We start from the raw sequence: 42,873 nt of genomic DNA, 5'->3' as shown, positions 1-42,873 counted from the left end.
AACCCAGTGCTCATCACAGTTTTTGATGAGCCAGGGCTGAGGAGAATTTTTCACAGGATGGGGAGTGAGACCTTGTTTTCCCCTTCTTCACAGCGGGTGGAAAGCTCGCGCGGTAAATGGGTGGATAGTTTTCGCCTGTTTTCCACAGCGTGTTGGGATGGTTTTCGGGCGTCTTCCGCAGCCGCTTTGTCGGTTGGTTTTGTCTTGCGGCCATAAAAAAGCCCCCTGAAGGGGGCAGAAGTGCGTTGATGCAAGACGGTGTGTCAGAAGCCCATCACGCTGGCGACGGTGCCCAGATCGGGACTGAGGTCGGTGTGGAAGGCGGCGTCGTTGTTGCTGATGGCGCAGTCGGGATCCTTGAGGCCGTTGCCGGTCAGAACGCAGACCACCGTGGCGCCGGCTGGCACTTCATCTTTGCGCTTGAGCAGGCCTGCCACAGAGGCAGCGCTGGCGGGTTCACAGAAGATTCCCTCCTGGCCGCCAAGCAGCTTGTAGGCCGAGATGATCTCCGCGTCGGTCACATCCAGGAACGCGCCATTGCTGGCTTCGCGAGCTGCCAGGGCCTTGGCTCGGTTGACCGGGTTGCCAATGCGAATGGCGGTGGCGATGGTTTCGGGGTCCGTCACCGTGGTGTTGTTCACCAGAGGGGCGGATCCGCTGGCCTGGAATCCCATCATTCGGGGCAGGCTGCGGCTCCTGCCGGCCTGTTGATATTCCTGGAAACCCATCCAATAGGCGGTGATGTTTCCGGCGTTGCCCATGGGAATGCACAGCCAGTCGGGTGCATCACCGAGGGCATCCACGATTTCGAAGGCCGCCGTTTTCTGGCCCTGCAGCCGGTAGGGATTCACCGAGTTCACGAGGGTGACGGGATACTTCTCTGCCGCTTCGCGAACGATGTCGAGGGCGCGGTCGAAGTTGCCGCGGATCGCCAGGACCTCAGCGCCGTACACCAACGCCTGAGCCAGTTTTCCCTGGGCGACATAGCCGTCCGGGATCAAGACGAAGGCACGCATCCCACCCCGCCGGGCATAGGCCGCAGCCGCAGCGCTGGTGTTGCCCGTGCTGGCACAAATCACCGCTTCACAACCGGCTTCCTTGGCTTTGCTGATGGCCATGGTCATGCCTCGGTCCTTGAAGGATCCCGTGGGGTTCAGGCCGTCGTATTTCACGAACACCTTCACGCCCTTGCCGATCTGTTCCGCAACTGATGGAACGGGGATCAGAGGGGTGGCGCCCTCACGCAGGCTGATCACCGGGGTCGCATCGCTGACCGGAAGCCAGCTGCGATAGGCCTCGATCAGTCCAGGCCAGTCCTGCATCACAGGGGTGGCAGTGAAACGCCGACGGAGGTTCTGAAACAGGGACACCGGCTGGGATGGGGGGATTGCCGGAATCTAGGCGGCGTCCGTTCAGGGCTTGGTCAGGGTTGCGCTTCCTTCAATCCGTCCAAGGGGGAGTCGGAGAAAAACTGCACCAGACCGGCGATGGATTCCGCTTTTTCGATCACTCCAAACAGAGCCGGAAGATTCACCGCCATGACGGCATTGGGGTAGCCCTTCAAAAAGCTCACTGCCGTGAGGCCATCTTCGCTTTGCAATCCACTGATCACTCCGGCGCGGATCGCCGGAACACTCACCTCTGGTTCCGGTGTGTAGATCGGATGAATGATGCGTGCGACACGACGCAGGATGGCTTCACCGATCCGTGTGTTGATCAGACGGCTTGTGAGCACCAGGGGAAGCTCAAGGCTCTGGTTGAGCATCTGCGCCACCTCGTTGGGGTCCTGCGCGGAGAGCTCCAGCAGGTCCTCCAGCAGACCAGTGGCATCCCCGGTTTCGGCGAGGTGTTCGATTTCTTTCACTGGAATGGAGCGGCGGAAGGCACCACTCACCAGGGCGACCTCCGTGGCGGCATGCAGGGGTTGCATGACGCAGCTCAAACTCAGCCCAAGCCCTGCCGCCATGGCCAGCAGAGAGGAACGGGTGAAGGGCTTGGGGAGCATCACGCTGAAGGTGTTGGCCGGAAGTTAGGCCGGAACTCCAGCAGCGACCCGTACCAGGCGGACAACTCCCCGTTCGGCCAGCCCCTGAGCCACCTTGAAGCCCATTCGCCGGGTGTCTGGTTCATTGAGCACCCTTGGCATTCGACGCAGCAGAAGCTCAGGGGTGAATCCCGGCAACGATTGCAACACCTGGATCAACTCCCGCACCGGCTCCAGTTGCATCAGTGGATCGGAGAGCCCGGGAGGTGTCTGGGCAAGGGCGGAGGGTTGCAGTCGTTTGGGGAGCCGTCGACCCAGGCGTTGCATCGTCGACCAACCCAGAGCATCCAGACGATCAACCGTGGCGGTCACCAGTTGATCCCGAAGCAGTCCTGCCTTGGGTGAGAACAGGAAGTCGAGCAGTTGATCGAGCAAGGCCTCCAGATCCAGCTGGGCCTGGCTTGCAGCGCTGGACACCAGATTTTCCAGACGGGTCCAACGGAACGCGTCCCCGTCGAACAGCATCTCTTTAAGGCTCTGACGCAACTGGGGATCGGGATCCTCCATCAGCCGCCTGGCGAAGTAGGGGTAGGCAGCACCGAGGATCTTGAAGTTCGGATCAACACTGAGGGCGATGCCTTCCAGGGTGACCAGTGATCGAATGATCAGGGCGTAATAAGGCGGCACCCGGAAGGGGAATTTGTACATCACACCCGACATGTCGTCGGTGACCGCTTTGAAATCCATGCGGTTGACGCCGGCTTCCAAGGCCTGGCTGAAGACCTTTTCAAAGGCGGGAACAATCGGTTCCAGGTTCACGTCTTCCGCCAGGAACCCCAGGGTGACGAAGTCTTTAGAGAGCTTCCCGAAGTTCCGGTTCACCAGATGAACCACGGCCTGAATCAAGCCGGTGCGTGACTCGCGGCTCACTTCGCTCATCATCCCGAAGTCGAGATAACAGAGGCGACCGTCCTCCAGAGCCAGGAGATTGCCGGGGTGGGGGTCGGCATGGAAGAAGCCATGCTCCAGCAACTGTTGAAGGCTGCAGTTCACGCCCACTTCCACCATGTCGTCCGGGTCCACACCGAGCTCGCGAACCGCATCAAGGTTGGTGAGCTTGACGCCGTCGATCCACTCCATCGTCAGCACCCGGCGGCTGGTGGCGTTGCGATAGATCGTCGGAACGGCGATGCGAGGGTTGTGTTGATGCAGCTCAGCGAAGGTCTCAGCGTTCGAGGCCTCGTTGAGGTAATCCATCTCTTCGAACACCCGTCGCCCCAGTTCATCGATCAGGGCGACGAGGTCGCTGCGGATCAATCCGATGTTGCTGTTCAACCAGGCGGCGATGTTGCGCACGATGTACAGATCCAGGGTGATCTGTTCGCGCAGCCCCGGGCGCTGCACCTTCACCGCGACCCTGGCGCCACCCTTGAGGGTCCCCTTGTGCACCTGACCCAACGAAGCGGCTGAAATCGGTTCCCGGTCCAGCTGCTCGAAAATGTCATCCACTGGTGCGCCGAGGTCTTCCTCGATGCAGGCCATGGCCAGGCCGCTGTCGAAGCCGGGCAGTTGGTCCTGGAGCTGGGCCAGTTCCTCCAGCAGCAACGGGGGGACGATGTCCGGTCGGGTGGAGAGCGCCTGGCCGGCCTTGATGAAGGCGGGACCAAGATCCACGAGAAGTTCAGCGCATTCGCGCGCTCGAGCCCGGGCCCGTTCCTCATCCTTCAGCAACTGGAAGATCCAGTCGAAGGCGACGCCCAGCAGCAACAGGCCGATGGGTACGAGGGTTTGCCAGAGCCGGCGGATCAGCCGCTGGGGATGACCGGCATAGATACGTGTGATGGCGGTGGGGTCGTACTCGAGCAACCCTGCGGCTTCGATGAAATCCCCGAGCTCCTGCGCCATCAATTCATCGGGATGTCCGACACCCCTTCTAAACGAACCGAGCTGCCGCTACGGTCGGCATCATCACAGGGCTGGACGTGCTCACCGGTCTGCTGCTGCAGAACATCGCTCTGATTGAGAGTCTTGAACTGGAGTTCAGCTCGGGTTTCACGGTGCTCACCGGTGAGACCGGCGCCGGTAAATCGATCCTTCTTGATGCCCTCGATGCGGTGCTGGGTGGAGCGCAGGGTTCCAGCGGCGTTCGTCTGCTGCGGACGGGTTCCGATCGCGCCAGGATCGAGGCTGCGTTTCAACTCAACTCAGCCCTGGAGCAGTGGCTGATCGCGGCGGAGTTTGACCCCGAAGAGGAGCTTCTGATCAGCCGCGAGTGGAAACGGCAGGAGGGTGATCGTTATTCCAGTCGCTGTCGGCTGAATGGCAGCACGGTGAACCGTCAGCAGTTGCTTGAGCTGAGGCCGCTGTTGATTGATCTCACGGTTCAGGGACAGACCCAGTTGTTGTCGCGGGCGGGGCAGCAACGGCTCTGGCTTGACCGTCTCGGTGGATCGGCATTGGCTGAGCTCAAAGTTCAGGTGGCTGATGCCTGGACCGAATGGCGCCAGGCCGCAGATGCCCTGACGGCACTTGAGCAGGAGCAGCAGCGCTCCGAACAGGAGCAGGCTGAACAGGAAGAGCAGTTGGAGCAGCTGCAAGCTGCCGATCTCGACGACCCCGACGAGCAGCAGCGGCTGGAACAGGATCAAGACCGCCTCGTCCATGGCGTGAGGCTGCTGGAGGGTTTGGCCTTGCTGTTTGGGCGTCTCCGCGACGGTGTGGATCAGGCGCCTTCCCTGCAGGAACATTTCGCGGCGTGCATCCAGGAGCTGCAGGCCATGGCGCAGCTGGATGGTTCGCTTGAGCCCCTGCGTGATCAGGCGCTGGATCTCGAAGCAGGTGTGGACGGTTTGTTGCGCTCCCTCGATCAATACGGTCTGGCGCTGGAGAGCGATCCAGACCAGCTGGAGCGGATTCAGGAGCGTCTGTCGGTTTTAAAACGCCTGCAGCGCCGTTATGGCCTTGATCTGGCCGGTTTGATTCAGCGGCGCGACGAGTTGCTTCATCGTTTGGGATCGGAAGGCTTCGCGGCGGATCTCGCCCGCCTGCAACAGGCCGAGACTTTCTGTCGCCAGACGCGTGATCAGGCCAATGCGGCCCTGCGTCGCGAGCGGTTTAAGGCGGCGGAGGCCTTAGAAGCCTCGTTGCTGAAGCTGTTGCCACCCATGGGCCTGGCCAACGTGCGCTTCAAGGTGGATCTCACCCCCTGTGATCCGGCTGAGCATGGGGCGGACGCTGTTCAATTCCTGTTCTCCGCCAATCCCGGCCAACCGATGGCACCGCTAACGGAGGTGGCCTCCGGCGGTGAGATGTCCCGTTTTCTGCTCGCACTCAAGACCACCCTTGCCGCTGTGGATGGGTCCAGCACGCTTCTTTTTGATGAGATTGATGCCGGGGTCAGTGGACGCGTCAGTGGAGCGATGGCCGATCTGCTTCAGACCCTGGCCCGTCAGCGTCAGGTGTTCTGCGTCACCCACCAACCGCTTGTGGCAGCGGTTGCCGATCACCATTTCCGGGTGAGCAAGCATGTGGAAGACGGTGTAACCCACACGCGAGTGTCCCGACTGCGGGACACTCAGGAACGCCGCCAGGAGCTGGCAGACCTCGCTGGTGGCGAACAGGCTGATGCCTATGCAGCAAGCCTGCTGGACCAGCGAACAGCTTGAAGGCTTCGGTTCTTCCTAAGCTCCTGAGCTTTCCAACGGGTCCTGATGGCGCGAGCTGCTGCCAAGATCGCTGACTCAGCTGGCCCGCTGGCGACTCAGGACGATGTGATTCGAGTGAGGGGTGCGCGGCAGCACAACCTCAAGAACGTCGACGTCACCATTCCCCGCAACAAGCTGGTGGTGTTCACCGGGGTGAGTGGCAGCGGCAAGAGTTCACTCGCCTTCGACACGATCTTTGCGGAGGGACAGCGCCGCTACGTCGAAAGTTTGTCGGCCTATGCCCGCCAGTTTCTCGGGCAGGTGGACAAGCCCGATGTCGATGCCATCGAGGGGCTGTCTCCGGCGATTTCGATTGATCAGAAATCCACCAGTCACAACCCCCGTTCCACGGTGGGCACCGTCACGGAGATTCAGGACTACCTCCGTCTGCTGTTCGGCCGTGCCGGCGAGCCCCACTGCCCCAAGTGTGGCCGTTCGATCAAGCCGCAGAGCATCGACGAAATGGTCGATCAGATCCTGCTGTTGCCGGAGGGAACCCGCTATCAGTTGTTGGCGCCGGTGGTGCGCGGCAAGAAGGGCACCCACACCAAGTTGATCAGTGGTTTGGCGGCGGAAGGTTTCGCCCGGGTGCGCATCAACGGTGAGGTGCGCGAGCTGGCCGACAACATCGAGCTCGACAAGAACCACAGCCACAACATTGAGGTGGTGGTCGATCGTCTTGTGGCCCGTGAGGGGATCCAGGAACGGCTGACCGATTCGTTGCGAACGGCCCTCAAACGCGGCGATGGTCTGGCATTGGTGGAGGTGGTGCCCAAGAAGGGGGAGGAGCTTCCCGAAGGCGTTGAGCGGGAGCGTCTCTACTCCGAGAACTTCGCCTGCCCCGTGCACGGCGCTGTGATGGAGGAGCTGTCACCGCGACTGTTTTCGTTCAACAGCCCTTACGGCGCCTGTGAGGCATGCCATGGCATTGGCCATCTGCGCAAGTTCACCGTGGATCGGGTCATTCCGGACCCAACGCAGCCGGTGTATTCCGCGGTGGCGCCTTGGGCAGAGAAGGACAACAGCTACTACTTCTCCCTGCTGTATTCGGTGGGTGAGGCCTTCGGTTTTGAGATCAAGACCCCATGGAATGAACTCACGGATGAACAGCGGGATGTGCTGCTCAACGGAAGCCGCGAACCGATTCTGATCCAGGCCGACAGCCGTTATCGCAAGGGGCAAGGGGGATACACCCGGCCCTTCGAAGGCATTCTTCCGATCCTCGAGCGGCAGCTCCGCGATGCCAGTGGTGAAGCCCAGCGCCAGAAGTTGGAGAAGTATCTCGAGCTGGTTCCCTGTGAAGCCTGTGGCGGACAGCGGCTCCGCCCTGAAGCCCTGGCGGTGAAAGTGGGGCCGTACCGGATTCCAGAACTTACGGCCGTCAGCGTCGGTCAGACCCTGGAACGGATCGAAAAACTGATGGGTGTGGGCGCCTACGAGGGTTCAGAGCCCTTGCTGAATGCCCGTCAGATCCAGATCGGTGATCTGGTGCTCAGGGAAATCCGCCTTCGTTTGAAATTCCTGCTTGATGTTGGTCTCGACTACCTGAGCCTTGATCGACCGGCGATGACGCTCTCCGGCGGTGAAGCCCAGCGCATCCGTCTCGCAACCCAGATCGGTGCTGGTCTCACTGGGGTGCTGTATGTGCTCGATGAGCCAAGCATCGGCCTGCATCAGCGGGATAACGACCGTCTTCTGAACACCCTGGTGCGGCTCAGGGATCTTGGAAACACCCTGGTGGTGGTGGAACACGATGAAGACACCATCCGTGCTGCCGATCACGTGGTGGACATCGGCCCTGGTGCCGGCGTCCATGGGGGTCACATCGTTGCGGAGGGAAGTTTCGATGACCTGGTGGCGAGCAGCGAATCCCTCACCGGCGCCTACCTGAGCGGCCGTCGCTCGATTCCAACGCCGGCTGAACGCCGCCAGAGCGGTTCGCGCTCACTCAAGTTGATTGATTGCAACCGCAACAACCTCAAGAACGTTTCGGTTGAGTTTCCCTTGGGTCGGTTGGTGTCGGTCACCGGGGTGAGCGGCAGCGGCAAGAGCACCCTGGTGAATGAGCTCCTGCACCCGGCTCTTGAGAACGGCCTGGGTTTGAAGGTGCCCTTCCCGCAGGGTCTGGGTGAACTGCGGGGGTTGAAGTCGATCGACAAGGTGATCGTGATCGACCAGAGCCCGATTGGACGCACGCCCCGCTCCAATCCAGCCACCTACACCGGTGCTTTTGATCCGATCCGTCAGGTGTTCGCCGCCACGGTGGAGGCCAAGGCCCGCGGTTACCAGGTGGGTCAGTTCAGTTTTAACGTGAAGGGTGGCCGCTGTGAGGCCTGCCGTGGTCAGGGCGTGAACGTGATTGAGATGAACTTCCTGCCGGATGTGTACGTCCAGTGCGATGTCTGCAAGGGCGCCCGGTTCAACCGCGAAACCCTGCAGGTGAAATACAAGGGCTACACCATCGCGGATGTGCTGCAAATGACGGTGGAGCAGGCCGCTGAGGTGTTTGATGCCATCCCTCAGGCGGCTGATCGCTTGCGCACTTTGGTGGATGTGGGCCTGGGCTACGTGAAGCTCGGCCAGCCGGCGCCAACCCTCTCGGGGGGTGAGGCCCAGCGGGTGAAGCTGGCCACGGAGCTGTCACGGCGGGCCACCGGCAAGACCCTTTATCTGATTGATGAGCCCACCACCGGCCTCAGCTTCTACGACGTGCACAAGCTGATGGATGTGATGCAGCGGTTGGTGGACAAGGGCAATTCGATCATCTGCATCGAGCACAATCTTGACGTGATCCGCTGCAGCGACTGGATTATTGATCTCGGCCCTGAGGGCGGTGACAAGGGTGGCGAGATCCTGGTCACCGGCACTCCAGAAGAGGTCGCCAAGCACCCCACCAGTCACACCGGCCGCTACCTGGCTCGGGTTTTGGAGCAGCATCCCCCGGAACTCCCCGTTTCCCTGGCGGCCTGATGGCCCGACTTCGCACCCACCTGGCGGCTCTGGCGTTTGGCATGTCAATGGCCCTCAGTGGAGGGCCTGCTTTTGCTTTGGAGCGGTTCGTGTTGCGTCTGCCGTTTCTTGAGACGGAGATCACGATCAACTTCGCTGATGGGGAGTCGGCTGAACAACTGATTCAGGCCAGTCCGGATCTGCAGGATCTGGAACTGGCCAGTGGTGGCAAGTTGTTGCCGCTGCTGCGTCAGGTGTTCCTTATGCCGCTGCCTCTGGAGACCAAGGCATTGCTGGCGGGATCGACCGGTCAGCCGCTGCTGGAGCAGGCCCTCCATGCGGCGACGCAGGTTGTGTCTCTTGAAGGGGTTGAGCTGGACGACAGCGGGCGGATGCTGACCGAAGCCCTGATTCGTGCTGAACGCCGGGGGCAACCCAACATTCTTGGCTTTTTCAGGGAGTTGCCTGGAGAGCAGGCATCGATCGATTTATCCCGCCTCGCTGAGGTGGCCAACCGGCTTAAAACCAATCTTGAGGAGGGGGTTGCCCTGGCCCGTTCCCTTGAGGCTGCATCCGCGACGGCCGCTCTGCGGGAGCCACTGCGCTCCGGTTGGTCCCGTGAGGTGGTTCAGGTTTCCGTGCCCCATCGGCCCAAACCCTTGCGAGTTCTGACGCTTCAGCCTGCAGCGCCAGCCAACGGACGTTTGGTCGTGATCTCCCACGGGCTCTGGGACGATCCGGAATCCTTTGAAGGTTGGGGTGAGGTGCTGGCTGCCCATGGCTACACCGTGCTGCTGCCAGACCACCCCGGCAGTGATTTCAATCAGCAGAAGGCGATGCTCGCCGGTGATGCGCCGCCGCCTGGGCCTGAAGAGTTGCGGCTTCGGCCCCTTGATGTGTCCGCTGTGTTGGATGCCATCAGTGCAGGGCGTCTTCTGTCTGGGGCCAGGTTGAACACCGATGCCGTTGCGGTGGTGGGCCACTCTTGGGGAGCCACCACCACGCTTCAGCTGGCTGGTGGTGTTCCTGTTGATTCCAGGCTCAAAGCCCGTTGCAACGACCTCAAGGATCCGGAGCGCAACATCAGCTGGGTGCTCCAGTGCAGTTGGCTTTCGGGGGTGAACCAGGCCGCTGTTGCCGACCCAAGGGTCAAGGCTGTTGTGGCCGTCAGCCCGCCCTTGCGTCTTTTATTCGACGGCAGTCGCCTGGAGAGCCTTCCAGCCAAGTTGTTGCTGATCAGCGGTACCCGCGATTGGGTGGTGCCTTCGGGCCCGGAAGCGATTGCTCCGATGCGTGAGAGCAAGGCCGTGCGCTTGGGTCACCGCTTGGTTTTGGTGCAGGGGGCAGACCACTTCAGCCTTCGCAGTTTTCGCGGTGAGCCGTCCCCGGCACAGGTTGGGCCGGTCATCCTTGGCTGGATCAACGAGCAGCTTGAGGTGGATGGCGCCGTCAGCTTCTCTGGGGGTGGTTGGGGTGATGAGCAAAGCAGCCTTGTCGATGTCAGCGACCGCCTCTGACGTTGCTGGCTTGTTACATCAAGCCGAGGGCATGCGTGTTGTCCCTTGGGTCCAGATCCATTGCACGACAACACGACTCCGCTTTTTGATTCGGTTTGATTGGTTGGTCTTCTAAGGGTTTTTTTATTTTTCACTCCTTCTTCCGCCTCTAAAGAAAAAACAACGGCACCGAATCTGCGTCCCGTTGTTGTTTGTGAGTGGAGCGAATGGGGATCCGGTTGTTGCATCTGCACCTTCACGGTCTGTTTCGTTCCCATGAGCTCGAACTGGGGCGGGATGCTGATACCGGTGGTCAGACGTTGTATGTGCTGGAGCTCGTGCGCAGCCTGGCGCAGCGGGCTGAGGTGGAGCAGGTGGATGTGGTCACCCGGCTGATTCAGGACCGACGGGTTGATCTCGATTACAGCCAACGGGTTGAAGACATTGCTCCAAGAGCCCGCATCCTGCGCTTTCCCTTTGGTCCGAAGCGTTATCTCCGCAAGGAGCTGCTTTGGCCCCATCTCGAGGAGCTGGCTGATCAGCTGGTGGAACATCTGAGCCAGCCCGGTCAGAGGGTCGATTGGATTCATGCCCATTACGCCGATGCCGGTCTGGTGGGTGCTTTGGTCAGTCAGCGGTTGGGGATTCCGCTTGTTTTTACGGGTCATTCCCTCGGCCGGGAGAAACAGCGTCGTCTCCTGGCCGGTGGCTTGGATCGCTCTCAACTTGAGCAGACCTATGCCATCAGCCGACGCATTGACGCCGAAGAGCGTGCTCTGGCCCAGGCGGATCTGGTGATCACCAGCACCCGTCAGGAGGCGGATCAGCAGTACTGCCGCTACGGCCACTTTCGGGCGGATCAGGCGGTGGTGGTGCCCCCTGGCGTTGATGCTTCCCGGTTCCATCCCCACGGTTCATCGCATGAAGGCTCCGCATTGCAAAGCCTGTTGCAGCCTTTCCTCAGGGAGCCGGATCGTCCGCCCCTGCTGGCGATTTCCCGTGCGGTGCGGCGCAAGAACATTCCCGCTCTGGTGGAAGCCTTTGGTCAGTCGCCGGTGCTGCGGCAGCGTCACAACCTGGTGCTTGTGCTGGGCTGTCGGGATGACCCGCGTGAGCTCGAGAAGCAGCAGCGCGATGTGCTCCAGCAGGTGTTCGATCTGGTGGATCGTTTCGATCTCTATGGCCAGGTGGCCTATCCCAAACAACACAGCCGTGCCCAGATTCCTGCCCTTTATCGCTGGGCGGCGCGTCGTGGGGGGCTGTTTGTGAATCCGGCGTTGACCGAACCCTTCGGACTCACCCTTCTGGAGGCCGCGGCCTGTGGTTTGCCGATGGTGGCCACCGACGATGGCGGTCCACGGGACATCCAACACCGTTGCGACAACGGTCTTCTGGCGGACGTCACCGATCCCGGGGCACTTCAGGAGGCCCTGGAATTGGCCGGCAGTGATCGCTCCCGTTGGCGCCGTTGGAGTGACAACGGGGTTGAGGCCATCAGTCGGCACTTCAGCTGGGATGCCCATGTGTGTCAGTACCTCGCTCTGATGCAGCAGAAAGTTCGCGTGTCACCTGTGCGTGGAATGTCGGTGGTGCGGCGGCCCAGCCCCGTCTCCAGGCTGTTGGCGCTGGATCTCGACAGCTGCTTGGAGCTTCCGGAGGAACGCTCCCTGGCGCATCTGCGCGATCGGCTTCAGGCCGCACCCTTCGCTTCGTCAACAGGCTTGGTGATCCTCACGGGGCGGTCGCTGGATCAGGCGCGCCAGCGCTACCAGGAGTTGCACCTTCCCGACCCCAAGGCCTGGATCTGCCGGGCCGGAACCGAGATTCACCACAGCTCGGATCGCGAGGAAGATCCCGTGTGGGCGAAGCGCATCAGCCAAGCCTGGAATCGTGAGGCTGTGCTCGCAGCGATGGGTCAACTCCAGGAACACCTTCAGCTTCAGGACCCGGATCATCAGAGTCCCTTCAAGGTCAGCTACCTGTTGCGTGCTTCCAACCGCGGCCTGATTGGTTTGGCCCGTCAGTGCCTGCGCCGCCATGGTCTGCAGGCGGAACCTCAGCTCCGTTGCCATTGGTTTTTGGATGTTCTTCCCCAACGCGCGTCCCGTAGTGAGGCCATCCGTTTTCTGGCCCAGTCCTGGCAGCTCCCCCTGCAGCAGGTTCTGGTGGTGGCCAGTCAGCAGGGGGATGGAGAGTTGCTGGATGGTTTGCCCGCCACCGTGGTTCCTGCGGATCACGATCCCTGCCTGTTGGGCCAACGGACCCAGCAGCGGGTGTACGTCTCGAAACGCCCCAGTGTTGGAGCCGTGCTGGATGGCTTAACCCACTACCGGTTTTCAGGCAGCCGTTGATCCTGGAATCACGGTCACACAGGCGGCTGCCCTGTCGGCTTTTGCTTGTGCTTCCTTCCGATCTCCTCCCCTTGCCAGGGCCACACCCATGCGTCGACCGGGCCGGGCTGTGGGCTTGCCGAACAGCAGCACTTGGGTGTCAGCTTCCGTGAGCGCTTGTTCGACCCCCTCAAAAGCCACGGAGTCCATGTTCGTTTGGGCCAGGATCACGCGGCTGGCGGCCGCATCAGCTGCCGTGATGGTGGGGATCGGCAGACCGAGAACAGCGCGTAGGTGCAGTTCGAACTCGCTCAGGTTCTGGCTGATCAGGGTCACCAGGCCAGTGTCGTGCGGCCGGGGCGACAGTTCAGAAAAAATCACCTCATCGCCACAGAGGAAAAATTCCACCCCGAAGAGACCGGCACCGCCCAGGTTGTCGGTGACGGTTTTGGCCATGGCCTGGGCCTGACGCAGTTGTTGGTCGGTGAGTTGAGCGGGCTGCCAGCTGCATTGATAGTCCCCTCCCTCCTGCTCGTGGCCGATCGGTGCACAGAACAGGGTTTCGCTATTGCGCTGACGGATGGTGAGCAGGGTGATCTCCAGATCGAAATGGAGAAATTCCTCCACGATCACCTGGGTTGAGGTGCCCCGGGCGCCGGCCATGGCGGCCTCCCAGGCCTTGGGCAGATCGTCTGCACAGGTCACCACGCTCTGGCCTTTGCCGGAGGAACTCATCACCGGTTTCACCACGACGGGCCAGCCCAGGGGTTCCGCCACTGCTGTGAGTTCCTCAGCACTGGAGGCATAGGCGAACCGGGCGGTGCGGAGACCGAGTTCGCCGGCTGCCAGGTCGCGGATGCGGTCTCGGTTCATCGTGACGGCCGTCGCGCGGGCTGTGGGAATCACGGTGATCCCCTCTTGTTCGAGTTCCGCCAGGGCATGCACGGCGAGCGCTTCGATCTCCGGGATCACCACGTCGGGTTGGTGGCGCCTGACCACCTCCAGCAAGGCATCGGCATCGGTCATCGGCAGCACTTCGGCCACGTCAGCCACCTGCATGGCCGGGGCAGCGGCATAGCGATCGCAGGCGATCACCCGGCAGCCAAGCCGTTGGGCAGCAATGGCCACCTCCTTGCCCAGCTCCCCGCTGCCCAGCAGCATCACGGTGCGTGGAAACGACGGCATGGTGATCCTTGAATGGCCTGCCTGCATCATCAATCAACGCAAGTCCTGAGACTTTCCGCAGCCTGGGGTGCAGCGCCTGATCTCCCGCTAGGTCAAGGATGCGTTCTTGATTGAGTCCAGTGCTTCGGGCGACGTTGTTGGCGGTTCTTGCTGGAGCCTGTCTCCAGCTTGAGCCTGTTCAGGCCAGGCCTGCGGATCCGATTCCACCGGTTGCCCCCTGGCTCAGTGATGCGGAGGCACTGGCCTTGCTGCCCGCTGCTGTTCGTTCCCGTGCCAAGAAGCAGCTGGTGCTGCATCGTTCCAGCCGTCAGCTGCTTCTGCTGGAGCACGGGCAGCTTCGTTTGCGTGTGCCTGCTGCTGTTGGCACCCAAGGCTGGGAGACACCTCTCGGCGAGCATCGGGTGCTGTTCAAAGCGGTGGACCCCGTCTGGCGGCATCCCGGCACCGGTGCTCTTGTACCCCCCGGAGGCCGCAACCCCCTGGGATCACGTTGGATTGCCTTCTATCAGGACTGCTCCAATCCCGGTGGTTGGGATGGCGAAAAGGTGGTGCAGGTCCGCGGCTGCTCCCACGTCGGCCTGCACGGCACGCCCCACCGTTGGACTGTCGGACGGGCCGTGTCCCATGGATGCGTTCGCTTGTATGACGAACACATCCGCAGGGTCTTTGACCTTGTGGACGTGGGAACGCCGGTGGTGGTCCTGCCTTGATGGTTGTGTCGTGACAGACCGAGGCACAAAAAAGGTGGCATGAAAAAAGCCCTGGGTTAACCCAGGGCTTGGTGGACGTGTTTTGTCGTTCTGCCGTTAGATCACCAGAGTCCCTGGACGGGAGCAGCAGGAGCGGGCTCTTCAGCCTTGGCGGTGTAGGCCTGGATGCAGGCCGGGGTGTTCATGTACCAGCTGAGCAGCGAGGTGTCCTTGTGGAAATCACCTTGCACCTCGGCATTGCAGACCTTCATGGCACCTTGCAGGCGCTGGTCGGTCGGCAGCTTGGCCATCATTCCGTAGCTGGAGAGCTTGCCATCTTCAGCATCGAGAATGATGGAGCTGCGAACGGCCTGCAGATCGTTCTGCTGGCTGTAGTACGGGTGATAGTTGCCGTTGATGCTCTCCTTGAGGAAGGCCTCGCCTTCTTCTGAGTAGAGGAAGCGAGTGACGTCAGCAACGTCGACGTCGTATTGCTTCTCCAGACCCACCTCGAGTTCTTCGCGGGTCCAACCGGAGAGATCGCTCAGATCCTGAGGAACGGGATTGGAGACGGCCTTTTTGCCACCGATGGGCAACAGCACGTTGGAGCGAACGAAACCGTTGGTGACGGTGCGGGCGGTTTGTTTGGGGGCGGCGAAGCTGGGGAGGCCAGCAGCGGCGACCATCAGGCCGGCACCGGTGAACAGAAGTGCTCTGCGCATGAGCTGCAGTTGATTTGCCTTCGAACCGTCGCCAGACCGTTGGCGCAGTGGCCCAGAACCACAGGGTTTTTTTCCTTTTAAGAGAGCGTTAACGAAAAACGGGAATGCTGTCTTTTCTCTGCCGGAAGGGTTCTTGTCTTAAGATTCTCTTCCAATTCTCGTTTTGATTGCTTGCTGGGTCTGTTTGCCGCGTTGCTTGTGCCGATGTCGGGTGTGGTGACCCAGGGCGTCGAACAGGACCATCCAGCCTTGGACATCTCCTGTCGTGTGGGTCGCCCGGTGCGTGCCGCCCATGACGGGGTCGGTCGGAGTCGCTGGACAGCCACCCACGGATGGACGTTTCATCTGGCCGGGGCAGGGATCAAGACGCGTTACAGCCATCTCAACGCTGGTGCCCCAGCAGGCTCCTATGACCGCGGCCAGATCATTGGTCTTTGCGGCAACACGGGCCGTTGGTCGACCGGGCCTCACCTGCACTTCGAAGCAGAACCCCTGCATCTCCTGGACGTGCTTGAGAGCCCCAGTGCAGAGCAGCTGAAATCGATGGAGCAAACCCCTCAATGGCGTCAGCGCTCGGTGGAAGCGAGCCGCTGAGGGCTCAATTCGAATCGGTGCTGCTCTGACGGCGCACTTCGCCGATCAGCCACACGCCCATGAATCCAAGCGACGACACACCGAAATAGATCAGCACCCACCGCAGAACCCGATCAGGATCTGCAGCGGCGCTGGCGAGCAGCTCAGCGGTTTTGGCAAGCAGGTTGTCCATTAGTTCTGAAGATCGGGGATCAGCGTGAGTTGGCGGACCGGCGATTCTTCGCTGACGAAACCCCAGGCTTCAAACACGGTGGGATCGGGATGCGTGATGCGCTGCTCCGTCCCCTCGCGTTCCAGTTGGAACCCCTCGCTTGACATGCGCCGCATCAAACTCGCTGACTCCTCAAAACGGGCAGCCATCGCCTCGAGGCTTGAGCAGTCAGCGGTGAGACCGGATTCACGCCAGGTGAAGTAGGTCATCCTGCTTTGCCGCCTCAAAGCATGACTTTAAGGGATGCAAGCGGTGCAAAGCATTCGTCCTGGATATCAAAAATCCTGTGAGTACCGACTGTGTCGTTCAGGCCTCCCTTGATTCAGGGAACTGCGTTGTGATCACTCCAAATTCTTAAAAATGTCGCTCTTTTTTTGCATCGGTGTCAACTTTTCTCAGACGTATTGACTTTGTGCGGGGGGAACCAAGTGCAACTTCATTGACAATCTGAATCACTGCATCCTTCAGCCCACTTCAAAGTCATAGTCCTCAGGATTGGATAAAGATCAGCGCTCAGGGACGCAGCACCAGTCCGAGAATCACCAGCCCTGCTGTGACGAGCCAGAACGCGGGCACCACGCTTCGTTCATCGGTGCCTCCCAGCTCAAAATGGTGATGCAGTGGCGCCATGCGGAACACCCGTCGCCCCTGTCCATCAGGGCCTTTCGTGGCCTTGAACACCCAAACCTGGATGATCACGGAGAGGGATTCCGCGACGAAGACGCCTCCCATCACCAGCAGGGGCCAGAGGCTGTTGGACAACAGAGCCACACCGCTGAGGGCGGCCCCCATCGCCAGGGATCCCGTGTCGCCCATGAAGGCCCGAGCCGGGTTTCGGTTGTGCACCAGAAACCCAAGCCATGCCCCGGCCATGGTCATGCAGAAGCCAGCCAAGGCGGGATCTCCGTTGTCTCCCCGGAGCATTAGTTGAAGTGCCAGACCGGTAAATACCAGTGCTCCGCAGCCGCTGGCCAAACCATCCAGGCCATCGGTGAGGTTGGTGGCGTTGCTTTCCGCCAGAACGACAAACAGCCCCAGCGGCCAGATCAGAAGTCCCAACGGCAGTTCAAGGCCAAAGGGCAAAGCAATGCTGCTGCTGATCCAGCCCTGCCAGGCAGCGATGGCCAGAAAGGCTGCAGCCGCCATGGCTTGCAGCAGTAATTTCCCTCGTGCCGTCAGGCCTGTGTTGGTGTGTTTGGTGAGGCTGCTCCAGTCATCGATGCCGCCGATCAGCATGAACGCCAGGGTCAGGGCTGCCAGGCTGAGCAGTTGCTGTGACGCCACGGCGTCCCGTGTGATCAGACTCCCGAGAATGACCCCGACGGGAACCACCAGAAGGCCCCCCATCGTTGGAGTTCCCGCCTTGCTCTGATGAGCTTTGGGGCCCTCCTCACGGATGAACTGCCCCATCTTCAAGCGACGCAGAAGGGGGATGCCCACGGCTGCAGTCGCTGTTGCGCAGACCGCTGTAATCAAGAGCGGCAGGCTCAGCTGCGAATTGGGGATCCATTTGTCGGCTGCAAAGCTGGTCATCAAGACCACCAGCATCAGCAAGCTGGCACTCAATGAGCCGTTCTCCCACCAAGGACGGTGGTTCGAATCCCTGGATTGCAAAGCGGCACTGGACTGGTCGCTGGGACCCTAGGTGAGTCGCTCAGTGGCGACCAGTCAGTGCTTGGGGGACATCAGTCCTCCCACTGCTCCTCGTTTTGCTCGTCATCCTTGTTGTAATCCTCTTTCTCACCCATGAGCGCGGAGAGTTCCTCCTCTTCGACGGTGCTCACTTCAGGTGAACCGGATTCTTCGTCGGCAACGAGACGGCCGCTGGTTTCCAGCCAAGACAGAAGGTCAGGCTCCTCACGCAGGGGCAGCACGGGTGCCGGGTCGCGGCGCCCGTAGCGGGTGAGGGACGGGTTGACGCTGTCCAGGGCGTTTAAATCAACCAGAGCGCTCATGCAGGGAGGGACGCGGGCCAATCAACCAAGATAGACCATGTGCTGTTTTCGGGCCGGCCCTGAATAAATCTGCGCTGCTTGTTCTTTTGTGGGGCCTGGCCCTGACGATCAGTGCTGGCCTGCATTGGTGGGGCTTGCAGCGGCCTGAACCGTTGCAGACTTCCTGGACCCTGGCGCTGTTGCTGGTCTTTGCCCCGGCTGTGGGGTTGGCTGCATGGTTGCTTGTGGCTTCGCCAAAGGTGGCGGCCGGCGAGACGAGAGAATCAGACGATTGTGATCAGGAGACCCATTGATGGGCCGCGCCAAGAAGGTGGTACTCGCCTATTCCGGGGGAGTGGATACCAGCGTTTGCATTCCGTACCTCAAGCAGGAATGGGGTGTGGAGGATGTGATCACCTTTGCCGCTGATCTCGGCCAGGGCGATGAGCTGGAGCCGATCCGTCAGAAAGCGCTGGATGCCGGTGCCAGTCAGTCGCTGGTGGGTGACCTGATCGAGCCCTTCATCAAGGATTTCGCCTTCCCGGCGATTCGTGCCAACGCCCTTTACGAAGGCCGTTACCCCCTCTCCACGGCTTTGGCGAGGCCTCTGATTGCCAAGCGCCTTGTGGAGGTGGCCCGGGAGGTTGGTGCCGATGCTGTCGCCCATGGATGCACAGGCAAGGGCAACGATCAGGTGCGTTTTGATGTGGCCATCGCTGCATTGGCACCGGATCTCAAGGTGCTCACTCCTGCCCGTGAGTGGGGCATGAGCCGCGAGGAGACCATTGCTTACGGCGAACGCTTTGGTCTGCCCGCACCGGTGAGCAAGAAGTCGCCTTACTCGATCGATCTCAATCTGCTGGGCCGAAGCATTGAGGCCGGACCCCTTGAAGACCCGATGGTGGCTCCGCCGGAGGAGGTGTTTGCGATGACGCGATCGGTGGAGGCTGCTCCGGATGCCTCCGAAGAGATCGAGATTGCCTTTGAAGCAGGCAATCCTGTGGCGATCAACGGTCAGCAGCTGGACCCGGTGGCCTTGATCCGTGAAGCCAACCGTCTGGCGGGCACCCATGGCATCGGCCGTCTCGACATGATCGAGAACCGCGTGGTGGGCATCAAATCCCGGGAGATCTACGAAACGCCCGGCCTTTTGTTGTTGATCCAGGCCCACCAGGAACTGGAAAGCCTGACCCTGGCCGCCGATGTGCTGCGCAGCAAGCGGCAATTGGAAATGCAGTGGGCCGATCTCGTCTACCAGGGCCTTTGGTTTGGCCCTCTCAAGGATGCTCTGGATGGCTTCATGGACCGCACCCAGACCACCGTCAATGGTGTCGTTCGTCTCCGGCTGCACAAGGGAACGGCCACGGTCACCGGCCGCGGCTCAGCAGACAGCAGCCTGTACGTCCCCGAAATGGCGTCCTACGGCAGTGAGGATCAGTTTGATCACCGCGCTGCGGAGGGCTTTATCTACGTCTGGGGTCTGCCAACCCGACTCTGGTCAGCATCCCAACGCCGTTCAAGCTGAGCGCTGCCGCTTCTGCAGGAAGTTGAGAAGCCTCAGGCCCGGAAAACGCACAACGTTGTCCGGTTCTGGGCTTCCAGGCAGGGCTGGCTGAGGTCGTTCGATCTGGTCTTGATCAACCTGTTCAGCCAGCAGTTGATAACGCTCCATCAACGGCTCAAGCCGCTGTTGGAAACGGCGTTCAAAGACATCCGGCAGTTCGGCCAAAAGTTCGTTGTAGGCCTCTATCTCGCCCTCGAGCTCTGAAATTCTCTGTTTCAGCAACCGAATCACTTCAGCGTCGCCATGACGCTCGTTCCAAATAGGTTCGGTTGGTTGAGAGTGGTCGTGTTTCGAATCCATGGGCGGACGGTATCGCCCACCCACGAATCCAACAATGCTGATCAGTCAGCTGATGCAGCGGCTTCGGCTTGTTGCTGTTGAGCAGCTTCGCTGCCCGGCATCACCCGAGGTGCGGGAAGGGGACCTTCCTGCTTCACGGTCAGGTAGCGGATCACATCCTCACTGAGGCGCATTGCCTTCTCGAGAACAGCAACGTGCTGGCCATCACCGTTGTGGCTCAGTTGCACGTAGATGCCTTCCTTGTGCTTCGCAATCGGATAGGCCAGACGGCGCTTGCCACGCATCTGGTTGTCCAGCACGTCGGCACCAGCTTCCACGAGCATGTCGCGGTACTTGGTGAGATGGCTTTCAACTTCCTCCTCCGGAATGTCCGGACGAAGGATGTACATGGTTTCGTAATACGGATCGTGCGTCATGGGCAGCACCGAAGGGGCATCAGGCTCACCGAAGTGAGCGACGGATCCAACACCTTATCCCCTGGCCTGCCCCCGAAGATTCAATAGAGCTGCATGCGTACGGCCTGGCTGATGCCGGGGAGGTCCGGTTCGCGCCCGCGCCAGCACTCCACCAGGGCGAACAGAAGGATCGCCAGCACCGCCACCACGACCGTGCTGGACAGGGTGCTCAGCAGCAGGCTGCCTCCGGCAATGGGTTGGAGAAGGATCCCAAACGCGAAGCTCAGCACAACGATGACGATGTCGGTCAGCAGGGCCTGCAGGGTGTTGAAGCGCAGGAAGTAGGGAACGGCCGGATTCCGCACCACCGCCAGAAACAGCACGAAGAACAGCAGCAGGCCACCGAAGGGAACCCCCCGATCCAATTGGATCAGTGGTACCGCGGGAATGGTCAACAACCTGAGCAGAGGGATCTGGTTGAACACGCCGTCAGCCCCGAGGCCAAAGGGAATGGCGTCACTCCAAGGGAGCAGGTACACCAGCGGTGCAAGAAGCCGCTGCCAGAGGGGAATCTGCACGGTGGAGCTAGGGATTGTTGGGACCTTAGGTCGCAAGAGCAGTGGCGGCGGCGCTGCGCATCGCCGCGACAGGAACGTCGTCGCGTCCACTCCAGAGCCGCAGCGAGGCAGCGCCCTGCTGCACCAGCATCTCGAGACCATCGATGCAGCGGTGACCCCGTTGTTGCCCAGCGGCGAGCCAGCTGGTGGGCCTTGGTGTGTAGATCAGGTCGTACAACACCGCTTCTCCGTTCAGGTTTGTCCAGAGCTCGGCCCCCAGTGGCATCGCCTCGGGGTCACCGTGCTGGGCCATGCCCACCGGGGTGGTGTTCACCACGAGAGCCGCTTGAGCCACGTTCTCGTTGAGCTGAACAGCGGTGTCGAGACAGGCCGTCAGAGGGGCGTGGCTCTGCTGCAGATCAGTGATGAAGGCTTGCAGTGCCTCGCTGCGCCGTCCCACAACGGTGATGCTGCTGAGGTTCAGGGTCTGCAGACCGGCGACCACGGCTCGAGCTGATCCGCCGCAGCCGATCACCACGGCATGGCGTCCGGCCCAGGCGTCGTTGGCACCGAGGGGCGCCAGAAAGCCCTCCACATCGGTGTTGGTGCCGAACCAGCCACCACCCGCTCCCGGAATCAGGGTGTTGACGGCACCGAGCCGTTTCGCCAGTGGGCTCAGCTCTTCGCAGAGCTCGGCGATGGCTTGTTTGTGGGGGATGGTGACGTTGAGGCCCTGGCAGTCAACTGCCCTGAGACCCTTCAGCACTTCATCAAGGTTTTCGCTTGTGCAGGGCATGGCCAGGTAGCGCCAGTTGAGCCCCATGCTTTCGAGGGCGGCGTTCTGCATCACCGGCGAAAGCGAGTGGCGCACTGGATTGCCAAGCAGGCCCACAAGGCTGGTGTCGCCGTTGATCATTGCCAGGGCCGGATCGCTCCACCAGCCTGCCTGTTCGGGAACCACACCTCGCCTGTCACCGGGTCTGCTGTGGAGGATGAGCCCATTCAAATCACCATTTCTGGAGGTGGGCACCGATGGGCAAGGTTGTCGGCATTGACCTTGGCACCACGAACAGTTGTGTTTCCGTGATGGAGGGCGGCAAGCCCACCGTGATCGCGAACGCCGAGGGCTTCCGCACCACGCCCTCCGTGGTTGCTTACACCAAGAACCAGGATCAGCTGGTGGGTCAGATCGCCAAACGTCAGGCGGTGATGAACCCGGATAACACCTTCTATTCCGTCAAGCGTTTCATCGGCCGTCGGGTTGATGAGGTGAACGAGGAATCGAAAGAGGTGAGCTACGGCGTCGAAAAGGCCGGCTCCAACGTGAAGGTGAAGTGCCCGGTTCTCGACAAGCAATTTGCGCCTGAAGAGGTGTCCGCCCAGGTGCTGCGCAAGCTGGCCGAGGACGCCGGTAAGTACCTCGGTGAAACTGTCAGCCAAGCGGTGATTACCGTTCCCGCCTACTTCAACGACTCCCAGCGCCAGGCCACCAAGGACGCCGGCAAGATCGCTGGCCTTGAGGTGCTGCGCATCATCAACGAGCCCACCGCTGCGGCTCTGGCCTACGGCCTCGACAAGAAAAGCAACGAGCGCATCCTGGTCTTCGACCTGGGCGGTGGCACCTTCGACGTGTCCGTTCTGGAAGTTGGCGACGGCGTGTTTGAGGTGTTGTCCACCGCTGGTGACACGCACCTCGGTGGTGACGACTTCGACAAGGTGATCGTTGATCACCTGGCCGAGACCTTCAAATCCAACGAAGGCATCGATCTGCGTCAGGACAAGCAGGCCCTGCAGCGCCTCACCGAAGCCGCTGAAAAAGCCAAGGTGGAGCTGTCCAACGCCACCCAGAGCGAGATCAACCTGCCGTTCATCACGGCCACGCCTGAGGGTCCCAAGCACCTGGATCTCACCCTCACCCGCGCCAAGTTCGAGGAACTGGCCTCCAAGCTGATCGACCGCTGCGCCATGCCTGTGGAGCAGGCGCTCAAGGACGCCAAGCTCTCCTCCGGCGAGCTGGACGAGATCGTGATGGTGGGTGGTTCCACCCGCATTCCGGCCGTGCTCGAGCTGGTGAAGCGCATCACCGGCAAAGACCCCAACCAGACGGTGAACCCCGATGAGGTGGTGGCTGTCGGTGCTGCCATTCAGGGCGGTGTGCTGGCCGGCGAGGTGAAGGACATCCTTCTGCTCGACGTCACGCCCCTCTCCCTGGGTGTGGAAACCCTCGGCGGTGTGATGACCAAGATGATCACCCGCAACACCACGGTTCCCACCAAGAAGACCGAGACCTACTCCACGGCTGTGGATGGTCAGACCAACGTGGAAATCCACGTGCTCCAGGGTGAGCGCGAGATGGCATCCGACAACAAGTCGCTTGGAACCTTCCGTCTCGATGGCATTCCCCCGGCTCCCCGGGGCGTGCCTCAGATCGAAGTGACCTTCGATATCGACGCCAACGGCATCCTCAGCGTCACCGCCAAGGACAAGGGCAGCGGCAAGGAGCAGTCCATCTCGATCACCGGTGCGTCGACCCTCTCGGATTCCGAGGTCGACAAGATGGTCAAGGACGCCGAGGCCAACGCCAGCGCTGACAAGGAGAAGCGTGAAAAGATCGACCTCAAGAACCAGGCCGAAACCCTCGTCTACCAGGCTGAAAAGCAGATGGGAGAACTGGGCGACAAGGTTGATGCTGACGCCAAGGCGAAGCTGGAGGAGAAGCGCCTCAAGCTCAAGGAAGCCACCGAGAAGGACGACTACGACGCGATGAAGACCCTGCTGGAGGAACTGCAGCAGGAGCTCTACACCGTGGGTGCATCCGTCTATCAGCAGGAAGGGGCTGCCGCTGGTGCTGGTGCGCCTGGTGCTGACGCCGGTGCCGGAGCCAACGGCGGTGGTGGCGATGCCAGTGACGACGTCATCGACGCGGAGTTCACCGAGACCAAGTGAACGGGTGATTCCCCAACGCACTAGGGCCCTGAGGGGCCCTTTTTTTATGCCTGCTCAAGTGATCTCTGCTCGACTTCAGCGGCGACCCACTCGGCGGTGCCCGGCGTGAGCAGAACGCCGTTGCGATAATGCCCACTGGCCAGGATCAACCCGGGTTCCAGCTCTTCCAGCAGAGGGGCCGGGCGATCCACGGGCCGGGCTCGCAGGCCACTCCAATGGCCAACCACCTTTGCTGAGCGCAGCCACTCCGGTGCTCGCTCATTCAGGTTGCGCATCAGCGTCAGAGGATCCTCGGAAGCGCGATCGCCCGGTTCCACGGTGGCCCCGAGTAGCAATCGTCCGGGTGCGGTTGGAATCAGGTTGAAGCCCTGATCCACCAGCACCGAGGGCCAGTTGTTCCACGTTGTCGGACCCGTTGTCAGTTCCAGTGACAGGGCCTGGCCCAACACCGGTGTCATCGGTCGGGCCTGGCCCAGCGGTTCCAGCAAGACGTCCGAGTGCAGGGCTGTGCAGAGCACCACAAGGTTGTGAACGGAGCTGTCTCCATCGGCGCGATGCACACGCCAGTGGTTGTCGTTGCGCTCCAGATGGTCCACCGCCATGGCATTCAGCTCCACGCTTTGCTCTGCCAGCGCCTGTCGCAGGGCCCGTTGCAGCAGCAGGGGATTCACACGACCGTCGTGGCGCGAGTGCAGGCCACCGTGCCTGGCCGTCGGCCAGACCGCTGCCAGGTCGGCGTTGGTGACCATCTGCAGGCCCAGGTCAACGCGCTGGGCGGCCAGCGCTTCCATCCGCTTAGCCGCTTGTTCGTCCTCGGCGATTTGCAGCAGGCCCGGATGGAGCCTGAGGTCAGGCTGGTGAGCCTGCAGCGTTTCGATCCATTGCGGCCAGAGCTCCATGCTCCGGCGGCGCAGCCTCCAGCCCCGCCCGCTGCTGCGGCGAAACACGTGGCCCATCAGCACCCCGAGGGATGCCGATGTTCCACTCAAATCGTTTGCTGATCCCTCGCGATCAACGGACTGGTTCAGGCGAGGGTCGTAAACAGAAACATCGTGCCCTTGCTGGGCCAGATGCCAAGCGGTGCCGAGGCCGATGGCCCCGGCACCAATCACTCCAATGGAGCGGCTCAGTTGAAGGCCTCAGCGGGGATCAGATCGCTGTAGGCATCAAATCCGGCAGCCACGGCGCTGTAGGACTTCTGCAGACGGCTGAAGTCCTGCAGGCGTGCTGCTTCATCCAGATCAGCCAGAGCTTCTTTCAGGGAGCGGGCCACCTTGGTGGCTTCCTTGCGCTCGCTCTTGTCGAGGCGCTGATTGATGTAAAGCATTTCCCGGCTCACTTCCTGCATGGGGCCATGCAGAAGGTTGCGGGTGAACACCCAATCCTTTTCGCTCACCAGCCGTGCCAGATCAGGCAGACGGGACTTTGCGTCTTCAAAGGCTGCGGCCTGGCGGCGGATCACGCCCAGGTCGTCAGGACTGATGCCGGCAGCATTGGCAGCAGCCGGGGCCATAAGACCCAAGCTCAAAGCGACGCAGAGGCAGAACGCGGCAAGGCGGCTCAGAGCCTTCAGCATGGTGATCGAAAATTTCCCTGCGACTTTAACCAGCCCCTCCTGCGCGGGAGAATTTTGTTTTTCAAAGCGTTGTTGTGAGTGACGCCACGGTCATCCTTCAGATGATCTGCCCCGATCGGCCGGGTCTGGTCAGTGAATTGGCGGGTTGGGTGGCGGCCAACGGCGGCAGCATTCGCCATGCCGATCACCACACGGATGCGGGAGCTGGGGTGTTTCTCAGCCGGATTGAGTGGCAGCTCCAGGGATTCGGCATTCCCCGCGATGTGCTTCCTGAAGCGGCTCAGGCTCTGGGACAGCGGCTTGGTGGCGAAGCGCAGCTCCACTTCTCAGACGAGTATCCCCGTGTGGCGATTTTTGCCAGCAAGCAGAGCCACTGCTTGCAGGACTTGCTCTGGCGGGTTCAAAGCGGGGAGCTGCCGATGCAGGTTCCCCTGGTCATCGCCAACCATCCGGATCTGGAACCCCTGTGTGCATCCTTTGGGATTCCGTTTGTTTGTGTTCCCGTCAGTCGGGACACCAAAGCGGAAGCGGAGCAGCGGATCCTGGAGCTGCTTGAAAAGAACAAGGTTGAACTTGCGGTGCTGGCCAAATACATGCAGGTGCTGAGCAGTGATTTCCTTGAGCGTTTCCCCCAGGTGATCAACATCCACCATTCGTTTCTGCCAGCGTTCAAGGGTGCTCAGCCGTACCACCGGGCCTGGGACCGTGGGGTCAAGCTCATCGGCGCCACAGCCCACTACGTCACCGAAGATCTGGATGACGGCCCGATCATTCAGCAAACCACCGTTTCCGTCAGCCATCGGGACGAAGTGGAGGATCTGATCCGCAAGGGCCGTGACACGGAACGCCTTGCCTTGTCGCGGGCCCTGCGTCTTCACCTGCGTCGTCAGGTGATGGTCTATCGCGGGCGTACGGCTGTTTTTGCATGACCTCTGATCGTGGCGGTCAGGCTTTCCGGCTTGGCCTGTTTCTGCTCCCCTCCAGTGCTCTGCTCTCGGGCATCTGTCTCTTTGTGGCTTGTGTCAGCGGCAGTCGGGGCAGGGATCGGCCTGTTTGGCAGGCCCGCTGGACCCAGCCGTTTCTGGTTGCTGCTCTGTTGATGCTGGTGGGGGCGCTGGCGGCGGAAACAGGGGCGCTGGCCTGGGCTGGGCTGGGCAATTGGTTGCCTTTGTTTTGGGCCTTCTGGGCTTTTCAGCCCCATCTGGCCAGCGAACAGCAGCGCCGTCAGGCCGCTTGGATGCTGGTGGCCGGCACCTTGCCGGTGCTGCTCACCGGCCTTGGGCAGATGTTTCTGGGTTGGCAGGGACCCTGGCAACTTGGAGGTGGCGCCATCATCTGGTTCGTCGCGCCCGGAGGTGAGCCGCAGGGGCGACTCTCGGCCCTGTTTGATTACGCCAACATCGCCGGTGCCTGGCTCGGGGTGGTCTGGCCGTTGATGTTGGCGGCTGTGCTGCGGCCCGATGGTTGGTGGCGGCGCGGTGCTGCTCTGGTGCTCACGCTTTCAACAGTTGTTGCGGTTGTGCTCACCCAGTCGCGCAATGCCATGGGAGCGTTGGCCTTGTCGGTTCCCTTTGTGATGGGGCCGATGCAGTGGGTCTGGTTGTTCCCCCTGCTGCTGCTCCTGGCCTCGCCGTTGGTGTTGGTGGTGCTGCCCGGTGTCCCGTCCGGATGGCGCCAATTGGCGATGGCCTTAATACCCGAACCGATTCTTGATCGACTCCTGGAACGGGGAGGGCCCACCGCCTGGAAACACACCCGTCTGGGGCAGTGGGGGTATGCCTTGGAGTTGGTTGCCGCCCGTCCTTGGCTGGGCTGGGGGGCTGCTGCTTTCAGTGTGCTGTACCCGATCTATGCGGCCAAGCGTTGGCATGGCCATTCCCACAATCTCCCCTTGGAGTTGGCGATCAGCCATGGCCTTCCGGTGATGCTGTTGATCGTCGGAACGGTGTTGCTGTTGCTGGTGGTGGCTCTGCGGCGTGGAATCCTGCAGAAAGCACCGATGGAACGGGCCTGGTGGACCGCCACGCTGGTGCTGGTGGCGATGCATGCCACCGACCTGCCGTTGTTCGACAGTCGGCTCAACATCCTGGGCTGGACCCTGTTGGCCGGTTTGGCTGCCTTCAATCGGGAGCTGGAACAGCCTCCATCGCCAAGGCCTGATCGTGATGCTCCCGCAGCGTCGCCGGAGCCAGGGGCCCCCTGAGGTGGGTCCAGGGGAGGGTTGTTGAGGCCTCCCATGGTTCCTGGATCACCGTGCTCCAGGGCGGCGGTGGCGGTAGGGCTGGGCCTGGCATCGGCTCGAGTTCCCCATTGAGGGCAGCCCGGTAGGTCTTCTTCCAGCCGCCCATGCTTTCGCGGCCCTCGCCAACGGCTGCGATCACCGGCGCCAGGCGACGATCGCTCCGGGAGAGCAGGGCCTGAATCACGCTCCAGCCATAGCTCTCCGGGCGGAATTCGATCCCCTTCGGTTTCAACCGTTTGGCGAGACGTTTGAGGCGCTTCTCGGCTTCCGGTCGGACGCCCTGCCACTGGAAGGGGGTCTGGGCTTTGGGCACAAAGGTGCTCACCCCAAGGGTGAAGCGCAGTCCCGGGGTTCCTTTCTTGAGCGCCAGCAGCAGATCCGCCGTTGCTTCGACGTCGTCATCCGATTCCGTCGGCAGGCCCACCATCCCGTAGAGCTTGAGACCCGTGAGGCCGCCCTGTTTGGCATGGCGAGCCGCTTCATGGATGGCCTCCGTGGTGAGTTTCTTGTTCACCACCTCGCGCATCCGCTCATTGCCGCTTTCGATGGCGATGGTGAGGGAGCGGCTGCCCCGTTTGGCCAGGATCCGACCCAACTCAGGGGTCACGGTGGCTGCCCTCACCGAGCTGACGCTGACGCGGGTGCCATCGAAACGGTCTTGATCCAGCCAGTGCAGGAGATCGGCGAACTGGGGATGCTGGGTGACGGAGGCCCCCAGTAGCCCAAGGCGTTTGGTGGCTTGAAGGCCTTTCTCCACGGCCGGGATCAGGCCGTCATCCAACGACGGTGTCCGGAACGGCAGCGTCAGGTAGCTGGCCAGACAGAACCTGCACAGTTCAGGACAACTGCGCACCACCTCCACCATGTGGATGTCAGGCCAGGCAGCCTCGGGGGTGACCACCGTTGAGTGACTCAGGGTGTTGCCCCGCCAGGTCTGTTTTTCCACCTGGGCTGGAACCGCTGGATCGATCGGTTCCACGCCCATCAGCTCTCCGTCAGGGTCGTACTGCGGGGCATAGAGCGACGGCACGTACACCCCCGGCACCTGAGCCAGCTGTCGCAGCCGCTCCGCTCGCGGTGCCCTTCGGCAGTTCTGCAGCGCATCGATGAAGGCGGGCAGCAGCAGTTCACCGTCCCCGAGCAGCACGGCGTCAAAAAACGGAGCCAGCGGCTCGGGGTTGGCCGTGAGCACCGGACCGCCGCCGAACACGATCGGGTCCTCATCTCCTCGCTCCAGGGCCCAGACCGGAATCCGCTGGTTCTGCAGCAGCTCCGGCAGCACCGGTCCATCCAGTTCCCAGCTCAGGGAGAGCCCGAACAGATCGATCTGGCGTGGCATCGCATCACCCTGATCCGTGAACAGCCGGCGCACGTCCACATCCGATCGCTGCGCAAGCGTCGCCCAGACGATCTGATAGCCGAGGCTGGTGATCCCCACGGAATAGGTGCTGGGAAAGGCCAGCACGGCCTTCAGGGCATCGGGGTCCGGCCTGGCCGGATCGAACAGCAGCGTTTCCTGGTTCAGCTGGGGCCTCCTGTTGGGCCTGATGGCGGGGTTGGTGGCGTGAACGGACGTCTGTAGCGGTTGAGCTTCATGGCCATCCGATCTTCAGCGTCGAGTTCCATGCCCATCTGACGTTCGTAGATCGAGTGGGGGTGGAACAGTCGGGCGATCACGAAGCTGGTGAGACAGGCCACCAGGATCGGTTTGAGGATCAGCAGATCCTTGGTGAGGGCAAAGGCCAGGAACATCGCCGAGATCGGCGTGCGGGAACAGCCTGCAACGAAGGCGCCCATGCCTGCGAACACATAGGTGGTGGGCACATGGCCGGTGAGGGCCTCAACGCCAAATCCACCGGCCAAGCCAATGGCCCCTCCCAGCGTCAGCATCGGCATGAACAGTCCCCCTGGCGCTCCTGAGCCCGCCGCAAGTCCGGTGCTGAAAAAGAGCACCACAAAGCTGGCGAGGGCCAGGCTGATGTCGGCCTTGCCGGCTCCAATCAGGTGCTTCAGTTCGCTGGGGTTATGGAAGGCATCCGGCAGGGCTGCATAGACGCAGCCCAGCACGAGCCCGCTCACCGTCATGCGCAGGATCAGTCGGTCCCCGAACCAACGGTTGCCCTGCCGCTGCATGGTGAGCACGTAGCGGGTGTAAAGCTCCGCCAGCACACCGATCACCACACCGAGAGCCACCAGATACAGCAGATCCACCGGCAGGAAGCGCACCAGGGGGGTGTACTCCCGTTCCAGTTGAAACCCGATGGTGCTGTTGAGCCCGCCGCCCCCGGGGTTGAGGCCGAGAAAACCGAGCACATCCGCCAGGGTGTCGGCCGAGAAGGTGGTGATGATCACCAGCAGCAGCACCACGGGCCTGGCGGAGTGGAGCAGCTCCTCGATCGCGTAGATGAATCCACCGATGGGAGCACTGAACACGGCGGCAATACCCGCACCACCACCGGCGGCCACAATCACCCGGCGAAAGGCCACCGGCGCCCGTAGCCAGCGGGACATCTGCCAGGCCACGGAGCCGCCCATCTGAACGGCGGGGCCTTCCGGGCCCAGGGGGAAACCCGAGCCGATGGCAATGATGCCGGCCACCAGTTTCACCAGGCCCACCCGAAGCCCCATCGGAACTGACCGGTGGCGCAGGAAGCCCATGATGTGGGTGATCCCGGCTCCGCCAGCGGCCGGAGACAGGTTGGTGATCAACCAGGCCGAGACCATGCCGCCGAGGGCGCCGAGGGCGGGGAGTACCACCCAGGCTGGAAATTCATCGAGCAGGTCGAGCCGCCAATCCCGCAGCAGGTTGATGCCGCTGGTGAACAGCAGGCCGGTGATGGCAGCCCCGAGGCCCGTGAGCGCCAGAGCCACAACCACCACCAGCCAGCGGCGTTCCAACAACCTCCTGATGCTCCGGCTGGAGCCCAGGAGGTGGCGTCGTTGTTTGGGTTCGCTCAGGGAGGGCACAGATGAGGTGATCCGGAATCAGGCCTGAGCCAGAACGGTTGCTTCGTCGTCAGCACTGACCACGCGCCCCTGGTCTTCAAAGCCGCTGATCTGATCGAAGTTCAGGTAGCGGTAGAGCTCATCGGAGAGGGGATCGATCTTCTCGGCCGCAATGCTGCGGTATTCCTCCGGGGTGGGAATGCGTCCCAGCTGGGCGCAGACGGCGGCCAGTTCGGCGCTGCCCAGGTACACCTGAGCACCTTTGCCCAGGCGGTTGTTGAAGTTGCGGGTGCTGGTGGAGAACACGGTGGTGTTGTCCTCCACGCGGGCTTGGTTGCCCATGCAGAGGGAGCAACCCGGCATCTCCATGCGGGACCCGGCGGCCTCGAAGGTGGCGTAGTAGCCCTCCTCCTTCAGGGTCTCTTCGTCCATCCGCGTTGGGGGACAGACCCACAGGCGCGCCGTGTTCTGGCCGGCGCCTTCCAGCACCTTTGCCGCGGCGCGGTAGTGGCCGATGTTGGTCATGCAGGAGCCGATGAACACCTCCTGCACTGGGTCACCAGCCACCTCGCTGAGCAGCTTCACGTTGTCGGGATCGTTGGGGCAGGCCACCACCGGTTCGGTGAGCTCGTCGAGGTTGATCTCCAGCACTTCCGCGTACTCCGCATCTGCGTCAGCACTCATCAGCTGGGGATTCGCCAGCCAGGCCTCCATCTCCTTGATCCGGCGGGCCAGGGTGCGGGCGTCGCTGTAGCCGCGGGCAATCATGTTTTTCAGCAGCGCCACGTTGCTGCGCAGGTATTCGCTCACCGTGTCTTCGGAGAGCTTGATCGTGCAGCCGGCGCAGGAGCGTTCGGCGCTGGCATCGGTGAGTTCGAAGGCCTGTTCCAGCTTCAGGTCGGGCAGACCTTCGATCTCCATGATCCGGCCGTTGAACAGGTTCTTCTTGTTGGCCTTTTCAACGGTGAGCAGTCCCCGCTGGATGGCCACCCAGGGGATGGCGTTCACCACGTCCCGGAGCGTGACGCCCGGTTGCAGGGACCCGCTGAAGCGCACCAGCACCGATTCAGGCATGTCCAGTGGCATGGCGCCGATGGCGGCTGCAAAGGCCACCACCCCAGAGCCGCCTGGGAAGGAAATGCCGAGGGGGAAGCGGGTGTGGCTGTCGCCGCCGGTGCCGACGGTGTCGGGCAGAAGCATCCGGTTCAGCCAGCTGTGGATGATGCCGTCACCGGGCCGAAGGGCCACGCCACCGCGCTGGGCGAAGAAGTCGGGCAGTTCGTTCTGGGTCTGCAGATCCACCGGCTTCGGATAGGCGGCGGTGTGGCAGAAGCTCTGCATCACCAGGTCGGAGGAGAAGCCCAGGCAGGCCAGTTCCTTCATCTCATCCCGTGTCATCGGGCCGGTGGTGTCCTGAGAGCCGACGGTGGTCATCAGCGGTTCGCAGCTGGTGCCGGGTCGGACGCCTGCAAGACCACAGGCCTTGCCCACCATCTTCTGCGCCAAGGTGAAGCCCTTGCCGGTGTCTGCCGGGGCTGAGGGGCGGATGAACAGATCCGAAGGGGTGAGGCCAAGCTTGGCGCGCACCTTGTCGGTGAGGGCGCGACCGATCATCAGGGGGATGCGACCGCCGGCCCGCACCTCGTCGCTGATCGTGGTGGGCTTCAGCTCGAACCGACTCACCACCTTGCCGTCCCGTTCGATCGTGCCGGCGTGGGGGCGAATGGTGATCACATCACCGGTGTTCAGGTCGGTGACATCGCATTCGATCGGCAGGGCACCGGAGTCTTCAGCGGTGTTGAAAAAGATCGGGGCGATCTTGCCGCCGAGGATCACACCGCCTGCCCGTTTGTTGGGCACATGGGGAATGTCATTGCCGGTGTGCCAGAGCACCGAATTGATGGCGCTCTTGCGGGAGCTGCCGGTTCCCACCACATCACCGACATAGGCCACGGGATGGCCTTTCTCTTTCAGGCTCGCGATGGTCTTCAGGCCCTCCGGATGGCGGGTCTCGAGCATCGCCAGGGCATGGACGGGGATGTCCGGCCGGGTGGTGGCGTGGGTGGCCGGTGACAGATCGTCCGTGTTGGTTTCGCCTTCAACCTTGAACACCGTCACGGTGATGCTCTCGGCCAGTTCGGGCTTGGCGGTGAACCACTCGGCTGCGGCCCAGCTGTCCACAACTTGCTTGGCGAAGCGGTTGTCCGCCGCCAGATCCATCACTTCGTTGAAGGCGTCGTAGACGAGCAGCGTTCGGCTGAGTCCCTCAGCAGCACAGCCAGCCAGCGCAGCGTCGGAGTGCTTCAGCAGCTCGATCAGGGCGGCGACGTTGTATCCCCCCACCATCGTTCCCAGCAGCCGGGTGGCCTCCAGTGGTGACACCAGGGGGCTCTTGGCGTCTCCCTGAGCCACGGCACTGAGCCAGGTGGCCTTCACGTAAGCCGCTTCATCCACACCCGGGGGGATCCGCTCGCTGAGCAGGTGCAGCAGGAACTCCTCCTCGCCGGCGGGAGGGTTTTGCAGCAATTCGGTTAGTCCCTGGGTCTGCTCGGCGTTGAGCGGAAGAGCGGGAACGCCCTGGGCTTCCCGGGCGGCGGCCAGCTCGCGGTACGCGCTCAGCATGGAGATCTCTGTTCAGCGATGACCACCATTCTTCCGGACCGTGTCTGTTGCCAGTGAGCGGGGTGCGTAGCCTTGGTCGGAGTCTCGCGTCCAGTCATGGCCACCACCTCCGATTTGCATGTGGTGGAGACACGTCCCCTGGTGGCCCCTGCCGTGTTGCATCAGGAGCTGCCCATGGACGCGGCGGCGCTCGAGACCGTGGCGTCAGCCCGCCGGCGCATTCAAGAGATCCTCAGTGGCCGTGATCAGCGTCTGCTGGTGGTGGTGGGCCCCTGTTCTGTTCATGACGTTAAGGCTGCCCGGGAGTATGCCCAGCGCTTGGCTCCGATCCGCGAGCGCCTGAAGGATCAGCTCGAAGTGGTGATGCGGGTGTATTTCGAGAAGCCGCGCACCACGGTTGGTTGGAAGGGACTGATCAATGACCCCCATCTCGACGACTCCTACGACATCAACACCGGCCTGCGGCGGGCTCGGGGACTGCTGTTGGATCTCGCCCGGGAGGGGATGCCTGCTGCAACGGAACTGCTCGATCCCGTTGTTCCGCAGTACATCGCTGATTTGATCAGCTGGACCGCGATCGGTGCCAGGACGACGGAAAGTCAGACCCACCGTGAAATGGCCTCAGGGTTGTCGATGCCGATCGGCTACAAGAACAGCACCAACGGCAGCGCCACCATCGCGATCAATGCCATGCAGGCGGCAGCCAAGCCGCATCACTTCCTCGGCATCAATCGCGATGGTCATGCCTCGATCGTCAGCACCACGGGCAATCCCTATGGCCACCTCGTGCTGCGCGGCGGCAGCCAGGGCAGCAATTACCACTTGGAAGCTGTGCAGGAGTCCGCAGCCGAGTTGAGCAAAGCTGGTCTGCAGGATCGCCTGATGGTGGATTGCAGCCATGCCAACAGCAACAAAGACTTCCGCCGACAGGCGGAGGTGCTGGCCAGCGTTGCCGAGCAATTACGGGGGGGCTCCAATCACGTGATGGGCGTGATGATCGAGAGCCATCTGGTGGAAGGCAATCAGAAGCTCAACGCCGACCTGACGCAGCTCACCTATGGCCAGAGCATCACGGATGCCTGCATCAGCCTCGAGACCACCGAAACCCTGTTGGAGGATCTGGCCGCGGCCGTGGCCAGTCGCAAACAGACGGTTACCGCCTGAGCATCAACGCCTTGGTTCAAACCACCAGTTGACTCCACAGCACCCCCACGCTGAGGGGAACGCTGAGGTTGTCGAGACCGCTCCAGCTGAGCTGCTCCAAACCGGTTGCCATCGCCACCATGCCAAGGGCTGCTGGCAGGGACAGGTCAGCCCCCGACCATCGCGCCAGGCCGATCAGCACCAGGCCTGAGACAACGGCCATGGTCATCGTGCCGACGCTTGATTTGGTTTGACCAAACAGAACCCACTTCGGGGATGCGACGTTGCGGCCGATCAACCCTGCAAGGCCATCCCCTAAGGCCATCACCAGAACCCCGGCGGACACCGCATCGGCTCGGGTTGGCCAGAACAGCAGAAGTAGCGTTGTGATTGCGATGCCGTAGGCGATGGTGCCGTAGCTGTTGCGATCAACATCCTCAACGGCGGGGATGAAGCGCCATTGGTGGTTGATCGTCGTCACAACCGTGATCACCGCCGCAACAGGCAGGGCAACAACGAAGGGAATTTCAAAGAACCAGGCCAAAGGAACCACGGCTCCGGTTCCGATGTGCACAATTTTTCGGCTCAGTTCCCGTTGATTCGGCCGAAGCCGGCGGCACAACACGGCGCCTGCTACCACCATCGCCATCCAGAGCAGGATGGCGATGGGTCCGGTGAAGGAAAGCAAGTGGCTTAGGCGGCTTGTTGGTGGTTGGTCATGGCCCGCAGCTTGAGAATCGCCTTGGCCTCCAGCTGTCGGACGCGCTCACGCGACACATTGATCTGACGACCGATCTCCGCAAGGGTCAGAGGTTCTTCACCACCAAGGCCGAACCGCAACTTCAGAATCTTCTGTTCGCGTTCGTTCAACTGCGAGAGCCAGCCCCCCAGATGTTCCTTCTGGATGCTGCGATCCATCCCCTCCATCGGTTCTTCACCGTTGGGATCCGGGATCAGTTCACCCAGGGTGCTGCGATCTTCCTCGCCACGGGCATGGGCATCCAGGGATGCACAAGGTGCGCTCTGGGAGATCAGATCCTCCAGTTCCCGGGGCTCGATGCCCATGGCACTCGCCAACTCCAGCCGATTCGGTTGACGACCGAAGCGGTGGGACAGCTCCCGGGAGATGCGACGCATCTTGGAGAGCTTTTCGCTGATGTGGATAGGCAGGCGAATGGTGCGGGCACTGTTGTCGATGGCCCGCGTCATGCCTTGGCGAATCCACCAGTAGGCATAGGTGGAAAATTTGTAGCCCATGGCGGGGTCGAACTTGTCGACCGCTCGCTCCAGGCCGATGGCACCTTCCTGAACCAGATCGAGCAGCTCCAGGCCCTGGTTCTGATATTTCTTCGCCACGCTCACCACGAGGCGGAGGTTGGCGGCCATCATCCTGTCGCGGGCCCGTTTGCCCATGCGGATCTTGTGGCGATGCCGGGAGGTCAGCTCCTCTTCTGGTAGCTCCTGAATTTGCTTCATCGCCTGCACATGGTGTGCAAGTTCGATTTCTTCAGCTGCCGTCAGCAAGGGGATGCGTCCGATGCTGCTCAGATAAAAACCAATGGAGTCGGTGGCAAGCCGCCCTCCTTGTCGAGTTGAAGGTCGACGTCCGGTGGACGGCAACGCAGGTTCCTTCCGGGACGACTGTTTTGTCGTGCCGGAAGATTCCAGAGGGATCCCCATCACCCTGGTCTCCTGAATGAATTTGGGCTGAACTTAGCACCAGGCAACAGTGTTGACTGTTTCGAATCGAAAGAATTTCAGGAGCTGAATCTTTGGGCTTTCAAAACAACTGATTTGGCTGTGATCGTGCAGGCTTCAAGTTTGTTTTTGAAGGAATGTTGTATCGGATGTCACAGACGCAATCCCTTTGAAAACCAAAAGAATCACAAGGATTGGATGCCGTTGCTCCATTCCTTGATCAATTGAATCTGGGAATTGCGTTCCGAGGTGTCGTTTTCGGGTTTGCGCTGCACAAATGTGCCGTCGCTTTGCATGTCCCAGGCAGCCTGGTTGTCATTCAAGTACAGCTGCAGCAGGCGTTCCAGTTTCTGGCGATGCTCGGGGTCTTCGATCGGTGTGACCGCTTCAACGCGGCGGTCGAGGTTGCGGCTCATCCAGTCGGCACTACCGATGTACACCTCCGGTGAGCCGCCGTTGGCGAATGAAAAGATTCTCGAGTGTTCCAGGAACGGGCCGATGATGCTGATCACCCGAATGTTTTCACTCAGTCCTTCACAACCGGGATAGAGGCTGCACATGCCGCGAATGATCAATTCGATCGTCACTCCGGCTTGGGAGGCTTCATAAAGAAGCGCAATGATCGTTGGGTCCACCAGGGAATTCATCTTGGCTCGGATCACGGCCTCTCGGCCCCGCTGGGCATGTTCAATTTCGCGGCGGATCAACAGCTCCATGCCTTTCCGCAGGGTGACGGGGGCCACGAGCAGGCGACGAAAACTTTGCTGCTTGGAAAAACCGGTGAGGTAATTGAACAGTTCCACCAGGTCTTGACCCAGCTCCTGGTTGGCGGTGAGCAGGCCCAGGTCGGTGTACAGCTTGGAGGTTTTGGAGTTGTAGTTGCCCGTGCCGATGTGCATATAGCTCTGCAGCTTGTCCTTCTCCTTGCGCACCACCAGGACAATCTTGGTGTGGGTTTTCAGCCCCAGCACGCCGTAGACCACATGCACTCCGGACTGCTCCAGGTGCCGGGCCCATTGGATGTTGTTGTCTTCGTCAAATCGTGCCTTCAATTCCACCAGTGCCATCACCTGCTTGCCGTTTTCGGCGGCACGGATCAGTGCAGCGATGATCGGCGAGTCTTTGGAGGTGCGGTAAAGCGTCATCTTGATGCCCATCACCTGGGGATCGTCCGCCGCCTGGTTGATGAACTCTTCGACGGTTGTCGAGAAGAGGTCATAGGGATGGTGCAGAAGGATGTCCTGACGGCGAATCACCGAGAAGATCGATCTGAACTCATCCGGCTTGATTGCTCCCTCGTCCAGCAGGTGTTGCTGACTGCGGGCGAGCACCGCTGGTGTCTGGCCCCCGTGGCTTTGGCTTTTGAGTTTCGGCAGCGGTAGGGCGGTCAGGCTGAAGAGGTCGTCGAGGCCCAGGGGGCCATCGATCACATAGAGGTCTTCCTCTTCAACGCTGAGACCTGTCATCAGCATCTCCACCACGTCCGGAGGCATTTCGTTGGGCACCTCAAGGCGCACCACCTCACCCCCCATGCGCCGCTTTCGCAGTCCCTGTTCCAGGGCCAGCATCAGGTCATCGGCTTCCAGATCCCTCAGTTCCAGATCCGCATCCCGCGTCACGCGGAAGAAGTAGTGCCCCTCGATCGTCATGCCAGGGAACAGCTCCTTCAGGTTGAAGGCGATCACCTGCTCGAGGGCGATGGCGGTGTGAACGGGTTTGTGCTCCTGGCCGCTCAGGTGCGAGGGGATGGCGATGAAGCGAGGAAGATTTTTCTGGGGAACTTTCACCCGGGCAAATTGCCGTTGCCCTGTTTCCGGATCAACAACCACGGCCGCAACGTTGAGGCTCAGGTTGCTGACGAAGGGAAACGGATGAGCCGGGTCCACAGCCAGCGGTGTGAGCACCGGAAACACGGAGGTTTGGAAGGTGTCGTCAACCCACTGGCGTTGGTCGTCGTTCAGCTGTTTGTAATCGAGCAGCTCAACCTTGTGTTCCAGCAGCTTCGGCCTCAGGTGCTGGCGGTAATGCACCTGTTGCTCTCGCAGCAGGGGAATCAGCCGTTCCCGGATCGCCAGCAGCTGCTCCAACGGCGATTTGCCATCCTCACTTGGCCTGCTGACGCCCGCCTCCACCTGAGACTTCAGTGACGCCACGCGAACCATGAAGAATTCGTCGAGGTTGTTGCTGAAGATGGCGCTGAACTTGGCTTGATCGAGCAGAGGTGTGCGCGGATCCAGGGCCTGGGCCAGCACCCTTTCGTTGAAGGCGATCCAGCTCAGCTCCCGGTTGATGTAGTGCTCCGGGGCTAAGGCAGCTGCGCACATGGGCTGAACGGCTCGGCGCTGGTGTCGTTAGCCGAAACGTAGCAATCAGGACTGGCTTGGTTGTGTGTCGGAGATGTCCGGCAGAGGGCTGCCGGCCACCAGGCCGATCACGATCACCAGCACGGTTGCCGCAGCTGCAAACGGGCTCACTGGACCCAGCAGGTCGTAGCTCAATCCCGCCAGGGGAGGGCCGAGGAAACTGCCCAAACTCTGCAGGGCCTGCAGGCTGCCGAGGGCACTGCCTTGCCCTTCGCGACCCAGGCGCCGTGACACGAGGCTGCGCAGGCTTGGTGTGACCAATCCGGTGCCCAGGGCAAGGATGCCGACGGCAGTGAAGATGGCGCCCGCCCGATCGGATGCACCGACGCTGGGGATCAGCAGGCACCCAATGATCACCAGGCCGAGGCCCAGCAAGGTCAGACGCCATTCGCCAAACCGTTTCACCAGCGGTCCGATCAGCCCCCCTTGCACCACGGTGGCGACCACCCCCACCACCAGGAAGGCGGTGGTGGCGAGCTCAGGGCCCCAGCCGAAGCGCTGCTTGAAATAGAGCACCAGGATGGCGGTGAAGCCGTTGAAGGCAAGGAAGAAGAGGAAAAAAGCTCCGCACAGTCGCCCCACGCTGGGGTTCATCAGCACCTGGCTCAGCCGTGCAAACGGATTGAGGTCGCGTTTTCTGGGCAGGTTTTTGCGGGATTCCTGGGGATGGGTTTCCGGCAGCAGATTGAGCACCACCAAGAGGTTGAGTGCAGCGAAGCCTGTGGCCACCCAAACGGGAAGGGACACGGCCACCCGGGCCAGTTGCCCGCCAACGAAGGGGCCAAGGATGAACCCTAAGCCAAAGGCCACGCCGATCAAGCCGAAGGCACGGGCTCGCTTGTCGGGAGGCGTGATGTCGGCGAGCACGGCGCTGGCTGTTGCTGCCGTACCGCCACTGATGCCGTCAATGATCCGTGCTGCGAACAAAAGCAGCAGTGGCAGCAGGCTTTGGCTGGGCCATGGCAGTGAAACCGTCACGGCAAACAGGCCGAGCCCCACCACGGATCCTGCGACGCAGATGCTGATCACAGGGCGGCGGCCGTAGCGATCACTGAGCGCTCCGATCAAGGGAGTGACCAGGAACTGCGCCAGGGCATAGCTTCCCGCCAACAGTCCCAGGGTTCGTCCGTCTGGGGCGAACTGGGCCAGGAGAAAGGGCAACAGCGGAAAAACAATGCTTTCGCTGAGCCGGTCGTTGAGCAGCGTGAGAAACGCGCTGAGCAGTGTGGGAATCCGAGGACGCTGCAAGCTTGCTGCCACGCAGGAGAGACTCACATTCCCACAAGCGGCTCCATGGATTTGCGTCCGATCGCTCCGGAGGATCACCCGCTGTTGCGGGAGATCTATGCCGATGCGATCGAATCGCAGGCTCCCCTCCTTTATTCAGAGGCACAAGTCAGGGCCTGGGCGGCTCTGGCCTGGTTGCCCGGCGTGCTCGATGCGAGTTTTCGGGAGGGCTCCGGATGGCTCACCACGGATGGTTCGGCCTTTGCGATCCGCCATCCGGAAGATCGTCTTTCGTTGCTCTACTGCCGTGGTTGTGCCTCGAGGCGGGGGCATGGCAGTGCCCTCTTGAAACGGATTGAGGCGGATGCGCTGGCGTCCGGCGTTCAACAATTACGAACGGAGGCCAGCCAGTTCAGCCGACCGTTGCTGGAGCGACGGGGCTGGTGTGTGGAAGCGCCGGAGACGATCCTGATTGGAGGCGTTCCGTTCGAGCGCTATCGGATGGTCAAGCTGCTTCGCCAAGCGCGGAGTTGATCGAGCTGGGCTTGGGCCTGGCCCGTCTCGAGAACGGATGCTGCCCGTTGAATGCCCTGTTCCAGGGAATCACTGCAGCCGGCGAACCACAGATAGGCGCCGGCGTTCCAGCGCAGGGCGTCGCAGAGAGGGCCTTTGTTCTGCAGGGCGTTGCGTGCCTGCTCAGCCCAGGTGGTGTCGTTAGCCCATTCCACGTCGGCGTCGTGACAGCCATGGTCACGGGGGTGCAGGATCAATCGTTCCGCCTTGCCGTTCCGCACCCGGGCCGTGATACAGGCTCGGCCGATGGGCAGGTCGGTGCCTCCTTCCAACCCCTTCACGGTGAGAACATCGGTTTCGCCGGCTTGCTTGAGGGCTTCCCAGGCGCGGGCTTCTGTTGGTGGGTGGACAAAGCCACTCACAAGCAGGTGGTCGCCTTGGTGGGGTGTCCAGAGCAGTTCCAGGCTGGCAACCGGGGGACGCTTGCCCAGTTCCTCGCGGTAGCCGATCAGGGTTTCCGCGATGGGGAAATGATCCGGCTGGTGAATCAGGGCGAAACCGGTCTGCTGGAACCCGTCGGCAACGGCGCTGATCGGCAGACCTGTGAGGTTGAGATCGAGAAGGCGGAACAGATCAACAGCGGTGACGCCGTATTTGATCGGCATCCGGTCACCGCCCTGCAGAACCACCGGCTGACCACAGGCCAGCAGCACCAGCGCGGTGAGCGGGTAAATCGGCGCTGTGCGCGTGCGCCCGTCGTAGGGCATGCCGAAACACAACGGTGCTCGACTGCCAGCAGTGGATTGCAGCACCGGGCCATGGGCTCGGTAGGTGTCGAGCATCCCCGTAAGTTCCTGGGGTTCGGGCCGTCGGATGCGATGGGCGATCAGGAAGGCGCCGATCTGTGCGGGCGTCGCTTCGCCCTGCAGCATCAACTCCATGGCATCAGCCGCTTCCTCGCGACTCATGCCTTTGCTGGTGTGTTCACCACTTCCCACCTTGCGCAGGTGCTGCTTGAAGCGGTCGCGGCCGGAGAGAACTGCGCTCGTCAAAGGTCCGACCTCAAGCTGAGGTCAGTCTTCAGGAGCGACTGACCCAGCAGGGGTAGCAATTGCTACGAAAGCTCAGGGCCTGCTCAGCCGGGATAGCCCCTCGAAACTGCCATGGCGAGGGTGCTCCGGGTGGTGGCGTCCTTCGGCGTAATAGAGCCGCTCCAGCATCAGTTGGGGAGCAGTGGTTGGTGGAAGGAATTGCCCCTGCAGCAGGGTTGCGATGGATTGGAAGAATTGGCTCATTGCAAATTTCTTCGTTGAAGGTTATTTCACCCGCTCATGGATCTGTTGGCTGTGCTTGTTGCTTCAAAACAGGCTGTTGTTTTGTAGTTGATGCTTCATTGTTCAGTCAGCATTTGCGCAACAGTTTTGGGGCTGCTGAGACGTTCCAGCTTGGAACGCTGTTTTTGAAGCGGCCATAACAACTTTTCGTTCAATCATGACTGTTTCAGCTGTTCCCTCGACCCCGTCGTTGGCAGCTCCTTCTCAGGAGACCGTCACCTCTACCTTGATGGCTGCCAAGAAGGCCAAGGGCATGAGCTTTGCTGATCTGGAAGCAGCCCTGGGCCTTGATGAGGTCTGGATTGCATCCCTGTTCTATGGACAGGCCACAGCTTCAAAAGAAGAGGCCGAAAAGCTGGCTGAGCTGCTCTCCCTTGACCCAGCCATCACCGCCGCTTTGCAGGAGTTCCCCACCAAGGGAAGCCTCGATCCGGTGATCCCCACTGATCCCTTGATCTATCGCTTCTACGAGATCATGCAGGTTTATGGCATGCCCCTGAAGGATGTGATCCAGGAGCATTTCGGTGACGGCATCATGAGCGCGATCGACTTCACACTTGATGTCGACAAGGTGGAGGATCCCAAAGGTGATCGCGTCAAAATCACCATGTGCGGCAAGTTCCTGCCTTACAAAAAGTGGTGAACAACCAAATGTCTTGATTGAAGACATCAAGCCCCGCAATCGCGGGGCTTTTTTATTGGCGGAATTGTTGGCTCAGTTGGGTGCTGGCCATTTTCCGCCGAACGTCGTCATTCAGCTCCTGGCTTAACTCCAGCAGGCAGCGCTGACTGGAAGGTGTAGCGATGCAACCGAGCGCGCGGAAGGCGGCCTCGGCAACAGGCAGGGAACCATTTCCACACAGCTCTGCCAGCTTTTCGCTGATCAACACGCCATCGCGGCGTTGCAGAACCCGAATGGCGGCCACAACGACTGGATCGCGAAAATCATTCAAAACCTCTTGGCAGAATTGCAGCAGTTCACCGTCGTCGAGGCAATGGGATCGGAAGCTGAGCAGTTGAAGACCGGCAAGTCGGTGCAGTTGGCCCGGGTGATGCAGGCAATTCACCACCACCGATTCGGGAACTTCGGCACCCCAGCAGGCGAGAGCCTGAACCACCATCAGGTTGGCGGCTTCATCATCTGAGGTTTGCTCGAGTTGAGCCAACAACCAATCGCGGGCTTCGCTCTGGTGGCAGAGTCCTGCCGCCATCACCAAATCGGGCAGAACCCCGTGGTTGGCGAGGAGGTCTTGGATCACGGGCCAGCCGCGCTCGGCCTGCATCCCCAGTTTTTCGCAGAGGGCTCGCCGCAGATCAACAGAAAGGCTGGGGGAGTAAACCTCCCCCAGCCAAGCGGGCTCCAAAGGAGCGCGTCGAGATCGGGCGAGCCGTTCCCAGAGAACGGCTTCGTCGTTCATGGATGGATCAGCGGGCACCCAGTTCAGCAGCGAGCTCACGCTCCAGCTTTTCATCGTGCTCGGTGGGCAGCACGTTCTCCATCGGTGTGCGATGGGTGCTGTAGAAGAGCATGCCGATGAACACCATGCCGCCCACGATGTTGCCGAGGGTGACAGGCAGGAAGTTCCAGAAGATCACCTTGGTGAAGGGCACGCCTGAACCGAGGATCGGGCCAGCGGTGTGCAGGAACT

At 61.5% G+C, this 42,873-nt stretch carries 39 protein-coding genes (1 of these 39 only partly in view); 13 read left to right on the top strand and 26 right to left on the bottom strand.

Annotated features, from left to right (window positions below; all coding sequences use genetic code 11):
• Positions 1 to 263 precede the first annotated feature (263 nt).
• From thrC to SynRS9907_RS13900, 3 genes are all read right to left on the bottom strand, one after another.
• A complete protein-coding gene (thrC, locus tag SynRS9907_RS13910; protein ID WP_188022502.1) occupies positions 264 to 1,322 on the bottom strand; it encodes a threonine synthase in 1,059 nt (352 codons plus the stop codon).
• Between the two features lie 101 nt (positions 1,323 to 1,423).
• Positions 1,424 to 2,005, bottom strand: coding sequence for an alpha/beta hydrolase (locus SynRS9907_RS13905; RefSeq protein WP_188021402.1), 582 nt, complete (start codon positions 2,003 to 2,005; stop codon positions 1,424 to 1,426).
• A 24-nt stretch (positions 2,006 to 2,029) separates the two neighbouring features.
• On the bottom strand, positions 2,030 to 3,889 hold the full coding sequence (locus tag SynRS9907_RS13900; protein WP_188021401.1) for an AarF/ABC1/UbiB kinase family protein: 1,860 nt from the start codon (positions 3,887 to 3,889) through the stop codon (positions 2,030 to 2,032).
• 77 nt (positions 3,890 to 3,966) lie between these two features.
• Between SynRS9907_RS13900 and recN the strand changes: the two genes are divergently transcribed.
• From recN to SynRS9907_RS13880, 4 genes are all read left to right on the top strand, one after another.
• On the top strand, positions 3,967 to 5,649 hold the full coding sequence (recN, locus tag SynRS9907_RS13895; RefSeq protein ID WP_188021400.1) for a DNA repair protein RecN: 1,683 nt from the start codon (positions 3,967 to 3,969) through the stop codon (positions 5,647 to 5,649).
• A 45-nt stretch (positions 5,650 to 5,694) separates the two neighbouring features.
• The gene (gene uvrA / locus SynRS9907_RS13890) at positions 5,695 to 8,658 is read left to right on the top strand and encodes an excinuclease ABC subunit UvrA (protein ID WP_188021399.1); all 2,964 of its coding nucleotides are present in this window, start codon (positions 5,695 to 5,697) and stop codon (positions 8,656 to 8,658) included.
• Entirely contained in the window at positions 8,658 to 10,154 is a 1,497-nt protein-coding gene (locus SynRS9907_RS13885) for an alpha/beta fold hydrolase (protein WP_188021398.1), read from the top strand. The genes uvrA and SynRS9907_RS13885 overlap by 1 nt, the downstream gene beginning before the upstream one ends.
• Positions 10,155 to 10,360: 206 nt before the next feature.
• Positions 10,361 to 12,484: an HAD family hydrolase gene (locus SynRS9907_RS13880; protein ID WP_188021397.1), complete on the top strand. Its 2,124-nt coding sequence runs from the start codon at positions 10,361 to 10,363 to the stop codon at positions 12,482 to 12,484.
• Here the strand turns inward: SynRS9907_RS13880 and purT are convergent.
• A complete protein-coding gene (gene purT, locus SynRS9907_RS13875) occupies positions 12,470 to 13,648 on the bottom strand; it encodes a formate-dependent phosphoribosylglycinamide formyltransferase (RefSeq protein ID WP_188021396.1) in 1,179 nt (392 codons plus the stop codon). The genes SynRS9907_RS13880 and purT overlap by 15 nt on opposite strands.
• Before the next feature lie 137 nt (positions 13,649 to 13,785).
• Between purT and SynRS9907_RS13870 the strand changes: the two genes are divergently transcribed.
• Positions 13,786 to 14,358: a L,D-transpeptidase gene (locus tag SynRS9907_RS13870; protein ID WP_255445936.1), complete on the top strand. Its 573-nt coding sequence runs from the start codon at positions 13,786 to 13,788 to the stop codon at positions 14,356 to 14,358.
• A gap of 101 nt (positions 14,359 to 14,459) precedes the next feature.
• On the opposite strand, the gene SynRS9907_RS13865 is transcribed toward SynRS9907_RS13870, so the two are convergent.
• Positions 14,460 to 15,059 carry an alpha/beta hydrolase gene (locus SynRS9907_RS13865; RefSeq protein WP_186509498.1) on the bottom strand — a complete coding sequence of 200 codons (600 nt, stop codon included), beginning with the start codon at positions 15,057 to 15,059 and terminating at the stop codon, positions 14,460 to 14,462.
• A 171-nt stretch (positions 15,060 to 15,230) separates the two neighbouring features.
• On the opposite strand from SynRS9907_RS13865, the gene SynRS9907_RS13860 reads away from it, so the two are divergent.
• Positions 15,231 to 15,653, top strand: coding sequence for a M23 family metallopeptidase (locus tag SynRS9907_RS13860; protein ID WP_186509497.1), 423 nt, complete (start codon positions 15,231 to 15,233; stop codon positions 15,651 to 15,653).
• Positions 15,654 to 15,657: 4 nt separating this feature from the next.
• Here the strand turns inward: SynRS9907_RS13860 and SynRS9907_RS13855 are convergent, their stop codons facing one another.
• The 4 genes from SynRS9907_RS13855 to SynRS9907_RS13840 form a co-directional block, all read right to left on the bottom strand.
• Entirely contained in the window at positions 15,658 to 15,825 is a 168-nt protein-coding gene (locus SynRS9907_RS13855) for a hypothetical protein (protein WP_170951322.1), read from the bottom strand.
• Complete coding sequence (locus tag SynRS9907_RS13850; protein ID WP_186509496.1) at positions 15,825 to 16,073, bottom strand: hypothetical protein; 249 nt, start codon at positions 16,071 to 16,073, stop codon at positions 15,825 to 15,827. The genes SynRS9907_RS13855 and SynRS9907_RS13850 overlap by 1 nt, the downstream gene beginning before the upstream one ends.
• Positions 16,074 to 16,377: 304 nt before the next feature.
• Positions 16,378 to 17,412 carry a phospho-N-acetylmuramoyl-pentapeptide-transferase gene (gene mraY, locus SynRS9907_RS13845; protein ID WP_255445935.1) on the bottom strand — a complete coding sequence of 345 codons (1,035 nt, stop codon included), beginning with the start codon at positions 17,410 to 17,412 and terminating at the stop codon, positions 16,378 to 16,380.
• Positions 17,413 to 17,549: 137 nt separating this feature from the next.
• Positions 17,550 to 17,819, bottom strand: a complete 270-nt coding sequence (locus SynRS9907_RS13840; RefSeq protein WP_006850710.1) for a DUF3134 domain-containing protein — start codon at positions 17,817 to 17,819, stop codon at positions 17,550 to 17,552.
• Positions 17,820 to 18,111: 292 nt separating this feature from the next.
• Between SynRS9907_RS13840 and SynRS9907_RS13835 the strand changes: the two genes are divergently transcribed.
• Positions 18,112 to 19,323 carry an argininosuccinate synthase gene (locus SynRS9907_RS13835; protein WP_114988802.1) on the top strand — a complete coding sequence of 404 codons (1,212 nt, stop codon included), beginning with the start codon at positions 18,112 to 18,114 and terminating at the stop codon, positions 19,321 to 19,323.
• Here the strand turns inward: SynRS9907_RS13835 and SynRS9907_RS13830 are convergent.
• From SynRS9907_RS13830 to SynRS9907_RS13815, 4 genes are all read right to left on the bottom strand, one after another.
• Positions 19,315 to 19,662, bottom strand: coding sequence for a hypothetical protein (locus tag SynRS9907_RS13830; RefSeq protein ID WP_223157665.1), 348 nt, complete (start codon positions 19,660 to 19,662; stop codon positions 19,315 to 19,317). The genes SynRS9907_RS13835 and SynRS9907_RS13830 overlap by 9 nt on opposite strands.
• A gap of 41 nt (positions 19,663 to 19,703) precedes the next feature.
• Complete coding sequence (rpsF, locus tag SynRS9907_RS13825) at positions 19,704 to 20,078, bottom strand: 30S ribosomal protein S6 (protein ID WP_114988800.1); 375 nt, start codon at positions 20,076 to 20,078, stop codon at positions 19,704 to 19,706.
• Positions 20,079 to 20,158: 80 nt separating this feature from the next.
• On the bottom strand, positions 20,159 to 20,671 hold the full coding sequence (locus SynRS9907_RS13820; protein ID WP_255445934.1) for a Tic20 family protein: 513 nt from the start codon (positions 20,669 to 20,671) through the stop codon (positions 20,159 to 20,161).
• The gene (locus SynRS9907_RS13815; protein ID WP_188022501.1) at positions 20,661 to 21,530 is read right to left on the bottom strand and encodes a shikimate dehydrogenase; all 870 of its coding nucleotides are present in this window, start codon (positions 21,528 to 21,530) and stop codon (positions 20,661 to 20,663) included. Before SynRS9907_RS13815 ends, SynRS9907_RS13820 begins: the two co-directional genes overlap by 11 nt.
• 116 nt (positions 21,531 to 21,646) lie before the next feature.
• Between SynRS9907_RS13815 and dnaK the strand changes: the two genes are divergently transcribed.
• The gene (dnaK, locus tag SynRS9907_RS13810) at positions 21,647 to 23,560 is read left to right on the top strand and encodes a molecular chaperone DnaK (RefSeq protein ID WP_188021391.1); all 1,914 of its coding nucleotides are present in this window, start codon (positions 21,647 to 21,649) and stop codon (positions 23,558 to 23,560) included.
• 44 nt (positions 23,561 to 23,604) lie between these two features.
• Here the strand turns inward: dnaK and SynRS9907_RS13805 are convergent, their stop codons facing one another.
• Both SynRS9907_RS13805 and psbQ read right to left on the bottom strand, forming a co-directional pair.
• The gene (locus SynRS9907_RS13805; protein WP_188021390.1) at positions 23,605 to 24,672 is read right to left on the bottom strand and encodes an FAD-binding oxidoreductase; all 1,068 of its coding nucleotides are present in this window, start codon (positions 24,670 to 24,672) and stop codon (positions 23,605 to 23,607) included.
• Between the two features lie 14 nt (positions 24,673 to 24,686).
• Complete coding sequence (psbQ, locus tag SynRS9907_RS13800; protein ID WP_115081364.1) at positions 24,687 to 25,136, bottom strand: photosystem II protein PsbQ; 450 nt, start codon at positions 25,134 to 25,136, stop codon at positions 24,687 to 24,689.
• Between the two features lie 74 nt (positions 25,137 to 25,210).
• On the opposite strand from psbQ, the gene purU reads away from it, so the two are divergent.
• Together purU and SynRS9907_RS13790 are read left to right on the top strand one after the other, a co-directional pair.
• On the top strand, positions 25,211 to 26,065 hold the full coding sequence (gene purU / locus SynRS9907_RS13795; RefSeq protein WP_188021389.1) for a formyltetrahydrofolate deformylase: 855 nt from the start codon (positions 25,211 to 25,213) through the stop codon (positions 26,063 to 26,065).
• Complete coding sequence (locus tag SynRS9907_RS13790; RefSeq protein WP_188021387.1) at positions 26,062 to 27,339, top strand: O-antigen ligase; 1,278 nt, start codon at positions 26,062 to 26,064, stop codon at positions 27,337 to 27,339. Before purU ends, SynRS9907_RS13790 begins: the two co-directional genes overlap by 4 nt.
• On the opposite strand, the gene SynRS9907_RS13785 is transcribed toward SynRS9907_RS13790, so the two are convergent.
• From SynRS9907_RS13785 to acnB, 3 genes are read right to left on the bottom strand one after another with little or no spacing between them, the layout of a single operon-like run.
• Positions 27,257 to 28,843: a radical SAM protein gene (locus SynRS9907_RS13785; RefSeq protein WP_255445933.1), complete on the bottom strand. Its 1,587-nt coding sequence runs from the start codon at positions 28,841 to 28,843 to the stop codon at positions 27,257 to 27,259. The genes SynRS9907_RS13790 and SynRS9907_RS13785 overlap by 83 nt on opposite strands.
• A 56-nt stretch (positions 28,844 to 28,899) precedes the next feature.
• Positions 28,900 to 30,345, bottom strand: a complete 1,446-nt coding sequence (locus SynRS9907_RS13780; protein ID WP_188021386.1) for a ClC family H(+)/Cl(-) exchange transporter — start codon at positions 30,343 to 30,345, stop codon at positions 28,900 to 28,902.
• Between the two features lie 18 nt (positions 30,346 to 30,363).
• A complete protein-coding gene (acnB, locus tag SynRS9907_RS13775; protein WP_188021384.1) occupies positions 30,364 to 32,946 on the bottom strand; it encodes a bifunctional aconitate hydratase 2/2-methylisocitrate dehydratase in 2,583 nt (860 codons plus the stop codon).
• A gap of 96 nt (positions 32,947 to 33,042) precedes the next feature.
• Between acnB and SynRS9907_RS13770 the strand changes: the two genes are divergently transcribed.
• Positions 33,043 to 34,110 carry a 3-deoxy-7-phosphoheptulonate synthase gene (locus SynRS9907_RS13770; protein WP_186593766.1) on the top strand — a complete coding sequence of 356 codons (1,068 nt, stop codon included), beginning with the start codon at positions 33,043 to 33,045 and terminating at the stop codon, positions 34,108 to 34,110.
• Between the two features lie 16 nt (positions 34,111 to 34,126).
• Here the strand turns inward: SynRS9907_RS13770 and SynRS9907_RS13765 are convergent, their stop codons facing one another.
• The 4 genes from SynRS9907_RS13765 to SynRS9907_RS13750 form a co-directional block, all read right to left on the bottom strand.
• Positions 34,127 to 34,777, bottom strand: coding sequence for a diacylglycerol/polyprenol kinase family protein (locus tag SynRS9907_RS13765; RefSeq protein WP_186593765.1), 651 nt, complete (start codon positions 34,775 to 34,777; stop codon positions 34,127 to 34,129).
• 5 nt (positions 34,778 to 34,782) lie between these two features.
• A complete protein-coding gene (locus SynRS9907_RS13760; protein ID WP_186593764.1) occupies positions 34,783 to 35,769 on the bottom strand; it encodes an RpoD/SigA family RNA polymerase sigma factor in 987 nt (328 codons plus the stop codon).
• Positions 35,770 to 35,972: 203 nt separating this feature from the next.
• Complete coding sequence (gene ppk1, locus SynRS9907_RS13755) at positions 35,973 to 38,111, bottom strand: polyphosphate kinase 1 (protein WP_186593763.1); 2,139 nt, start codon at positions 38,109 to 38,111, stop codon at positions 35,973 to 35,975.
• Positions 38,112 to 38,156: 45 nt separating this feature from the next.
• Positions 38,157 to 39,410, bottom strand: a complete 1,254-nt coding sequence (locus SynRS9907_RS13750; RefSeq protein WP_255445932.1) for an MFS transporter — start codon at positions 39,408 to 39,410, stop codon at positions 38,157 to 38,159.
• Positions 39,411 to 39,443: 33 nt separating this feature from the next.
• Here SynRS9907_RS13750 and SynRS9907_RS13745 point away from each other — a divergent pair, with 33 nt between their 5' ends.
• On the top strand, positions 39,444 to 39,911 hold the full coding sequence (locus SynRS9907_RS13745) for a GNAT family N-acetyltransferase (RefSeq protein ID WP_186593761.1): 468 nt from the start codon (positions 39,444 to 39,446) through the stop codon (positions 39,909 to 39,911).
• On the opposite strand, the gene SynRS9907_RS13740 is transcribed toward SynRS9907_RS13745, so the two are convergent.
• Together SynRS9907_RS13740 and SynRS9907_RS13735 are read right to left on the bottom strand one after the other, a co-directional pair.
• Complete coding sequence (locus SynRS9907_RS13740) at positions 39,872 to 40,942, bottom strand: anthranilate phosphoribosyltransferase family protein (protein WP_186593760.1); 1,071 nt, start codon at positions 40,940 to 40,942, stop codon at positions 39,872 to 39,874. The two genes, SynRS9907_RS13745 and SynRS9907_RS13740, sit on opposite strands and share 40 nt — an antisense overlap.
• A gap of 72 nt (positions 40,943 to 41,014) precedes the next feature.
• Complete coding sequence (locus tag SynRS9907_RS13735) at positions 41,015 to 41,185, bottom strand: cyanate hydratase (protein ID WP_186593759.1); 171 nt, start codon at positions 41,183 to 41,185, stop codon at positions 41,015 to 41,017.
• 196 nt (positions 41,186 to 41,381) lie between these two features.
• Here SynRS9907_RS13735 and cynS point away from each other — a divergent pair, with 196 nt between their 5' ends.
• Positions 41,382 to 41,867 (top strand): cyanase, encoded by a 486-nt coding sequence (gene cynS, locus SynRS9907_RS13730; protein ID WP_186593758.1) that lies wholly within the window; start codon positions 41,382 to 41,384, stop codon positions 41,865 to 41,867.
• A gap of 52 nt (positions 41,868 to 41,919) precedes the next feature.
• Here cynS and SynRS9907_RS13725 read toward each other — a convergent pair whose 3' ends face one another.
• Positions 41,920 to 42,642: a HEAT repeat domain-containing protein gene (locus SynRS9907_RS13725; RefSeq protein WP_186593757.1), complete on the bottom strand. Its 723-nt coding sequence runs from the start codon at positions 42,640 to 42,642 to the stop codon at positions 41,920 to 41,922.
• A 7-nt stretch (positions 42,643 to 42,649) separates the two neighbouring features.
• Positions 42,650 to 42,873, bottom strand: the 3' portion of a protein-coding gene (locus tag SynRS9907_RS13720; RefSeq protein ID WP_186593756.1) for a formate/nitrite transporter family protein. It continues 664 nt past the right edge of the window; only the last 224 of its 888 coding nucleotides appear in the window; its start codon lies beyond the right edge, outside the window — the gene reads right to left on this strand; the stop codon is at positions 42,650 to 42,652.

This window comes from Synechococcus sp. RS9907 (genome assembly GCF_014279615.1).
GTDB lineage: Bacteria > Cyanobacteriota > Cyanobacteriia > PCC-6307 > Cyanobiaceae > Parasynechococcus.
The sequence above is the reverse complement of the archived record's forward strand: the minus strand, read 5'-3'. Positions and strand labels throughout refer to the sequence as shown.

Bases quoted from the DNA above. Each gene is read 5' to 3' on its own strand.
- SynRS9907_RS13725 (WP_186593757.1), bottom strand. From the start codon at position 42,642: ATGAACGACGAAGCCGTTCTCTGGGAACGGCTCGCCCGATCTCGACGC.
- SynRS9907_RS13865 (WP_186509498.1), bottom strand. From the start codon at position 15,059: ATGCGCAGAGCACTTCTGTTCACCGGTGCCGGCCTGATGGTCGCCGCT.
- SynRS9907_RS13735 (WP_186593759.1), bottom strand. From the start codon at position 41,185: ATGAGCCAATTCTTCCAATCCATCGCAACCCTGCTGCAGGGGCAATTC.
- SynRS9907_RS13840 (WP_006850710.1), bottom strand. From the start codon at position 17,819: ATGAGCGCTCTGGTTGATTTAAACGCCCTGGACAGCGTCAACCCGTCC.
- mraY (WP_255445935.1), bottom strand. From the start codon at position 17,412: ATGCTGGTGGTCTTGATGACCAGCTTTGCAGCCGACAAATGGATCCCC.
- ppk1 (WP_186593763.1), bottom strand. From the start codon at position 38,111: ATGTGCGCAGCTGCCTTAGCCCCGGAGCACTACATCAACCGGGAGCTG.
- SynRS9907_RS13745 (WP_186593761.1), top strand. From the start codon at position 39,444: ATGGATTTGCGTCCGATCGCTCCGGAGGATCACCCGCTGTTGCGGGAG.
- SynRS9907_RS13885 (WP_188021398.1), top strand. From the start codon at position 8,658: ATGGCCCGACTTCGCACCCACCTGGCGGCTCTGGCGTTTGGCATGTCA.
- SynRS9907_RS13850 (WP_186509496.1), bottom strand. From the start codon at position 16,073: ATGACCTACTTCACCTGGCGTGAATCCGGTCTCACCGCTGACTGCTCA.
- SynRS9907_RS13880 (WP_188021397.1), top strand. From the start codon at position 10,361: ATGGGGATCCGGTTGTTGCATCTGCACCTTCACGGTCTGTTTCGTTCC.
- SynRS9907_RS13855 (WP_170951322.1), bottom strand. From the start codon at position 15,825: ATGGACAACCTGCTTGCCAAAACCGCTGAGCTGCTCGCCAGCGCCGCT.
- acnB (WP_188021384.1), bottom strand. From the start codon at position 32,946: ATGCTGAGCGCGTACCGCGAGCTGGCCGCCGCCCGGGAAGCCCAGGGC.
- uvrA (WP_188021399.1), top strand. From the start codon at position 5,695: ATGGCGCGAGCTGCTGCCAAGATCGCTGACTCAGCTGGCCCGCTGGCG.
- thrC (WP_188022502.1), bottom strand. From the start codon at position 1,322: ATGCAGGACTGGCCTGGACTGATCGAGGCCTATCGCAGCTGGCTTCCG.
- SynRS9907_RS13905 (WP_188021402.1), bottom strand. From the start codon at position 2,005: ATGCTCCCCAAGCCCTTCACCCGTTCCTCTCTGCTGGCCATGGCGGCA.
- rpsF (WP_114988800.1), bottom strand. From the start codon at position 20,078: ATGACGCACGATCCGTATTACGAAACCATGTACATCCTTCGTCCGGAC.
- SynRS9907_RS13830 (WP_223157665.1), bottom strand. From the start codon at position 19,662: ATGGATTCGAAACACGACCACTCTCAACCAACCGAACCTATTTGGAAC.
- psbQ (WP_115081364.1), bottom strand. From the start codon at position 25,136: ATGCTGAAGGCTCTGAGCCGCCTTGCCGCGTTCTGCCTCTGCGTCGCT.
- purT (WP_188021396.1), bottom strand. From the start codon at position 13,648: ATGCCGTCGTTTCCACGCACCGTGATGCTGCTGGGCAGCGGGGAGCTG.
- SynRS9907_RS13900 (WP_188021401.1), bottom strand. From the start codon at position 3,889: ATGGCGCAGGAGCTCGGGGATTTCATCGAAGCCGCAGGGTTGCTCGAG.
- SynRS9907_RS13790 (WP_188021387.1), top strand. From the start codon at position 26,062: ATGACCTCTGATCGTGGCGGTCAGGCTTTCCGGCTTGGCCTGTTTCTG.
- dnaK (WP_188021391.1), top strand. From the start codon at position 21,647: ATGGGCAAGGTTGTCGGCATTGACCTTGGCACCACGAACAGTTGTGTT.
- SynRS9907_RS13835 (WP_114988802.1), top strand. From the start codon at position 18,112: ATGGGCCGCGCCAAGAAGGTGGTACTCGCCTATTCCGGGGGAGTGGAT.
- SynRS9907_RS13760 (WP_186593764.1), bottom strand. From the start codon at position 35,769: ATGGGGATCCCTCTGGAATCTTCCGGCACGACAAAACAGTCGTCCCGG.
- cynS (WP_186593758.1), top strand. From the start codon at position 41,382: ATGACTGTTTCAGCTGTTCCCTCGACCCCGTCGTTGGCAGCTCCTTCT.
- SynRS9907_RS13770 (WP_186593766.1), top strand. From the start codon at position 33,043: ATGGCCACCACCTCCGATTTGCATGTGGTGGAGACACGTCCCCTGGTG.
- SynRS9907_RS13815 (WP_188022501.1), bottom strand. From the start codon at position 21,530: ATGATCAACGGCGACACCAGCCTTGTGGGCCTGCTTGGCAATCCAGTG.